The organism is Ketobacter sp. GenoA1 (assembly GCF_003671475.1).
In the GTDB taxonomy this organism is placed as follows: domain Bacteria; phylum Pseudomonadota; class Gammaproteobacteria; order Pseudomonadales; family Ketobacteraceae; genus Ketobacter.
Genome location: NZ_RCHM01000009.1, coordinates 1 through 57,506, shown reverse-complemented (window position 1 = coordinate 57,506; position 57,506 = coordinate 1). Strand labels below are relative to the sequence as shown.

The window sequence follows — 57,506 nt, the reverse complement described above, 5'->3', positions numbered from 1 at the left end:
GAGCGATTGTCGCGGGAGGATTCCCTCACCGGGCTGGCCAATCGACGCTATTTCGACGAGCGCCTGAAAATGGAATGGCATCGCTGCCTGCGCGAGAACAAACCGCTCTCGGTGATTCTGTTGGATATTGATTACTTCAAACAGTACAACGACCATTACGGCCATATGGCAGGGGATCATTGCCTGGTGGAGGTGGCCCGCGCCCTGAAGAAAGAGGCCAGCCGCCCTGCTGAGCTGGTTGGCCGCTATGGGGGGGAGGAATTTATTCTGCTGTACCCCAACATTGATGCCACCCAGATCAAAAACACCTTGGTGCGCATCCAGCAACGCCTGCTTGATTTACACATTCCCCACGAAGGTTCTCAGGTCAGGAAAGTGGTAACCGCCAGCCTCGGTGCCGCCACCGTGTATCCGGTGAAAACGCTGGATCCGGAAAAACTGGTGAGTGCCGCCGATCAGATGCTCTACAAATCGAAAGAAAACGGCCGCAATGGCTGGTCCAGCACCCAGCTGTCCCATTGCGAGCCGGAACAGCAGACCCTGATCAATCTGGGTTAACCCCCCCTTGGTCGCCCCGCCCCGGCATAGTAAGATGCCTGCCCGGCACAATAATAAAAACAGAGGTCTGGCATGAAGCGAATTCTGGCGATCACCGCCTGCGTGGTACTGGTAGCAACCGCTCTTTTCTGGTGGACCGGATACGTCAGTTCGGCCCGGCAAGCCCCGCCTGCGGCTGGCTCCGACCCGGCACCGGACACGCCCGGCTTCCCTGCAACCGGAACTTCGCCAACGGCACAGCATCATCCGTCCGCGCCCCAAAGCGGCCCCTACCGGGTACAGATCGAAGGCGCCAGTCTGCAAGTGGATGCCCAGGGCAATCTGGTACCGGCCCCTCAGGTACGTCAACTGTTCGATACCCTGGCCCGTCAGCAGGGGCAGATACCGGCTGATTTGTGGAAGGATTCCATTCTGGATGCCTATCGCGACCAATTGGGAAACACCGCAACCCAACAATTGGAAACCCTGCTCAAGCGCTATGTGGAATACAACCTGGCCTTGCAAATGCTGCCCATGGACGGTGTGGCGAGCCTGGCCGGGGCGCTGGATCATGTACAACAGATTCGGGATGAGTATCTGGGTGAAGCCAGCACCGCCCTGTTCCGCGACTGGCAACAGATGGAATCCTTTACCGAGCAATATGTGATGCAGGTAGTCAACAGCCGGGATGTGGTGCAACTGCGGCAAACTCTGCAAGAACAGGTTTATGCCTTACCGGCCAGCGTACAACCACGCGCCCAGAAAGTACTGGATCAAAGTCAGGATCTGTTCGCGGCCCTGCCTTCGGCGCAGACGGATTCCGCCACACTGCAAAGTATCGCCGAGCAAACGGCCGCCCTGGCCCTGATGCAACCGGATTTCACCTTCGGCGAGCCCAGCGCGGAATTCATGGAGCAATACCACCAATACAACTCAGCCAAACAGCGCCTGCAACAACAGGACACCATCACATCGGAAGACGACCCCAGGTTGCAGCAACTGCGGCAGGAATATTTCTCCGGCAGCGACGTATTGCGGGTAAAAACACTGGACCGGGCGCAGATGTATTAAGCAGCATCATTCGGGCAAGCTACTGGTATCCACCCAGTAGCGATTGATACGCGCCAGTGTATTGACAAAATCCGTGTACACGATGGGTTTGGTGACGAAACTGTTGGCACCGATTTCATAACAGGTGTTGATGTCTTTGGGAACAGTGCTGGTGGTAAGAATCACCACCGGAATTTTTCGCCAATCCGGATCAGACTTCAATTGCCTGAGCACTTCAACCCCATCGATGCGCGGCATTTTCAGATCCAGCAAAATCAAATCGGGAAATTCCCTGTCCCGGTCCCGTTCATGCAACATCGCGATAATGTCCTCACCGCCCGGCAATCGGAACACACGGTTTTCCGGATTGAACATCAGCAAGGCATCCACAATCAGATCCGCGTGATCATCATTGTCTTCAACTATCAGAATATCAATCGCTTTCATTCTGCTCCTCCCGGTTGGCTTGCGGCGCCGGAAAGCGTAGGAAAAATGTTGACCCCACCCCCGGAGTTGATTGTAACACCACCGTACCCTGATGTTTTTCCATGATTGCTTTTACGATGGCCAGGCCCACACCAGTGCCTTCACCTAACGAGGCATCCAGCCGCTCAAAGATTCGAAAAATCCGCTCATGGTGACGGCTCTCAATGCCCAATCCATTATCCCTCACTGCCACCTGGGTGCCGCTTTGATTCGGGGTGCATTCGATTTCAATACGCGGCGGACGTTCCGGATGCCGGTAATGCACGGCGTTTTCAATCAGATTCTGCAGGCACTGAACCAGCATCTGCTCGTTGGCGTACACCGGCCCATGAGCAGCCTCCAACACCAGCTCACACCGGCTCTCCTGTAACTGCGTGGATAAGCTGTCCCTTACCTTATCCACGCAATAGGTCAATTCACACCACTGACGCTCTACCGGGGCCTTCACGATCCGCGACAATGACAACAGATCATTCAATAAATCCCCCATATGATTTACATTCGCCAGCACCCGTTGCATGCGGTGGGTGTTCTTCGCATCCAACTGCGTCGCCATGTCCCGCAACACACTCTGGGTAAATCCACCGATGGTTACCAATGGTGATTTCAAATCGTGGGCTACCGTGTAGATGAACCGTTCCATTTCGTCGTTTTTTTCCACCAGCGTCTGATTGGTTTTCTGCAAATGCAATTGCAGATTCCGGGCCTCGGTCATATCACGAATAATCGCGGCAACCCCGTTAATACGCTGTTGAGAAATAACGATGGGTGAAAGGGCTACCGACGCATAGCAGGGTTCATCCCCTCGGGCTTCAGACCGGTTAAGCCGAATCGTCACCGGTTCAACCTTCCGCCCCTGGCAAACAGCTTCAAATGCTCGCTGCAACGGCTGGATTGAGGTATCCAGAGGCCCGCTGGTGTAAACAATATCGGTGAGTTTATGCTCTGCGGCGGCGTCAGGCTGCCACCCCAACAGGGTGAGCGCGGCCTGGTTGCAGGACATCACCCGCCCGTTGCAGTCCAATCCCAGAATAATATCACTGGAGCCGCGCACAATGGCTTCGAATTGCGCACGCACTCCCAGTTCCGCCATGCTCTTTTTGCTGAACAGCCAATACAATACCAGCAGCGCAAGCACCACCAGTAATAACACGGTATCGATCAAAAGCAGGTTGACCTGGCGTTTCCACACCAGTGACGCCAACGCCGAGATGCGCATGGCCGACACCAGGGTAAGATGACGCACACCAGCCCCCTCCGGCAGGAGTATATCCTGCTTCAGCGCGAAGTAACGTTCATCCGGGTGTTGTGGACTGCCCACCCTGAAAAACTGACGATAGGCGATCTCCTGCGGTGATTCCTCGTAGGACGATTCCCAGGATTCGTTCAGCCCGTACTCAAATTCAAAATTACGGGTGGGGTCGGGGTGCAGCAGGAACTGGCCGTTCTCATTGAGCAGGAACACGGCCAGATCCCGGCTTACGGATTTGACCAGGGCATCGAACATGGCCTGAAGCTTGAAGTTGACCACGATCATGCCAAACTGCCGGCCGTCAGTATCGTATACGGCCTCCACCACACGATAAGTGGGCCAGGCAGGTTGCTCTATAACACCCCATTCCCGATTCAGGTTGATGCTGGAGAAATACACTTCGCCGGGCTTCAGGTTCAGGCTTGCCTGGAAATAATCACGGTCGCCCTTAACCTGTAACTGGGCATCCGGTATCACCTCAACACCTTGCCCGTCCTGGTTTACCCGCACCAGCTCACGACCATTGTCCGCCAGGCCAATGTAGCGGATCTGAGCAATATTGGGGTTATTGCGGGCGTAAGCAGAAAAGATGGTTTGCAGGCGGCTGACCCAGACCGGGTACGGTGTCGCCTCCCGCGGATCAATGCCGGCGTGTTGAGTTGCCCGCACAATGCCCTGTACCGGTGGCGTGGCGTGCAGGAATCGCACATGGCGTTCGGAGTCCAGCACGCTGCCCCGAACCACGTCTGCCTGCAACTCCGCAATACTCACCAGGTGTTCGGCGGTATCACGGTAAACCGACGTCTCCGCCCGTTGATAGGAAAACCAAACCAGTAACAGGAAAGCGAGAAAGACGGTGATCAGACTGGCAGCAAATCCTTTGTTGTCCAGATAAAACGTTGTCACAGGTCACATGGCCTTATGGAGACATCCTGACCTGAGTATAGAAGCCCTGCGCCGCGCTTCCAATGTCCGGCTTTTTACGATTCGACTCAGTGATTATTGTCTAATAGGGCACCAGCTCCAGAACATTGGCTACAAAGCGTTCCATATCGAAATCACCGGGCTGGGCACTGAAACCAAATCGAACAATGACCACATCACGGGACGGCACCGCCACCACATAGCGATCGAACGAACCGGCGAAGGCAAACGTATCCGGTGTTAAGCTTGGGAACAGGTTCTGCCCCAGATTCAGCCAGATGCCGGCCCCGTAATCGTAATTGGTAACACTGGGGGTCAGAGAATACGCCACCCACTGCGGAGACAAGACCGGCTCGCCGTTGAGCTCACCTTCGTGCATGTACAGCGAAGCCAGTGCCGCCCAGCCCCGTGTGGTAAGGTACACACCTTCCCCCAATAAAGGGGTCTCACCATCGGGTGAAAATTCCAGTACGAAATTTTCATCCAGATTCCAACCGGGATCAAACCACTGCTCCTGCCGCACCAGCGCACTGGCAATGTTCATATAATCGCCGCTGGAATAATTGAACGTGGTATTCGGCTCCCGGGCATAGGGCTTGATGGCGGCATAGGCTGCCGGATCGGCAGTATTGTAAAACATTTGCCCCTGATCGTTGTTGTCACCAAGGGACGCCTCGTTCCACAACAGACCACTGCTCATCCTGAGGCTGCTGTCCCAGGTAATGGCCGCCCGTTGATCCAGCTCCCAGCCGGGCAACAACAGGGCATCCTGCACCGCCAGCTGACTTTGCATTGCCAATCGACCCACCAGCAGGTTGGCAAAGCTCTTGGACATGGAGAAGCCCTTGAGGGGGGAATCGGGACCCAGGCCATCCCGATAGGCTTCAGCAATCACCTGATTGCCGTACAACACCAACATGGCGGTGGTGTGCTCCGGGGCTCCCACCGCTATTACCGAATCCAGATAGCGCTGTAACGCAGAATCCGGATTGGTCTGATCCACAAAGCCGGTTGCAGGAACGGCCGGGGCGGAATAGGTCGCGGAGGGTAAGGGTGTGGCACCGTATTCATTGCGGCAATCCACGGAGGTCGTATCTGTGAGGTGACGGGCCGTTTTGGTACTCAACCAGGGAAACCAGAAACTGTTCACCCGCACCTGGCCCGGCTCCAGTGTCACTTTCCAGCTGGGTTGAATGAGGGGGGCAACGTTGGTGACATAACCCACTGCGGCCCCTTGTTCATAGCCTTCCAGCCATAGCGAAGCACACACGTTTTTTGCCACATAACGCCCCAATAGAGGCAAATCCTTGGCGTTATCACATCCAGCTAATAAGCACGCCAGGAATACAAACATCCCTGTTTTTCTGATCATGACATCCCCAGTTGTCACTTCCCCATATTTCATCGCCAACTTTAATAACATTGCGGTGCGGACACAACCCGTAAGGAGTCGTGACGGCGCAATTGGCCATAATGGACATATGGGGCCGCTGGATTACAGAATGCATACAGTATTTGAGTTCATTTTTGATTCCATTATGGTTATTTTTATTCATATGCGAACAATAACGAAAACATAATCGCTGATGCGACCAAGGAGAGATCACCATGGCCCAAGTGCCACTGAGGGATGGAGAACAACTCAATGTTATTCGGCTGGGGCGGGGCAAGCCGGTGGTGCTGTTACACGGCTTTGGCTCCCGAGGCTCCCACTGGATTCCCAACGTACTGCCCTATACCCACCAGTTTGAATTTTTTCTACCGGATTTACGTGGTTTTGGCCGCTCCCATCACGCCAATCTCGACAACCTGGACGTCTTTGAGACCTACGCCAACGACGTCCAGGATCTGCTGGATCATTTCCAACTGGATGACGTCGTGCTGGGGGGTGTATCCACGGGGGCCTACACCTGCCTCACCTACAACCAGGTACATGGCTTCGACCGCATCGGCAAATACCTCAACATCGAACACGGTGCCAACAGCGCCCATTGCCCGGGCAAAGCCAATGGCATTTTCGGCGCACAACAGGCTGAATTATTCCAGCGTTTTGAAGAACTGCTGCAGCTCGCCAGGGAAGCCGGCAACGACGTGGGTTACTGGCAACTGCCCACTGAGATTCGGGAACGGTTCCGCGATACCGTGTCCCTGATCTATTGCATTGCCATGTATCGTGGCCTCACTCAGCGGGTGATTGAGTTGGCCGCCCGCTATGCCGAACCCCTGTTGACGCGCCACATGATGCCCGTTGAGAAATGGCAAACCTATCTCAACGTGATGCAGGCCTTTATGCACGGCCGCGACACCCGCCAGACCTTATCCGCGATCCAGGTACCCACCACGTTGATGATGGGGCGGCAATCCCGCTACTTCAGCCTGGAATCACAGCAGGAGCTGGCAGACCACATTCCCCACGCCAGAGTCGTCATTTTTGACAAGGCCGGACACGCCCCCATGGTGGATCAACCGATTAAATTTCAACGGGAATTTGGGCGCTTCCTTAAAAGCGGGGATTAAAAAAGCCGTTTTTAGAAGCAAACCTTTTTAAAGAGTGGCGGAAACAGAGAAATTTTCCGCCTGCTCCCGTTTCCCCTTTCCTCCCTTCAATCCTTTTCTACACTGAATAAGCAAGCCCGATTTTTCAGGATTCCACGACCCACGTAAAAAGGACTGAACATGCGCGTCAATATGCCGGTGACCCAAAAAGAGGTCAAGCTGGCCCCAGGCCAAACCATCGTATCCAAAACCAACCCCAAAGGCGTTATCACCTACATCAACCGGGATTTCATCGAAATCAGTGGCTACTCGGAAGCGGAGTTGATCGGGCAGGCTCACAACCTGATACGGCATCCGGACATGCCACAAGCCGCATTCAAAGATCTGTGGGCTACGGTACAGGCCGGCAAACCCTGGCGTGGTATGGTGAAGAACCGCTGCAAGAACGGCGACCACTACTGGGTGGAAGCCAACGTCACCCCGGTCTGGGCCAATGGCGAAGTGGTGGAATACATGTCGGTGCGCCACGCCCCAACGGCACAGCAGGTGCGCGACGCCGAGGCGCTTTATGCGCGCCTGAACGCAGGCGAGAACGTGGAGCCAGCACCCCAGGAAAAACTGTTTAATTACTTTCGCCAATTGCCCCTGAATGCCAAGCTGGGCTGGATCGTCGGCAGCTTCGCAGCGGTCATGGTAGCTGATTATCTGGTTAGCGGTCAGGCTTTGCCCTGGCCCTATCTGCTGACCCTGGGCCTCGGCGTGTTCGCCCTGTTCCAGTTCCTGCAGCGCTGTGTCATCAATCCCATGCAGGTCGCCTCGCAATCCCTGCTCAAAATCAGCAGCGGCAACTTTGATGTCAATCTGCCCATTGATCAAAACGATGAGACGGGGCGAGTGCTGCAGGGCATGCAGTGCATGAAAATAAAACTCAACTTTGAACTGGAGAATACCCAGCGCATCGCCAGCGAAGCACTGAGGGTTAAGAACGCATTGGATGTGTGTAACACCAATGTGATGTTGGCCGATCAGGATTACAACATCATCTACATGAACGCATCCCTCGACAGGATGATGAAAGTCGCCGAGCCTGACCTGAAAACAGCGCTACCCAATTTCGATGCTGATAAACTGATGGGCTGCAACATGGACATGTTCCACAAAGACCCATCACATCAACGCAAGATTCTGGATCAGGCCAAATCCACCCACAGCCAGGAAGTAAAAGTAGCGGGCCGCACCATCGTCATCACCGCAACCCCGGTGTTCGATGATAAAAAGCATCGCCTGGGAACGGTCATCGAGTGGTTGGATCGAACCGAGGCCCTGCGCGCCGAAGAAGAGCAGCAACGTATTGAACAGAAACGACTGGACGCCGAACGCAAGATCGCTGATGAAAACGCCCGCATCCGGCAGGCACTGGATTCGGTGTCCGCCAATGTGATGGTGGCCGATACCGACCTCAATATTGTCTACACCAACCAGGCCGTACTGGACATGATGCGCAATGCGGAATCGGACATTCAGAAAGAACTGCCCCGCTTCAGCGTCAATAAATTAATGGGGGCAAACATCGACATTTACCACAAGGATCCCAGCCATCAACGCCGCCTGCTGGGGTCGCTGAAGGAGCCGGTCAGCTCCGGATTCGTATTGGGTGGGCGTCATCTGCATGTACACGCCAGCCCGGTGAGTAACGATGCGGGTGAACCCATCGGCACCGTGGTGGAATGGCAGGATCGTACCGAAGAAGTGGCCATCGAGAAAGAACTGGATCATATGATCCGATCCGCTGCCATTGGCAATCTTTCACAACGGGCCACCACCCAAGGGCGCAGCGGCTTCTTCCTGGGCCTGAGCCAGGGCATTAACCAGTTGCTGGATATCTGTGAAGACGTGGTCAGCGAAATGGTTAACGTCATGGAAAAAATGGCCGAAGGCGATTTACGCCAAACCGTCAACAAGGAATACGAGGGTGAGTTCGGGCGCCTGAAAGACAACGTCAACAACACCATTCACCGACTGGTAACCATCGTCGGTGAAATCAATGAAGCATCGGCATCCGTATTACAGGGTGCCAATGAAATTGCTCATGGTAATGCCGATCTCAGCCAACGTACCGAAGAACAGGCTTCATCCCTGGAAGAGACCGCCTCCAGTATGGAAGAGATGACCAGCGTGGTAAAACAAAGCGCCGACAATGCCCGCCGGGTTGAAGAACTCTCCAACGTTACCCGCACCAACGCCACGCGCAGCGGTGAGGTGGCGCAAAAGGCGGTTGACGCCATCAACGCCGTCAATGAAAGCAGCAAGAAGATTGCCGACATCATCAGCGTGATCGATGAAATCGCGTTCCAAACCAATCTCCTGGCGCTGAATGCCGCGGTGGAGGCCGCCCGCGCGGGTGAACAGGGCCGGGGCTTCGCCGTGGTGGCCGGAGAAGTGCGCAATCTGGCGCAACGTTCCGCCAACGCCGCCCGCGAGATCAAGGAACTGATCAGCCTGAGCGTCAGCCAGGTGGAAAACGGCACTACCCAGGTCCAGGAATCCGGACGCATGCTCAATGAGATCATTACTTCCATAAACGATGTCAGTAAACTGATTTCAGAACTGGCGCAATCTTCACAGGAACAGACATCAGGAATCGAACAAGTGAATGTGGCGGTCAGCCAGATGGATGAAATGACTCAGCAAAACGCCGCGCTGGTGGAGCAGGCCTCCGCCGCCAGCGAGGCCATGGCTGACCAGGCTCGCCGACTGGGAGAACAAATCGCCTTCTTTAAAATCAGTTAACAGCCGGGCACTATGTGACTCAGCAATTGATGACTGGTATTAACTGGGGGCGATGAATGACCCGTCGCCCCAGGTGAATAAGGAGGGTATGGTTACTCATTAGAAGAGCCAGCATTGCGACAATCCATTGCAATGAGGTAATCGGGTTGGTGTTGAAATTTGCAGATTGATAAAAAATAACGGCAATGCAATAAGCCGACACAGTAGCCCATGACATGATAAAACCCGCCCAGAAACGATTGGTCTCTTTGATAACAGCACCCAGTGTGGCAACGCAGGGGGAATAAAGCAATACAAAGAGCAAATAGGAAAACGCACCGGCTGCACCATTGAATAAGGTGCTCATCTTTGTGAGTGTGGTTAACGTAACACCTTGTTCTTTTGCTGCAATATCTTTATTCGTAAATTCGTTGACCTGAATTCCCAGGGGATCGGCTATTTGAGCCGACAGATTCCATAAATTCTTGGGCACACTCCCCATAGCTTCGCGCAAAGTGTTCGTGATATGTGCTGGATCCGGCGGTTGCCTGTGACTTTGTGTTTGATCCAATCGGGTATAAAGGGAATCCAGCGTCCCTACGACCACCTCTTTTGCGAATAAACCGGTAAAAAGTCCAACGGTAGCGGGCCAGTTGTTCTCATCCACTCCCATGGGCTTCAGAATCGGTGTAATTTGTTTGCCAATGGTACTTAATATCGAGTGGTTGTTCTGGTTGCTGTAAAACCGACCATCGGTACCCATACTGCTCAATAGGTTCATTAAGAACGCTACAATAACAATGGCTTTTCCGGCTCTTAGCATAAACCCTTTTAATCGCTGCCAGGTATGCAGATAGATGCCGCGAGCGGTAGGCAAATGATAGTTCGGCAGTTCGAGAATAAATGGCGTTGAATGGGTTTTTATCAGAAATTTTTTTAGAATCAAACCTGTTAACAGGGCAAGACCAATGCCGGACAAATACAATGCAAACACTATATTCTGACCGTTTTCAGGAAAGAAGACAGCGGCAAATAGAACGTAGACGGTTAAACGGGCACCACATGACATAAAGGGTGCCATCATAATGGAAAGTAGACGGTCGTTTTGATGATCCAGCGTTCGCGATGCCATCACTGCGGGTACATTACACCCAAAGCCGACAATTAAAGGCACGAAAGCTTTGCCGGGAAGCCCCATACTCACCATCAGGCGATCAATGATAAAAGCGGCGCGGGCCATATAGCCAGAGTCTTCCAGAAAAGACAGAAACAGGAACAAACATGCAATGGTGGGTATAAACGACGCAACCAACTGAATGCCACCACCCACCCCATTTGAGATCAATACGATCAACCAGTCAGGGCTGTTCACCGCGCTTAGAAGTAACGCTGTACTCTCTACAAATAGGGCTTTTGCAATGCCATCGAATAATTCAATAAAGGCACCCCCTATATTGATAGTGAACAGAAACAAGCTGTACATGACACCAAGAAAAATTGGAAAGGCCGACCACCGGTTCAGCAATAATTGATCCAGCTGCCATGCTGGCCTGGAATCATCATTTAAGTGTTGGTGACAGCAGGCTTGAACAATATTATCAATCTGTTGATATCGGTCGCTGGCCGTGACCTGAGTAAAATCATTACCGGCCGTTCCTGCTGGGCTTGCCCAATACAAACTGACTACTTCTTTCAGTGCACTAATACCCTGACCCTTACTGGCATTAGCGGGCACTACCGGACAGCCAAGCGCATCGCTTAAGGCGGTGCAATCAATGTTGATATTCTGGCTTGTAGCAACATCCACCATATTCAAGACAACGATAACTGAATGGCCGTTGGCGAGTAGTTGAGTGGTTAAAAATAGGCTCCTCGCCAAACAACTGGCATCAATCACATTGATCAACAGGTCATGGTTACGTTGCTCTAGGTATTTGCGTGTGATTTGGGTATCTAACCCTGTGTCTCCCTCGGGCTCGTTAAGATCGTACAATCCAGGGAGGTCAATGAATTCAAACACACGATCGTCAATGCGGGCCTGGCCGGACTTCTGTTCAACTGTAACACCGGGCCAGTTTCCTACTTTCTGGTGAGCGCCGGTAAGGGCGTTAAATACGGTGGTTTTACCACTGTTCGGGTTACCGACCAAACTGATTTTGGGCATCTTTCTCATCGTTTAATGACCCTTAAGCCTGATGCCTCCTGCTTGCGTAAGCCTAAGCTGAAACCCCGCAGTCGAATTTGCATTGGGTCACCTAAGGGTGCTATTCGCTCCACACAGAACCAGGTACCCACCGTAAGCCCCATGGATTCAAGATGCTGTTGGTAATCATGTGGTACATCACGGTACTCAACAAGCTGGGCTGATTCTCCAGGTTTTAATGAACAGAAAGAAATAGTCATGGTAGGAGCCTATCGGGCAAATGATAATGAGAACTATTATAATATGACTTGTGTGATGGTTGTGTTGATCTAAATCAAGAGCGGTACACAGCAATGGGTTAGCCTGCGCCTTCATGAACGTATTGGTTGTAGGTGCAGGATTAGCTGGGCTATCAGCGGCGTGGCATTTGGCGGCGGCGGGAGTGACTGTCACCGTAGTGGAGGCGCGCGAAGGTGTCGCCTTGGAAACGAGTTTTGCAAATGGGGGCATGCTCACACCAAGCATGGCGGATCCTTGGAACCATCCTGGTGTGCTTGGTAAACTGCTACGCTGGTTAGGGCGTCAGGATGCACCCATAGTTGTGCGATGGTCGGTGCTGCCAGCCCTATGGCGCTGGGGGTTGCTGTTTCTTAAAAACTCTTCGAGCAAAAAGCACAGCTATCATACCATGCTGAATATGCGGCTTGCGCACTATAGCTTGATCACACTGTCAAAACTCGCGGAGCATTTGCCCTCAACTTTCGAACTTGCCAAGAAAGGTACGATTAAGTTGTTCAGTGATCGCACTGAATTAAACTACTTTCATCGTATTGCACAGGCCTATGAGCAAGAAGGGCTTCGGTTCCAGTTACTGTCCGCAAATCAGCTTGAATCGTTGGAACCTTGTTTAGCAGGTTCAGCTGGTCAATTCGCCGGTTCATTGTTTTACCCCAATGACCAGTCGGGAGATGCTCATTTATTCTGTCGCTCGCTCGCCCATGGGTGTGAAGCTAAAGGCGTTCAATTTCACTTTAACGCGCCTATCACTAAACTGAATGTAAAAAAAGGTCGGCTGGTAGGTGTTTCCGGCACCCTGGGTGATATCAGATGTGATGCCTGCGTATTGGCGGCGGGTGCCACCTCGCCAATGCTGACACAGGATCTTGGCTTTCATTTACCACTACAGCCTGTCAAGGGGTATTCTATTACGCTTGAAGGACAGCAGGCGCTTTATCCTGAAAGACCTTTAATTGATGACCATTATCATGTTGCGATAACGCCGCTAGGTAGTCGATTACGAATTGCGGGAACCGCAGAATTAGCCGGTTTTGATAAAACGCTGGTCGCTCAGCGGATCAACCTGTTACGTGATTATGTATCTCGTTTGTTGCCAGACGTTACGGTGCCAACAAATTTTGATGATTGTCAGGCTTGGGCCGGGCTTCGGCCCATGACACCCGACGGTATACCGTTGCTGGGCAAGACACCCATTCAGGGTTTATATCTAAACAGTGGTCATGGTCATTTGGGGTGGACCGGGGCTGCGGGTTCGGGCCAGCTAATCGCCGATTTGGTATTGAAACGTTCACCCATGATAATGACTGAACCCTATGCTTTGAGTCGATTTCATTAACCCCAGGGTCTACTGACTCGGATGGGAAGTACAATATGATCAAGAATTCGCTGTACAACGGTATCGAGCAAATCGTCTATTGTTTTCGGGTTTGAATAAAATGAAGGCATGGCAGGCAATATAGTGGCGCCATACTGGGAAAGGGTAAGCATGTTACTCAGATGAATAGTGGAAAGCGGCGTTTCTCTTGGAACAAGAATAAGTTTTCCGTTTTCCTTAAGTACAACATCGGCGGCTCGTTCAATTAGGTTGTTGCTGGCACCACAAGCAATAGCGCTTAGCGTGCCCATGCTGCAAGGGCAAACCACCATTTGTTTGGGGGCTGACGAGCCGGAAGCGACAGCGGAGAACCAGTCGTTCTCCGTTGGAAAGCGTACAGTGTCGAGTGAGCAATCCAGGCGTTTCTCCAGGAACGACGGAATGCTCGAATCGGTCTTGGGAAACGTTGCATCAAATTCAGTTTCCATAACCACTTTACTTGCGGTAGAGAACAAACAATAAACCGTCATTTTTTCACGGGCTAAAAGCTGTAATAAACGCAGGCCATATTGAGAACCGCTGGCACCTGTAATTGCAAGAGTAATCATTGTTCTGTCTTGTTCCTGCCTTTTATCGCTTATGTCGGATTCGATCCATCTTTTCATAATTTTTTATTATGTGGTTGATGTAGATCAACAAGCTATAGGGTGCTGAGATTACCATCGTACTTCGAGAGGAAGTATTGATGGGATTTTCAGACTTACGGGATTTTCTAAACCAGTTGGAAGATGAGCGTCAGTTGGTGCGTATTAGCCAACCTATTAGTACAAGATTAGAAATGACAGAAGTATCGTCACGGGTATTGGCACAAGACGGGCCAGCCCTTTGGTTTTCTGCTCCCACGGGGTTTGATATTCCCGTTGTAACGAATTTATTTGGTACGCAAGATCGTATAGCCAGCGCTATGGGGTTGGCGAGTCCAGCCGATGTCCGTCTGCTCGGCCGTTTGTTGGCGGAACTAAAAACCCCGAAGCCACCCGAAAAGTTGCAAACCATTTTTAGTCAACTGGGGTTACTGAAAAGCGCGTTGCATATGCAGCTTAAAGAGAGCCGCCACGGTGCTTGTCAGCAAGTGATTGTTGACAAAAAATCGGTTGATCTGGCGCAGCTTCCGGTACAATGGTGCTGGCCTGAGGATGCTGGGCCACTAATAACCTGGCCTTTGGTAGTGACCAAAGGGCCGTTAAAGCCGCGCTTGAATGTTGGTGTTTACCGTTTACAGGTTATTGGCCGAAATCGTGTTATTGTCCGCTGGCTGTCACACCGTGGTGGTGCGCTGGATTATCAAGCCTGGCAAAAAAAATACCCCAAGAAACCCTTCCCTATTAGCGTGGTTATTGGTGCTGATCCGGCCATGTTGTTGGCTGCGGTCACGCCTATTCCCGATACACTTTCTGAATACTCTTATGCAGGGTTACTGCGGGGCGCCAGAACTAATTTGGTGAACTGCATTGGTAATACCTTAAAAGTACCAGCCAATGCCGAGTTTGTATTTGAAGGTTATCTAATGCCCGGTGATGAAGCCATGGAAGGGCCTTTTGGTGACCACACAGGGTACTATAATGAGCAAGCCAAATTTCCCGTGATGACGATCGAACGTATCACTCATCGTGCCAATCCTGTGTATTTAAGTACCTATACCGGACGGCCTCCCGATGAGCCTTCGGTGCTGGCGGAAGTGATGAACGAGCTTGTTGTGCCAATGCTGGCTGAGCAATTCCCCGAAATCGTGGATTTTTATTTACCACCCGAAGGGTGCTCTTATCGCATAGCGGTAATCAGCATTCGCAAGCAGTATCCAGGGCACGCACAACGAATAATGATGGGAGTCTGGGGTTTTTTGCGCCAATTCATGTATATAAAGTACATCATCGTTGTTGACGAGGATATTTGCACGCGGGATTGGTCTGATGTCATTTGGGCCATAACCACACGTACTGATCCACGCAGGGATTGCACCATTATGGATAACACGCCCATTGATTATTTGGATTTCGCTTCACCGGTATCGGGGCTTGGCTCCAAACTAGGTTGGGATGCCACCAATAAATGGCCAGGAGAAACGCAGCGAGAATGGGGTATTCCTATTCGCCAGAGTGATGCTGTAGTTAGAAAAGTTGATCAGTTGTGGGAAACATTGGGGGTGTAATCGTGGAACTGGTGTGTCCAGCAGGCAATTTTCCTGCATTGAAAGCTGCCGTTGATAACGGCGCTGACGCAGTTTATCTTGGTTTAAACAACAAGACCAACGCTCGTTTCTTTCCGGGATTGAATTTCAAAGCGACTCGCCTGGAGACGGTTGTTGACTATGCAAAATCGCGGGGAGTGAAGGTTTTTCTGGCCATTAATACCTACCCTGAAGAAGCCATGTTTCGACATTGGTGTGAAGCGGTGGATTGTGGTGCCGAGCTGGGTGTGGATGCTTTAATAATCGCGGACCTCGGAGTACTCGATTATGCCACGGAACATTACCCGCAGATCAATCGGCATTTATCTGTTCAAGGCTCTGCCACCAATAAGCCTGCGCTTGATTTTTATCACTCTAATTTTGGCATAAAGCGAGCGGTTCTGCCTCGTGTGCTTTCCCTAAAGCAAGTACAACGGCTTGCGGATAAGTCCAGTGTTCCATTAGAAGTGTTTGGGTTTGGGTCGTTATGCATCATGGCGGAGGGTCGCTGTTATCTGTCTTCTTATTTGACGGGGGATTCGCCCAACAATAGTGGCGTCTGCTCGCCCGCCCACGCGGTGCAATGGAAAAACAAGGGAGATCAATTGGAAACCCGTTTAAATGGAATATTGATTGATGTCTATGAGCCCGATGAGCCGGCTGCGTATCCAACATTGTGTAAAGGGCGCTTCCATATTAACGGCAATCTGATTCACGCATTAGAGGAGCCCACCAGTCTTAATGCCTTAAATCTAATTCCTGAGTTATCCGCTGCAGGTATAGCGGCGATCAAAATTGAAGGCCGCCAACGCTCACCCGCTTATGTTGCAGCGGTAACCCAGGTATGGCGAGAAGCATTGGATGACTTTGAAAAAACAACCGAACTTTGGCAGCCTCAGCAACGTTGGATGCAGTTACTATCAGATTTGTCTGAAGGGTCACAGACAACATTGGGAGCGTACCACCGATCATGGCAATAACACCGCAAATATCCGTAGCACCCGTTCCCTACTTTTGGTCACGAAACGATTACCTGGACTATTACGCACGGATTGCTGAACTACCGGTTGACGTTGTTTACGTGGGGGAGACAGTCTGCTCCAAACGAAAAGCACTGTCGATCTCCGATTGGCTTGATATCGCCGCTGTGTTACGGGATCTAGGAAAGCAAGTAGTAATGTCCACGCTGACGCTTATTGAATCAGAATCAGAAATCAGTTATCTACGGAGCCTTTTAAAGGCATCAGACTATTGGATTGAAGCTAACGATATGGCTGCCGTGGAAATAGCTCATTCACTGCGGCGCCCCTTTGTGGCAGGCACCGCCTTAAACGCTTATAACTTAAATACCTTAAAGTGTTTAAGGCGGTCCGGGATGCAGCGTTGGCAACCACCTGTGGAAATTTCCCGAGATGCCCTTAAAGCCCTATTGCTAGGACTTTCTAAAGAGAGTGAGCTGAATGGGCTGGAAACAGAATTGCTTGTTTTTGGCCGAATTACCCTTGCTCATTCTGCTCGCTGTTTTACCGCACGCTCAGAAAACCGACCCAAAGATCAATGCGAATTTCGCTGCGGCGCTTATGCCGAGGGGATGCCCTTATACAGTCAAGACAACCAACCCTTGTTTCGGATTAATGGTATCCAGGTCCAGTCCGAAGCCAGCTGCAATTTGCTGGGTTATTACAATAAAATGTTGTCTTTAGGGATAACTCATTACAGGGTAGCTGAAGGTGATATGGCAATAGAGCGCCCCATTTCGATTCTGTCCACTTATCGGCAAGGAGTACCCGTGCCCGTGGAAATCGAGGCATCAACCACCTGCAATGGTTATTGGTGGGGGAAACCAGGGTTTAATCTGGTTCTGCCAAATGAATAAACCGGTTTAGCTTTTTGCTGGCGAATCGAGCCACACCCGAGAGCTCGGTTGCATATAACAGATTTTTAATCTGCAGGGCGAGCTCTGTATCCCCCTCAATGCATAAGCGGCGTTGAAAAAACAAAGTGTCCGGATCCAGTTCGTTATTTGCAAGTTGAATAAACGCTTTTAGTGTCCCTCTAATACTCGCATCGGAGTTCATCGGAGTTTTAACCAGTACCGGATAATGCTTGCCCATGGTCACGAACCAATTCAAAGGTATGTCTGTTATTTCGATTTCCAGCCAACGTCCTATTAGACAGTCTAGTTCACCCGTTGCTAATGCTTCTGCGAATGCATCTCTCATAATCCGTTCCATTATGGGTTGAATCAGCGAAAAAGGTGCATGGTGTAGCTGTCGCTTAAAAAACGGATGTACAGCACGAAAGGTTTGCAGTGGAAAAGTTGGCGAGAAGGGGCCTTTAGCTGGCATTTAGACAACTCCTTTGTGTTGGTGAAAGAGCCCATCTGAATACTATAAATACCAGTCGTGGTGTGCTACATAATGATATGGATCAATAATCCCCGAAAGTCATTCTGATTTTTCATTCTTAAATAGATGGACAATCACACACTGAATGTGTTGCTGCATCTCTGCTGTAAACATAATAAGGGGAATTGTAGTGGTTTGGATGCTACGTGATTTTTTGCTTGGGCTTGAAGCTTTGGATTGGACACTGAGACCATGGCAGGCGCAAACACAGCCAGCGAGCCATGGCTGACCATGGCTGGCTGGAAGAACAAATCGCCTTCTTCAATATCAGTTAAGTGGCGTTTCCACGTTAAAGCTGACACGGATGGGCGTGATACCATTGCGGAGCACGCCCTGTACCTCTCCTTCAATCCAGACATTGCCGCGGGATTGAATGGTAAGGGTACCCTCGGAGATTTCATCGTAACCGGTCAACGTCGTATTGGCCCAGTAGGAACCGGCAAGGATCACCATGGCATCTTCATTACCATAGGGCTCGATGTTGTATGTTCCTTCCGCCATTCGCCCTTCGGTACGGATCGTTACCAGCAACGGCTGACCCAAAACCTTGGTGCTCAACACCAGGGAATCACCCAGATCCGTTTCTGAATACTGCACACACACCAGATTCGACGCCACCACATCCGGCAACAGGGGCGAGCTTACTTCAAACTCGCCCATATTGAACTGCGCCAGATTATCCATTTTTTCGAACTCACGGATCTGATTGTCGTAGCGCCATTCCATGGTGTCGTTGTTGATGACCTGCAATGGTGCCAGATCATGGTTATATCCGGTGTAGACATTACCGGTACGGGTAATGGCATCCACCTCAAAGGCGCGACTGCAGTCCACCATGGTGGCACTGGCACCGGTACCCTGAATCATAAGAGTAGAATAGAAAGTTTCCCCATCAAATTCTTCGATCATGCGCCACAGACCCTGGGTGTTGGCACTGCCTGACGTTTTACGTACCACATCATCCTGTGGCTGTTCCTCACCACCGCAGCCGGGCAGCATGATCACAGCCGACGCCAGCAGAGCAGGCATCGCGCATCGGACTATCCTATTTTTTTTCATCGTTTCAAACCTTCGTTGTTATTGTTATGCCGCCATCAGAAATCATTCATCAGAATGTTTTCGATATTGCGCTCTGCCAAAGCCGAAATAGTCAGGGAAGGATTCACCGCACCCGTGCTGCCATTGATCATGGCACCGTCCATCACATACAGACGGTCATAACCATTGAGACGACCGTAAGCGTCCGCGGCCTGTCCCAGAATGGCACCGCCCAATGGATGTGCAGTAAAGGAATCATTTACATCCGGCACCACACCCAACAAGCCGGGCAGAGTCAGGCTGGCATCCGCAATCCGGTTGTTCATCTCACGGGTAGCCGCCACCACATCGGCGTTACCCTCCCGTGGCCACAACAAGGTGGTGGAATCCGTCGCCGGATCGTATTGGAAACGGCACCGGTTAGTCATATCAAAGCCCATGCCCAGGGAACCAATGGCGGTCAGGTTCACAGGCACATGCAGGGCATACCAGTTTTCCATGGTAATGGGAGGGCCAAACCGATCGTCGCGGATGATGCCCGCAGAAGGTGAAGCCTGGTACAGCCCCTGCAATTCACTCACCGTGCGCACCACCGCAGTATCACCGTTGGTTCCCCAGCCTTCGCCAATGAATTCATTGAGGTTAGGCAGGTCACCCAATTCACGGGCCTTCAGCAACAGTTCAGTGGTGCCGATGGAGCCGGCAGCCATAAACAGGTAGTCACAGGATAACGTGAACTGATCAATGATCTCCCCCATGGGATCAATCTGCTCGATCTCCACCAGGTAGCGACCGTTACTGTCCTGACCCAGGCTTTTCACCTGCATACCGGGATAGATACTGGTGTACCCACTCTGTTCTGCGTATTTCAGATAGTTCTGCGTTAAATCAAACTTGGCACCGTTGCTGTTGCCATGATTACTTTCACCAATTGAGGCAGAAGGCCGGCTGCGGTAGTGAAACTCCTTACGCACCACATCCCAGTTCCAGATGCCGTCAATGCGCTCCGGCTCATAACCCGCCAGGCGCACCTGTTTATCCCAGACCCGGGAATGGCCAAATGACGGCTTATAATAAAGATCATCCGGCAGCGGGCTCAACCGCAACATCTCGCGCACGCGAGGGTAATACACGTTGCGCATTTCTTCATAATTCACCACATTGCCGAAGATGGCTTCGAAATACTGACGTTCCGGTTCAATCATCACACCGGTAAATACTTTCGAGCCACCACCGACGCAGGCGCCACGCCACACGTCTATGTTTTCGTATTCTGTTACGTCCAGCAGACCACCGAATTTATCAAAACTGGTGGTCAGGCCAGTCAGCATTTTCGCGCTGGTACGATGCCAATAGGCACGGCCATCCGGGAAAAAATCATTGGGATGAATTTTACGCCAGGGGTCGATAGGCCAACGACAACCCCGTTCCAGTACGGTGGTTTGAATGCCGGCCTGAGCCAGACGATAGGAAGAGATGGCACCGCCAAAGCCTGACCCTATAACGATGGCCGGGGTATAGGCCGGGGGCCGGCTGACCGGATTGAACAGTTCAGGAACCTGTAAACGGTATTTTTCTTCGGGGGTAGCGGCAGCGGCTATTTGCGAAGCCGAAGCCAATGCACCGGCGGCACCAACAGCGGCACCGGCTTTGAAAAAATCGCGACGTTTCATTATTGTTATGATCCGTATTGTTGTTGTCAGTTAAGAGCTGTGTTTCAAACGGCAGGCTCAGTTTCACCCGCAACAGCCTCATAGTACTGAACAGCTAACGAAATCAATTGTTAATACAGGGGAAATATTAAACCGGGCTGGCCCAATACAACCGAAGCAGGCAGGCTTTCTTTAAAAAATGAGAACAATCAAAACAAAAGGCGGCATAAGCCGCCTCCTTTATTGCAGAACATAACGAGCTCTGTTTATGTCACGCTTTAAGCGCTGACCACGAATAAAGCCACGACACAACCCAGCGCCAAAAACCAGAACAGGGAGCGCAATGTGGGCTTGTCCGCAATGTAGGTAACGCCATAAGCAATGCGCAGGGCGATGAAATTAATGGACAGCAAATCAATCCAGTATTGTGGCCCCCCGGCCAGATGCGCCACGATCACCGCGGCGACAAACCCCGGTAATGCCTCGAAGGTGTTCATCTGCGCCCAATTGGCGCGGGCGCCGCGCCCTTCCAGTTCTCCCAGCCAACTGCGGGGCTTGCTGTTATCAAAGCCCCGTTTGCTGGCCTTGGCGATCATTGTGAATGGATACGGCAACAGAATGGCCACCAACACACACCAGTATGCAATTGTCATGTTTCCCCCTAATCCTGATTTTTTATGGATCGCACAGGCCTGCCATCAACGGCCCACTGGGCATGTCGCGTTATGACTGCGTCGCCATTGTTGCCTTTGCAACAAAAAGCCCAGCAAGGCACGGCCCGTGCCTTGCTGGAAATATCTCACAAAATCAGAAAGATATCACCATAAGCGCAAATGATTGCTATTGGCGCGGCTTTTGCTGAATTGTTCATGCCTGTCACTCTCAGTGCAATGGCCAGAATAGAGACTAGTAGCGTCAAAGCGGGATACCACCATGTATATCTGTCTGTGTAAGGATGTCACCGACCGTCAGCTGCGGGAAAGCATACGCCGGGGGGCTTGTAGTTTTGGCCAGGTGCGACGCCACTGCAACCTGGGTGGCAAATGCGGCAAGTGCATGGGAGAAGCCAGACTGATCGTGCAGAAAGAGCTGATGAATCAGGGTCAAACCTCAACTTCTGCCTGTGGAAACCGCTGAAATTTGGTATGGTAGTGCCCCTTCGGAGGTGAACTGTCATGCCCGCTGTCGACCCCATTCTTTTATCCATTGCCCAGATCAGTACCTTTGTTCAGAATCAGGAACGCACCAATGCCACCGGCTTCTTTTTCAAACGCGATGAGCGTCTTTACCTGATTACCAGCCGACACGTGGTCATTGATGAAAACAACAATCACTTTCCGGACCGGATTCAGATCAAACTCTTCACCAACACCGATAACCTGGCCCAGTCGGCCAACTTTTCCATTCCGCTGTACCAGTCCGGCAAGGCGCAATGGATTCAGGCCAAAGACAGTTCCGGTACCATTGACGTGGTGGCAATCGAACTGAAACAGAATGCCCTGCCCGGCAGCGTTTTATATCAGGCGTTTTCCCCCCACACACTGTGCCAGCCGGATACCAAAGTGGAAGTGGGAACACCGCTTATGGTGGTGGGATTTCCGTTGGGATTTTCCGATACCCTGCATAACCTGCCGGTGGTGCGGCAGGCCATGCTGGCGTCATCCTTTGGTTTGCGTTTTCAGGGCATGGGTTACTTTTTGACGGATGCACGTACCCATCGCGGTATCAGTGGCGCACCGGTGGTGATGCGGGTGGAATCAGGCCCGGCGGAGCAACCGGAATTCCACTGGTTGCTGCTGGGCGTGCACTCCTCGCGTCTGGACGTGGGCACCCGGGATCTACAGCTGGACGAAGCATTGGGGTTGAACTGCGCCTGGTATGCCGACATCCTGATGACCCTGACCGAACCGCGCGCCGCTTGATACTCTTACAACTGCACCGGTAACGGCCTGGCGATCACGATTTCCTGAGCGCTTAAGTCACATTGCCAGGCCATCACTTCCACGCCCGCGGCATGGGCCTGACGTAAGGCTGCGCCGTATTTCGGATCGATATGGTCCGCCGGCCTGGCAACCGTTACGCCGCTGTGCTGCACACAGAAAAACAGTACCGCACGATGACCCTGCTGCACCATGGCTTCCAGCTCACGCAAATGTTTGCGGCCACGTTCGGTGACCGCATCCGGGAAATACCCGATGTCGCCCTCACCCAGGGTCAGGTTCTTGATCTCGACAAAACACCGCGCCGCGGCCGACTCCAGCAGCAAGTCAATTCGGCTGTTTTCCGCGCCGTATTTCACTTCGCTGCGAATAACGTCGTAACCATCCAGTTCAGGCACCTGGCCCGCCGCTATGGCTTCTCTCACTAACCCATTGGCGCGGCCGGTATTGATTCCGGCAATGGCACCATTGCCCACCGACACCAGCTCCCAGGTGTGTCGGTATTTGCGTTTTGGATTGCCGCTGTCAGAAATCCACACGGTGCTGCCGGCTTCATTGCAGTTCTTCATGGAACCGGTGTTGGGGCAATGCACGGTCAGTTCAGTACCGTCTTGCAGGACTATATCCGCCAGAAAACGTTTGTAGCGCTTCACCAGCGTGCCCTGAGTCAAAGGGGGATCAAACTTCATAAGGTATCCGGATCATTCAAATTAAGCGATAAAGGTGGCGATTCGATCGATGGCTTCCTGCAGGCGCTCCTGGCTGGCACTGTAGGCAATGCGAATGTAACGACTGGCCTGGTGGGCACCAAAATCGAGGCCCGGGGTCACCGCAACCCCGCAACCGTGGAGTAACCGCTGGCAGAATTCAAAACTGTTATCGGTGATGGCGGAAACGTCACAATACAGGTAAAAGGCACCCTGTGGCCGGCAGGGAACCGAGATCCCCAATTCCGGCAAGTGCTCCAGCAGAAAGTCCCGCCGCTGCCCCATAATGCGGCGACGGTCTTCGTAGAGCGCCTGCGTATCCTCGCTGAAGGCCGCCAGCGCCGCATACTGGGCCACCGTCGGTGCCGCCAGATAATAGTTCTGCGCCAGTTTCTCCAGATCCGCCACATGCTGCTGCGGCGCCACCAACCAACCCAATCGCCAGCCGGTCATATTGAAATATTTGGAAAAGCTGTTGATCACAAACAGGCTGTCCTGTTCATCCGGCAGAGACAACGCCGTCACCGGGTCCTGATCGTAAACCAGACAATGGTAAATTTCATCCACCAGCAGGGCGCCCTGCCGCGCATCCACCGCTTGTTTGATGGCGTCCAGCTCGGCCAGCGGAATCACGGTGCCGGTGGGATTGGACGGCGACGCCACCCAGGCAGCACGGGTATCGGCTTGCCAGTGCTGTCGCACCAAACCGGCCGATAACTGATAGGCTGTGTCCGCGCCCACCGCAATGCGTTGTGGACGAGCACCCACCTGGTGCAGAAAATTATCATTGCAGGGGTAACCGGGATCGGTGAGCAGCACACCATCGCCGGCATTGAACAGTAACGCCGTGAGCAAGCCGATGGCGCCGGAGGCACCGGGGGTAATCAGTATTTGGCCCGCCGGTACATCAATCCCGAATTTACTTTGGTAAAACCCGGAAATGGCCTCGCGCAACGCCGGCAACCCCAACGCAGTGGTGTAGCGGGTTTGCCCCGCCTCCATGGCGCGCACCCCGGCAGCCACAACCGCCTGGGGTGTCGGAAAGTCCGGCTCACCCACCTCCAGATGGATAATATCGCGGCCCTGCTGCTCCAGTTGCTGCGCCTGCTCCATCAGCACCATTACGTGGAATGAGGTAATGCTGTCCAGTCTGTCTGCCAGTTTTCGCAAAGCTGCCATCCCCTTGTCATTGTTTTTTCATAAAAGTGGTAAAAGATCACACCCACATAGTATTCCATAGCCCTGAAAATGGGGTTATGATCGGGCGCTTGTCGTCGGAGGACGGCGATTCTGCCCCATATAACACGCAGTTATATTCGGCGGCCGCCAGCCTGAACAATGAACTAACAGGCCCGATGATTACAACCCTGAGTGGATTGGCCCCGGCACCACAGGATGGAAAGCCTAATGTGGAATACCATAAGGTCAAGCAATATCAAGGATTTGCCAATCTTGGAATTTGCTGATATAGATTAAAGATTGAGCAGTTGCGAGGAATACGCTAATGGCAACAAGAAAAAAGAAAAACGTCGTCGAGCTTTCACGTTCCCATTTCGAACCCTACGAGCCGGCGAAAGACGAAGAGTACATGAGCAAAGGCCAGCTTGAGCATTTCAAGCAGATTCTGCTGAACTGGCGCCAGGAACTGATGGAAGAAGTGGACCGCACCGTTCACCACATGAAAGATGAATCCATCAACCTTCCCGACGCGGCTGACCGTGCCACCCAGGAAGAAGAATTCAGCCTTGAACTGCGTACCCGTGATCGCGAGCGCAAACTGATCCGCAAGATTAATCAGGCACTGGATTCCATCGAGAAAGAAGAATACGGCTGGTGCGATGCCTGCGGTATCGAAATCGGCATCCGGCGCCTGGAAGCACGACCCACCGCAACGCTCTGCATCGACTGCAAAACGCTGCAGGAAATCAAAGAGAAACAGTGGGGCACCTGATCCAGCATCTCTGCTCAACCAATTCAGGCACGGTTCGATCACCGTGCCTTTTTTGTTGTAGCACCCGGCACATTCCGTTCCAACCATGAATCAGCCCGCCCCCGACAGCACTTACATCGGCCGCTTTGCCCCCTCTCCCACCGGCCCCCTGCACATCGGCTCCCTGTTGACGGCAGTGGCCAGTTACGCCGATGCCAAAGCCCACGGCGGCCAATGGCTGGTTCGCATGGAAGACCTCGATCCGCCCCGGGAGATGGCAGGCGCCGCCGATCGCATTCTGGAAACGCTCCAGCACTTTGGTCTGCATTGGGATGGCGACGTGCTGTACCAAAGCCGGCGACAGGCACGCTACCAAAGCACCGTGCAACAGCTTCTGGATCAGGGTTTGGCGTACTACTGCACCTGCTCCCGCGCGCAGATTCAGGCGCGCAGCGGTTCCAACACCTATCCCGGCACCTGCCGGGGCTGCAGCATCCCACCGCTAAAGCCCCATGCTATCCGGCTGCAGGTCAAGGATGCCGATATCCATTTCGAAGACGCATTGCAAGGGCCCCTGCACTGCAATCTGCAACAACAGGGCGGCGACTTTGTTATCCAACGCAAAGACCACCTGTATGCCTATCACCTGGCGGTGGTACTGGACGATGCCGATCAGGGCATTACGCATATCGTACGCGGCAGCGATCTGCTGGAATCCACCTTTGCTCACTGGCACCTGCAAACGGTGCTGTCCCTGCCGCACCCGCACTACGCGCACCTGCCGGTCATCGTCAATGCAGATGGACAGAAACTTTCCAAGCAGACCCATGCCGAGCCCATTCCCCTGGCCGCGCCGGCTCCCTATTTGATGTACTGCCTGCAGACCCTGAGTCAGCAACCGCCGGCAACACTGAACGGCGCCAGTGCCCATTCCATTCTGCAATGGGCCTGCGAACATTGGCAGCTAGAACGGGTACCGCCCGCGCGCTATCTGCCGCAACAGCAGATCCGGTAACCGTTGCAGGCTCCGACCCGAGAGACACCACAACTCTGACTTTGCACAACCCTGCGTCCTCACGTACCATCAACAAACGTCTTATACTGGTTATTGTCATGTACATTGATCGGCTGGTTCTCATCTTTATCGCTGGTGCCTACGTGCTCTCGCCCTCCCTTATGCAATGGTGGGCAGAAAGCGGAACGGCCTGGTGGCGCCCGTTTATCGTATGGGGCCTGCTGATTGCCGTTACATTCTGGATTGCTCGGAGTCGGGATCTGGATGGATTTTAGTGTTGCCCAGCTGTTCGGTATCGGTGTTGGATACCTGCTGCTGTTTTTCCTGGTTGCCTACCTCACTGAGCACGGTTATATCCCTGCCCGCATTGTTCGCCACCCGGCCACCTACGTGTTGTCGCTGGGGGTGTTTGCCAGCGCCTGGGCCATCTACGGTGCGGTCGGCTTCGCCCACGATTTCGGCTACAACTTTCTGGCCTATTACCTGGGTATTTCCGGCGCCTTCATGCTGGCACCCATCATTCTGGCGCCCATTCTGCGGCTTACCCAAACCTACCAACTGGGCTCCCTGGCGGATTTACTGTCCTTTCGCTACCGCAGCCCGGTAGTGGGCGCCGTGGTCACCATCACCATGCTGGTGGGCATCATGCCGCTGCTGGCGTTACAGATTCAGGCGGTTTCCGATGCGGTCCACATTCTGAATGAAGATACCTCCCAGGAGATGCTGGCCTTTGTCTTTGTTTTGCTGATCATCATGTTTGCCATTCTGTTCGGCGCACGCCACATCAGCACCCGGGAAAAACACGAAGGCCTGGTGGTGGCCATTGCCTTTGAATCCCTGGTCAAGCTGGTGGGTTTCCTGTTGCTGGGGGCCATCATTCTGATCGATGTGTTCGGTGGCCCCGCCGGCCTCAACGACTGGCTGTCGGATCATCCGGAGCAGTTGGTGTCACTCTACCAACCTCTGGAGGAAGGCCCCTGGCGCGCCCTGGTGGCAGCCTTCTTCGTGGCCTCAGTGGCCATGCCCCACATGTTCCATATGGCGTTCACCGAAAACCTCAACCCCCGTGCCATCATGACCGCCAGTTGGGGCTTGCCCCTGTATCTGTTCCTGATTGCGCTACCGGTGCTGATTATCGTCTGGGCGGCGGCCAAACTGAACATCTTCAGCAATCCGGAATACTTCACCCTGCTGGTACCGCAGGCGCTTGAATCCCGCTGGCTGGCCATTCTCGGCTTTGCCGCGGGGCTGTCTGCCGCCAGCGGCGTCATCATCGTCTGCACCCTGTCGCTGTCGGCCATGTTTCTCAATCACATTGTGTTGCCCATGGCCCCTTTCTATCGCCGCAGCAACCTGTACTCCTGGTTGCTGTGGATGCGCCGCCTGCTGATCACCGCCATCATCCTGGTGAGCTACGGCTTTTATGTGGTCATGCAGAACAAGCACACCCTGTCGGAATTGGGCTTTCTGGCGTTTGTGGCCACCATGCAGTTTGTACCCGGCTTATTTGGGGTGCTGCTGTGGCCCAAAGCCAACAAAGACGGCTTTCTTGCCGGTCTGGCCGCGGGCCTCAGCGTGTGGTTGTTCGGCCTGTTGCTGCCGGTACTGCTGGGGATCCAGTTCCAGATCTCGGCACCACTGCTGTTCGATGACCTGTTTCCCACCCCCAACAACAGTTACATGGTGGCCACCTTCGCTATTTTCATCAATTCCACCATTTTCGGCATCGTCTCCATGCTGACGGAATCGTCCCCCGCCGAAATGCAGGCCGCAGAAACCTGCAATGTCGACAACCTGCGGCGGCCGCAGCGTTGGGAGCTGTCCATCTCGTCGGCCCGCGAATTCATCGGCCGCCTGTCAAAACCCCTGGGGGCCAGCACCGCCCGCCGGGAGGTGGAACTGGCGCTCAACGATCTGGCCATGAGCCTGGATGAAACCCGCCCCTATGCCCTGCGCCGTCTGCGCGACCAGCTGGAAAGCAATCTGTCCGGTTTGCTGGGCCCGTCGGTGGCCCATGAAATCATGAACGGCTCGGTACCCTATGTGATTCAGACCAACAACACTGACAGCCAGGACATTCATTTTATCGAAAGCCGGCTGGAAGAATATCACGACAAGCTCACCGGCCTGGCCGGTGAGCTGGACAGCCTGCGCCGCTTCCACCGGCAAACTCTGCAGGATCTGCCGGTGGGGGTCTGCTCCCTGGGTGGCGACGGTGAGGTGCTGGGCTGGAACAGCGCCCTGGAAGCCATTACCCGGGTGTCACCGGATCAGATCCTGGGCTCCCAGATCAGCCATTTGCCGGAACCCTGGAACTCCGTCTTCAGCCAGTTCATCGTCAACGAATCCCGCAATCAGCAGGTGGAAGTGGAGCTCGAAGGTGTCCACCGCTGGATCAGCCTGCATAAAGCAGCCATCGGCCTGGGCAAGCTCAATCAAGCCAACAGCGGACAGGTGGTGGTGGTGGAAGACACCACCGAGGTCAAGATGCTGGAACACCATGTGGCCCACAATGAGCGCCTGGCGTCGGTGGGGCGGCTGGCGGCCGGTGTCGCCCACGAAATCGGCAACCCCATCACCGGCATCGCCTGCCTGGCGCAGAACCTGCGTTACGACAGCAAGCAACCGGAAATACTGGACAGTGCCGATCAGATTCTGGATCAAACCAAACGCATCAGTCGTATCGTACAGTCATTGGTAAGCTTCAGTCACAGCGGCACCACCGAAGTGGCCATGGAGCCGGTGTACGTCTTTGAGTGTGCCCAGGAGGCCATTGACCTGCTGAGCCTGAACAAAGAGGTCACTCAGGTCAGTTTCACCAACCTTGCCGACCCCAACCACTGCGTCAAAGGTGATCAGCAGCGTCTGACGCAGGTGTTCATCAACCTGCTCAGCAATGCCCGGGATGCCATGTCCGGTGGCGGTGAAGTCAAGGTCATCAGCCACGAAAAAGACCACACCATCGTCATTGACGTCGAGGATAACGGCAGCGGCATTGCGCCGGAAGTGCTCAAGCGAATTTACGAGCCCTTTGTCACCACCAAAGATCCGGGAAAAGGCACCGGCCTGGGTATGTCGCTGGTGTACAGCATTGTTGAAGAGCACTACGGTCAGATCGCAATACATAGCCCACTGGATTCCGAAAAAGGCGGAACCCGTGTTACCATAACTCTCCCCCGCTATACCCTGTTATCCGGGGAGAATTCCGAAGTCGACCACGAGGAACAGCATGAGCCACATCCTGATCGTTGAAGACGAAGCAGTCATACGTAACGCCTTGCGTCGTCTTTTGGAGCGAAACGGTTACCAGGTTAGCGAAGCCGGAGCTGTACAGGATGCTATCGATGCTTTTAAATTGGGTGATTTCGATCTTATCGTCACCGACCTGCGCCTGCCCGGCGCCCCCGGCACCGACATCATTCCCCAGGCGGAAGGCGTGCCGGTACTGGTAATGACCAGTTACGCCAGCCTTAAGTCTGCCGTCGAATCCATGAAGATGGGCGCTGTTGATTACATCGCCAAGCCCTTCGATCATGACGAAATGCTGATGTCAGTGGAACGCATTCTGAAAGAAAAGGCACTGGAGCGGGAAAACCACGCCCTGAAATCCCAGATCAGCCGCGATTACCCCTTGAACGGCATGATCGGGGAATGCGAATCCATGCAGGTGTTATTCAAGAATATCCAAAAGGTGGCGCCCACGGATTCCACCGTGCTGGTACTGGGTGAATCCGGCACCGGTAAAGAACTGGTGGCCCGGGCTGTACACGACCAAAGCCTGCGTCACGGCGGCCCGCTGATTTCAGTGAACTGCGCCGCCATACCGGAAACCCTGATTGAATCCGAGCTGTTCGGCCATGAGAAAGGTGCCTTCACCGGTGCCAATGCCAATCGCAAGGGGCTGGTGGAAGCGGCCGACGGCGGCACCCTGTTCCTCGATGAAATCGGCGAACTGCCGTTGGAAGCCCAGGCCCGCCTGCTGCGTCTGCTGCAGGAGAAAGAAGTCCGCCGTGTAGGCTCAGTACAATCCAAAACCGTGGATGTGCGCCTGGTGGCGGCGACCCACCGCAACCTGAAGTACCTGGCCAGAGAGGGCCGCTTTCGGGAGGATCTGTATTACCGGCTGCACGTGGTGGAGCTGAAGCTACCGCCGTTGCGGGAACGGGGTGCTGATGTTGAGAAGCTCGCCCGCGAACTGCTGGCCCGCACCACCCGGCGCATGGCCAAGCAAGAGATGTCGTTTACCAATGATGCCATTGCCGCCATCAACAAATACAGTTGGCCGGGCAATGTGCGGGAACTGGAAAACGCCATTGAACGGGCCGTGATCCTGTGTGACGGCCAGGTGATTGCGCCGGATTTGTTGGCGCTGGACATGCATTCAGAGCCTGCCTATCAGCTGGATGATGACGTTCCCCTGCCCAAACCCATCAACCGCAACAATCACGATGACGTGGAAGACCCGGCTGAAGACCTGTCCCTGGAGGACTACTTCCAGCGTTTCGTGTTGGAACATCAGGAACAGATGACCGAAACCGAATTAGCCCAGAAACTGGGTATCAGCCGTAAATGCCTGTGGGAACGCCGTCAAAGACTTGGCATCCCCCGTAAAAAGCCCGCCTCCCGCTAAAGACAGAAATCCGACACACTTCCACCGGTAACACCTGTCTAAATTTTGACCTTATGTTACGGATTGTTACTGCCTGCACCCTGCACAGTGACCAAACCATTCCTGCGCCCCTTACCCACTGAAGGTTTTTCCCATTCAAAACGTTGAAATGTTAACAAATTTAACCAAGCGTAACGGGCGTGTTACTTGTGTTCCCCTACACACAAGTGTTACCGACCTACACACCAGCGGGAACACTTACACAGTCACCCGGTAACAGAATATTGACCTTTTGCCCTGTTTACATCCCGTAACATTCATAACTACATGTTATATATGAATATTTTTATTTTGGACCAAGTTGGCACGCGCCCTGCTATATATCTAGCGTACCAACAAGGGTAAGCCGAAATAACTAATAACAATAATAAAACGGCACCCTTGAACAGTCGAAAGCTATAAAAATAATAATAAAGCTCGGTGGTCACTTTTTAAGTGGCATACAGAAAGATGACAACCTTCGGGTTGTGAGCCATAACAAGAACAATAATAAATGGCTTAGATTGAAAAATCCCTCTTACTGCCACAACCACCAAAAAAACGAAAATAAAAATAAGAAATGCGATAATAACAATAAAAACAGATCGCTAAACAACAACAATAAGAGTCGGCACAAAGACTGGGCCTTCGGGCCCAGTCAGAAAAAAGAATAGAGCTTCTATAAAAACTACTACAAGCATGAAGCGTAAGGGAAAGTCGAAAGGCTTTCCCTTTTTGCTTTTAGGATCACCCAAAAAACCCTACCAACCTGCCAAATAGGCGTCTAACCTATTGAATGGAGTGTATTACTCCGGTCAGTCGGTGTTAGAATCAGACCCCAACCAACCCAACCGTTCAATTAATACGGATACGCGACCCGCAGCATGCCTAAACGGCTTATTAAAAAAATCAAAGGCCTCCTCTCAGGCAACACGGAAACCCCCATTGCCAGAGTCATTCCCCGGGGCGAGCACGACTTTCCGGAAGAAGACATTCGCCGCAGCGTCCTCACGGTACTGGATGGGTTGACCGATGCCGGCTACGAAGCCTATCTGGTGGGCGGTTCCATCCGTGACGGCCTGATTGGCCTGCACCCCAAGGATTTCGACATTGCCACCAGCGCCACCCCTGAACAGATCAAGGCAGTATTTCCCCGTAACTGCCGCCTGATCGGCCGGCGCTTTCGCCTGGCCCATGTGCGCTTTGGCCGGGAAATACTTGAAGTAGCCACCTTCCGGGGCTGTCACAGCAAGTCGGAAACCAATGAAAACCACTCATCCCAATCGGAAGAAGGCATGCTGCTGCGGGATAATGTGTTCGGCACCCTGGATGAAGACGCCGTGCGCCGCGACTTCACCGCCAACGCCCTCTACTACCGCCATACCGATGGCGCGGTACTGGACTACGTGGATGGTTACGAAGACATTCTGCACCGTACCCTGCGCCTGATCGGCGATCCGGAGCAACGCTACCGGGAAGACCCGGTGCGCATGCTGCGAGCCGTGCGCTTTGCCGCCAAACTGGATTTTGATATCGAACCCAAAACCGCAGCCCCCATTCGCGAGCTGTCTGATCTGCTGGGGCTGATTCCCGCGGCACGCTTGTTTGAAGAAGTGCTGAAACTGTTTCTGGGTGGCTACGCCCAGGCAGTCTGGCCCTTGTTGGTGGAGTATGAGCTGGCCCGCTGGCTGTTCCCGCAATCGGTACCTGAGGTCAACAACGAACCCGGCATGCAGGCAATGATTGATTTGGCCCTGCGCAACACAGACCATCGACTGGCGCAAGGCAAACCGGTGACACCGGCGTTTCTGCTGGCGGTGTTACTGTGGGGCCCGCTGCAGATGGCCTGGAAAAAAGAGCAGGAAAAGGGTACCCATGCCACCCCGGCACTGCAAAAAGCCATTCAAAAGGTCATCAGCGAACAAACCCAGAGTACCTCCATCCCCAAACGCTTCGGCATACCCATGCGCGAAATCTGGGAACTACAGGGTCGGCTGGCACAACGCTCACTGAAACGCTGCGAGAGCCTGGTTCAGCACCCCCGCTTCCGCGCCGCCTACGACATGCTGCTGCTGCGGGAAGAGGCCGGTGAAATTGAACCCGGCCTGGGCCAGTGGTGGACCCAATACCAGGAAGCCGATGCCGAAGAGCGGGCCAACCTGTGCCAGTCGCTGGGTGGCAGCAACAAACCCCGCCGCCGTCGCCGTTACAAGAACCGCCGCCGCAGTACACCGCCCAACCCATGACGCAGCAGGTTTACATCGGCCTGGGCAGCAATCTGCAACACCCCCTGCAACAACTGCAACGCGCCGTTGACCGCATCCGCCAGATCCCCCAAACAACCCTCGTGGCCGTATCCCCCTTTTATGGCAGCACTGCCGTTGGCCCCGGTGAGCAACCGGATTACGTCAATGCCGCGGCCTTGCTGGAAACCCGGCTGCAGCCCCATGCCCTGCTGGATCAGCTGCAGGCCATCGAACGGGAACAGGGGCGCGCACGGGGCCCACAGCAGTGGGTAGCCCGAACTCTGGATCTCGATGTGCTGCTGTTTGACAATAAGCAGATCGAAACCGAACGTTTACAGATTCCACACCCCAGAATGACTGAACGCAATTTTGTCTTGCAACCTCTACTGGACTTGAATCCGGACCTGGCCCTGCCGGATGGCCGCAGGGTTCAGGATTTGATGGCGATGCTCGACCACCAGGGTCTGTGGCCCCTATGAAATTCATCGTGGTGGAAGGCCCCATCGGCGTGGGTAAAACAACTCTCACCCATAAACTGTCCGCCACGTTCGGTTATGACCTGCTGCTGGAGGGGGCCAATGAAAACCCGTTTCTGGAACGTTTCTACCATGATCAGAAGCAATGGGCGTTACAAACCCAGTTATATTTTCTGTTGCAGCGCGCCGAACAACTGAATGCTCTGCGCCAGAACGATCTGTTCGAACCGGTGCGGGTGGCGGATTTTCTGATTCATAAAGATCGCCTGTTTGCCGGCCTGACGTTGGATGATGATGAATTCAGCCTCTACGACAAGGTTTACCAGCATGTCATTTCCAGCATTCCGTGCCCGGATCTGGTGATCTATCTGCAGGCACCGGTAGACCAGTTACAAGCCCGCATAAAAAGACGGGGCATCGCCTGCGAACAAAACATCACTGATCAGTACCTGGCCCGGCTCAGTGAAGCCTATGTGGATTTTTTTCTGCGCTACGACGAATCGCCGTTACTGATCGTCAATACCGAGCACCTCAACTTGGCAGAAAGCACCCGTGACTATGAAAATCTGGTGGAGTATATTCTGTCCATTCGCAGTGGCAGACACTACTTCAATCCAGTTGCCGGCTAATCAGGAACGCGGTATTTCCTGAAAGAACAGCAACTCAGAAGGAGCAGCACCAATCATGGCTATTACCCTTTCCACCCTCAACAAACTCAAGCAGGAAGGCAGCAAATTTACCTGCCTGACGGCCTACGACAGCACCTTCGCCCACCTGGCCAGCAACGCCGGGGTGGAAGTGTTGCTGGTAGGGGATTCCCTGGGTAACGTACTGCAAGGCCACGACAGCACGGTGCCGGTTACTCTGCAGGATATGATTTATCATACCGAGTGTGTCAAACGTGGTAACCAGGGCGCTCTGATCATGTCGGATCTGCCATTCATGACCTACGCCACCGAAGAACAGACCCTGGAAAGCTGTGCCGCCCTCATGCGCGCCGGCGCCCATGTGGTCAAAATGGAAGGTGGTGAGTGGCTGGCGGGCAGCGTTAAAAAATTAACCGAGCGCGGAGTGCCAGTGTGCATTCATTTGGGCCTGACCCCGCAATCGGTGAACAAGTTTGGCGGCTACAAAGTGCAGGGCCGCGATCCGGCGGAACGGGAGGCGTTGATCCGGGATTCACTGGCGGCGGAACAGGCCGGCGCAGCGATCCTCTTGTTTGAATGCATTCCCTCCGACCTGATGGAGGAGATCATGTCCAAAGTATCCATTCCCGTCATCGGCATTGGTGCCGGGCCGGCTTCCGATGCCCAGGTGCTGGTGATGCACGACATGCTGGGCGCCACCACCCGCAAACCTGCCAAATTTGTGAAGAATTTTATGGCCGCGGGTGACGGCACCATACAGGGCGCCTTCAGCGCCTACGTGGCGGCCGTGAAAGATGGCTCATTCCCCGCAGCGGAGCATGGTTTCGACTGATGAAAACAGTACACACCATCAAAGAACTGCGCGATCACGTGCACCAACAGCGCATGGCGGGTAAACGGATCGGATTTGTACCCACCATGGGCAATTTGCACGCCGGGCACATCACCCTGGTCACCGCAGGCCTGAAGCAATGCGATGTCATGGTATCCAGCGTTTTTGTAAACCCCACTCAGTTTGGCCCGGGCGAGGATTTCGATAAATACCCCCGCACCCTGGAGGCGGATGCCGCCCAACTGCAGGCCGCCGGGTGCAACCTGTTGTTCGCGCCATCGGTGGATGAGATGTACCCCGGTGACCAGGACCAATGGGCCAAAGTGGTGGTCACCGAGATCACGGAACGTCACTGCGGTGCCGCCCGGCCCGGCCATTTCGATGGGGTCTCCACCGTCGTCACCAAGTTGTTCAACATCGTCAAACCCGATGTGGCCCTGTTCGGCAAGAAAGACTTTCAGCAACTGGCCGTAATCAAGCGCATGACCACCGCCCTGTGTTTTGATATCGATGTGATTGGCATTGACACCGTGCGCGAGGCCAACGGCCTGGCCATGAGCTCCCGAAACGGCTACCTGAGCGTCGATGAGAAAGAACGTGGAGCGGCCCTGTATCAATGCCTGTGCTCTGCCAAAGAGCGCATTCAGAATGGCGAGCGGGATTACGACTCCCTCTCACAGCAGGCCCACGCAACCCTCAGCGCCGCCGGCTTCGAGCCTGAGTATTTCAACGTTTGTCGGGCCGATACGCTGGCACCGGCCACAGCGGGCGACAAGGATCTGGTGATCCTGGCGGCCGCCAGGATGGGCAAAGCGCGCCTGATCGATAACATCGACTTCAGGCTGCAGGATTAAGTCGGCGGTGATGGGGTAACCCCGCCGACAGCAACGCCGCCAGCAACACAAACCCGGACGACACCAACAGGCACACCGCCAATCCATGGGACTGAAACAGCCAGCCGGACAACAGCGTCCCCATCAGGCGCCCCATGGCATTGGCCATGTAGTAAAATCCCACATCCAGCGATACGCCGTCCGCGTCGGCGTAATGGACAATCAGATAACTGTGCAGCGAGGAGTTAATCGCAAACACCACACCGAACACCAGCAAACCGATCAACAGGCTCCATTGCACCGCCACCTCCAGCCACAGCAGGGCAGCGATCAACGCAGGCACGATAGACAGCACCAGGGCCCAACCCAGGGCATCACGGCCATCCGGTGTGCGGCCGGTCGGCGCGGTCAGGCGCGGTGCCTGAGTCTGCACCACGCCATAGCCGATAATCCACAGGGCAAGAAAACCACCCACCTGCCAGTGATCCCACCCCAGGCTCACCGCCAGATACACCGGCAAGGCCACCACGAACCAAACATCACGCGCCCCGAACAGAAACAGGCGGGCCGCTGACAGAGTATTCACCGGGCTGCTTTTGGAAAAAATCTGGCTGAATTTAGGGGCGTTTTTCGCTTTACCGAAATCACGCCGCAGCCTGGCCATACTCAACAGCCAAATCAACGCCAGCGCCACCGCCATGAACAACACCGCTCCCCGGAACCCCAGCACCATCAGCAACAGGCCCCCCATAAAAAACCCCGCGCCCTTTAACGCATTCTTGGAGCCGGTCAAAATAGCCACCCATCGATACAGCGTGCCCTGCGCATCAGCGGGCACCAACAGCTTAATGGCACTTTTGGCGCTCATCTTGTTGAGGTCTTTGGCGATGCCGGACAATGCCTGCGCCACCATAACCCAGGCCACGGTCAACCAGGCCGGTGGCACCAGCAACATGGCCAGCGCCACGACCTGCAGCAACAATCCAAGATTCATGGTGCGGTTCAAGCCCAGGCGCGCGCCAAGCCAACCGCCGGTCAGATTGGTGACCACGCCGAAGAATTCATAAAACAGAAACAGCAAGGCGATTTGCAGAGGGCTGTACCCCAACTGGTGGAAATGCAACACCACCAACATACGCAGGGCACCATCGGTCAGGGTGAAGGCCCAATAGTTGGCCGTCACCAGCAAGTACTGGCGCAGCTGCGGAGACAACTGGCGCAAACGCTCCATGGATCAGCCCTGATTGACGCCAGCGACTTTCAGTGCCAGCTCGGCACACCGGTTGGCATAGCCCCACTCATTGTCATACCAGGCATAGAGTTTTACCTGTGTGCCGTTGATCACCATGGTGGATAGGGCATCAATGATACTGGAGCGCGGATCGGTCCGGTAATCAATGGACACCAACGGGCGCTCTTCAAACCCCAGAATATCTTTCAACTCCTGCTCGGCCGCCTGTTGCAAAAACCCGTTTACCTCGGTAACCGAAGTGGCTCGCGCCACCTCAAACACACAATCCGTGAGCGAGGCATTGGCCAGCGGCACCCGCACTGCATGTCCGTTCAGCCTGCCTTTGAGTTCCGGGAAAATATGCGTGATGGCGGTAGCCGATCCGGTACTGGTGGGAATCAGGCTCATGCCGCAGGCCCGTGCCCGGCGCAGATCTTTATGGGGTGCATCCAGAATGGTCTGCGTATTGGTGATGTCGTGAATAGTGGTCATGGAGCCATGCACGATCCCAAGTTGCTCATGAATGACCTTCACCACCGGCGCCAGACAATTGGTGGTGCAGGAGGCGGCGGTCACAATCCGGTGGCGGGCAGGATCGTACAGGTGATCATTAACACCCATGACCACATTCAAAACGCTATCTTCCTTCACCGGTGCGCTTACCACCACCCGCTTCACCCCCTGCTCAAGATACCCCTGCAAGGCGGCGGTGGTTTTCATTTTGCCGGACGCCTCGATCACCACATCGCAACCCGACCAGTCCGTTTCAGCGATGAGCCTATTGCGCGAACAGGGAATCACCTGGTCACCGATGAGCATGTTATCCCCATCATGACCGGCCTCCTGCTGCCAGCGCCCGTGGACAGAATCAAAGTTCAACAGGTGGGCCAGGGTTGCGGCATCACCGGCCGGATCGTTTATGCATCGAAGCTCTACATCGCTTTTTTCCAGCAGCGCCCGCAGCGTCAGCCGCCCCATTCGACCAAACCCGTTGATGCCCAACTTAATGCTCATTGTGCTCCTCACTTCCCATACGTTGATGTGTAAAGCCCTAACAACAGGCCTGCGCCCGCAACGGACGCTGCCCCATGCGCTGAAGCTGCTCAAGATCGGCCTGGATAAAGGCCCCATTGGATGCGGTGGTCAGTACCAGCACCTGTTGTGCCCAGGCCGGCAGCTGGGGATTGATGCGGTAGAACACCCACTGCCCCTGGCGCCTATCCTGCAACAGGCCGCATTTACGCAGCTGCGCCAGGTGCCGGGACACTTTGGGCTGGCTGTCACCCAACGCGGCCATCAGCTCACAGACACATAACTCCCCTTCCTGCTGGATCAGCATGACGCAGCGCAGGCGGGTTTCGTCAGATAAACACTTATACAGCGATAATGGCTTCATGATCGCACCACCTTACACGGGATCTGTTTCATATATATTACTACCCATATATATGTTTTAGCGTATATATTGTGTAACAGAGCGCCTCACGCCATGGGTTCCAGTGGGATTGCCGGGGTAGCGCGCGAGGGCCAGAGAGAGGGGGCTAGTCGGAGAGGTAATACTCTACCGTAGACACCACCCGCACCTTTTTGATGTGGGGGTTATTGTTATCACGGGCGGTAATGCTGAACTGACCCTGGGAGGCACGCTTGATCTTGCCCAGGGTACTGGCAGAATCCTCCGCAAACTTTCCCGCCACCTCGCGGGCTTTCTTGGTGGCTTCTTCAATCATCTCGGGCTTGACCTCATTCAAACGGGTGAACAGGTATTCTGTCTGCGCCTGATAATCGCCCCGGGTGATCACGATACCCTGTTTACCCAGCTCCGACAGCTTGCTCATCACATTGCGCACGGCCGCAATCTGCCTGGAATACACCGTCACTGTCTGCTGCGCCGTGTAGCGGAACTGGCCCACAGGTGTGTTGCCATACTGCTGGGCCGACTTATCCGTTATGGCCGGGGCGGACAGTGTGATATCACCGGCATCAATGCCATTGGCCTGCAGGAACGCCTTGATTTTGCCGCTACTGGTATCCAATGCGCCATACAATGCCTCCAGCTCATTACTGGCTTCTGTGAACTGGATGGGCCAGATGACAATATCGGCATCGTACTCCCGTTCCGACAACCCTTTCACCGTAACCGTTCGCTCATACTCCTTAAACTTGATGGCAGAACCACCCAACACGTACCCCAGCCCCAACAGCCCCAGGCAAACAAATAATCCCAGCAGAAAGGCACCAGACGTGTTCTTATCACTCATTACAAACTCCCTTTTATGCAGCAGATAACATATGCAGTAGACAACTTATGCAGTAGACAACTTATGCGGTAGACAACTTATGCGGTAGACAACGGTTGCCGGACCGGTACTCGACTCAGGCCTTGGCCAGAATCCGATCCAGGTGATTGGCAAAGGCCTGCCGATCACTTTGGCTCAGGGGCGGAGGACCACCGGTATCCACACCACTGGAGCGCATGGTATCCATAAAATCCCTTATATTGAGCCGGCCGCGGATATTTTCCGTGGTATGCAGTTCGCCGCGGGGGCTCAATGCCAACGCCCCTTTTTCGATGGCTTCAGCGGCCAGCGGTATGTCACTGGTGATCACCAGATCCCCTGCCTGTACCCGCCGCACGATCTCGTTGTCGGCAATGTCGAATCCGGATTCAACCTGCAGAAAATGGATATGGGGGGATTTGGGGATACGCAAAAACTGATTGGCCACCAGGGTGGTGGTCACGCCCTTGCGCTCGGCAGCGCGGAACAGGATTTCCTTGATCACCACCGGACAGGCATCGGCATCCACCCATATATTCATCATTGATTCAACTCAGGCCACAGACAATAGTGGGCATTCTAACTCAAATGCCCGCGCCCATCATGTTGGTGTGAATTTCCTCAGCCGGCGGAATCCCCTCAAAAATCGATGGTTTTATCCACTGCGAAACGTTCCGGGTCAGCTCCACCGGGCCCACCAGTTTCAGGCGTTTATCGGCGATAGCCTGCTTATAGCTGATGTCCCCCATCCAGGCCTGGATCATGGTGCGCAGATCCGTGGTGAAATACACGTCCACATCCTTGCCCGGATCGTGAATACAGGTATCTACCTGGTCGTTCTTCACCACAATCCACCAGTCCTTCAGGTTTTCCAGATCTGTAAACTGAAAGCGGATTACGGTTTCCGTTCCAATCAGCTTATTCACATCCACACTGCGTTCCAGATACAGCATCAGCAGCTCAACGTCCAGATCCCCTTCCGGCATCCCCTCCCGGGCCCAGCGCATCCCCCACACACCCACCGCTTCCAACACCGGCAGCAGCTCCTGGCCGGAAGGTGTCAGAAAGTATTCATAGCCTTTCTGACCGGGGATTTTTTTCTTCATCACGATGCCACAGGCACACAGCTCATTGAGCCGCTTGGTCAGCATCGTGGGTGAAATGGAGCTGAGGCCACGCTGCAGGGTATTGAAGCGGCTGGCTCCCATGAGCAGTTCCCGCACAATCAATAGCGTCCACTTATCCCCCAGAATCTCAGTGGCTTTCGAGACCGGGCAAAATTGTCCGTATTGCATCAAATGGTCCTCTTGCTGGTTGATGCGCTAAGCACCATCAGGAGATGGTGAATAGGTCACAGGTTTTTCAGGCCTTAATACCGCTATCAATCAAACCTTTTTCTTGTTTTGCGCTAACTACAGATTAGAAAGCGCGTTACTACAGTTTGCGTAGTTAGTTACTACAGTTCTGAAAGTATTTTTACTGGCTGGCCTTTCCTATGATGGCGTTGTTGACGAGCACAAAGCTCAACCCCAGACACCACAGGGAGACGACTATGGAAACCCAATCACACACAGCCTGGTATGACGCCGCCGAAGAACTGCTTAATAATTTGGGCAGCCAGTTCAGCAAGCGCGCTTTTGATTTTGACAGCAATTGCCGGTTTGTACAAAACAATTACGACGACCTGAAAGAAGCCCGCTTCTTTTCATTAGCAATACCTGTTGAACTGGGGGGCGGCGGCCTTACCTACACCGAGTTATGCCAGATTACTCAGCAACTTGCCCAGCATTGCGGGTCCACGGCCCTGGCCTTTGCCATGCATTCCCACCCCGTAGCCCTGAATGTATTCAAGGCCAATCGCAATGACGAGCGTGCTATCGCCACCCTGAAGAAAATCGCCTCCGGTGAACTGATTATCGCCGGTACCGGCGCCAATGACTGGCTCCAGTCCAGCGGCACAGCACAAGCGGTTGCCGGCGGCTACGTGATCAATGCCCACAAGCGTTTCGTCAGCGGCGGGCCCGGAGCCCAGGTGCTGGTATCCAGCGTCAACCATCAAACCAGTGAAGGCGCAGAAGTGATTCACTTCTCCCTGCCCATGAGCAGCGAAGGCATCCGCATCCGAGACAACTGGAAAACCCTGGGTATGCGCGGCACCGGCTCCAACGACGTGATTCTGGAGAACGTCTTCCTGCCGGAAACCGCCATCGTGGCCCGGCGGCCCGCCGGTGTCTGGCACCCCATCTGGGATGCCATTCTGCCCAACGCCATGCCACTGATTACCTCCTGCTATTTCGGCATGGCCGAGAAGGCTTTCCATCTGGCGACAGAAGCCTGTCAGGGAAAACCCGCCCTGGCCACCCTGCTGGGCAGCCTGCACAACGAACTGACCGTGGCACGACTGGCCGTGGATGACATGGTTCGCAGTCACGACAATTACAGTTTCACCCCGGACCGCAACCTGACCAACGCCATACTCACCCGCAAAACCATTGCCAATCAGGCAATCCGCAACGTGGTGGACCAGGCTGCGGTGTTGGTGGGCGGCAGCGGATTTTTTCAGGGCAGCGACCTTGAACGCATCATCCGTGATGTGCGGGCCATGCATTTTCATCCGCTGCCGGAACATAAGCAGCAGGCGTTTTCCGGGCGTTTACTGCAGGGGCTGGATCCTGTCTGCGAACTGACTCAATAACCTTTTTGAATCCAGCGCAATTAACAGAGGATCAGCACAGCCTGACCCGCTGCCTGTCAGCACCAAATAAGCGCATAACAGAAAGGGCCACCGGTTGCCTCACCGGCGGCCCTTTCTGTTATAGCCCTTCTTGCTTTACCAGCCTCGATGCCAGCCGCGACTGCGCTCCGGCTCCAGGGTTTTGCGATAGACGGGATTACCGTCGATGTCCTTCAGTGTCACCGTCATCTCCGCAGAATAGGCATCAATGTCCACCTGGCCATAGAACTGCAGCCCTGCGAAGGGAGACAGATTGGGTGCCTCCGGTGCCATCTGGAAATCCACCTGTGGCCCAAAGGTATTATCCAGTTGATTGGGGCCAAAACTGCCCGCATTCAAGGGGCCGCTGACAAACTCCCAGAACGGCAGAAAATCCTGGAACCGTGCTTGGTTGGGATCGTAGTAGTGGGCGGCACAGTAATGCACATCCGCGGTAAACCACACCACGTTACTGATGCGCTTGCGCTTGATATAACGCAATAATTCCACCATCTCCAGCTCACGCCCCCGGGCCGGGCCGTCGCCGTTGGCCATGTTCTCAAATTTCTCTGCACCATCGCGCACCACCAGGCCAATGGGCATGTCGGATGCGATGACTTTCCAGGTCGCTTTGGAATGATCCAGCTGGTGCTTGATCCAGGCCAACTGTTCTTCACCCAAAAACGCGGTTTCCGCACTTTGCTCAGCCTGATCATTGGCGGAGTTGGCCGCCCGGTAGCTGCGCATATCAATGACAATCACATCCAACAGATCACCATAGGAAATCTTGCGATACACCCGCTCCGCTTCCGAGCTGTCGTGGGGGCGCATCGGTGAATATTCCAGAAACGCCTTGGCACCGCGGGCGATCAACGTGGGCACATTCTTTTCACTGTAGCGATCGTCGTTGGCAAGGTCTTTGGAATCAGACCAGTTGTTTACCACTTCATGATCATCCCACTGCCAGATCTGTGGTACCTCAGCATTGAAGCGGCGCACGTTGTCATCCAGCAGGTTGTATTTATAACGGCCGCGGAACTCGTCCAGGGTCTCCGCCACTTTAGACACCTCTTCCGTAACCACATTGCGCCACATCAATCCGTTTTCCGCTTCCTGATACTCTGAAATAGGGCCATCGGCGTATATGTTGTCACCGCAGTGAATGAAAAAATCCGGTTGCTCCAGGCGCATGGCCTCATAAATTTTCATGCCACCGAACTCAGTATTGATCCCCCAGCCCTGTCCCGCCGTATCACCGGACCACAGGAAACGAATATCACGGCGCCGCCGGGGGGCGGTAACAAACCGGCCCGCAACCGGCTCACTGATCACGCGCTCATTGGTCAGATCCTGAAACTGTACCCGTACGAAAATCTCCCGATCGCTGGGCAGCTGACGAAGATCCAGGCGCGCAGTGAAATCCGAGGTCTGCAGGGCATAGGGCCCGCGTACTTTTACCGGGTGCCGGAAATCCGGCGCCAGATCATACTCCACCAGCATACGGGCCGGGCGATCGCTGCGACTCCAGATCATGGCGCCATGACGCTGTACGTCACCAATCTGAATCCCCTGCTCCAACTTGGGCCTGACCGCATCACGGGTGATGATGGCGGGTGCTGCCAGTATCCGTGGCGCCACCACGCCGGCGGCCACCACCAAACCGGATTGACGAATAAACTGACGGCGACTGTTTTTCTTGTGAGTGGGCTTGTTTGATTCTTCTGACATGAGCAGCAATCCTCCTGTGGGCGTGTGATAGATAACGCGCACAAGGGTAGATGCGGCTTGTGACAAGAGTAGGACTATTTTATGTCGTGAAAGTGATGAGTACCTGACCGGTGGATGACGTTAGGTACGAAGCAAGCCAATGGCGTAGGTGTCGCCATCCCCCAACTGCTCCAGGAAATCTTCGGCCTTTGCAATCTCCATCACCTGGATGGTGCCGGAGGACACCGCCACATGGGCTGCCTCCATCATATTGCTGATCAGCACGGCGCCATCACCAGTGGCAACCACGGCCCCCAGATGCATGTTGTACCCGCCATCTGAGGTAAGATCGGCACCGGTCTTATTCAAACAGATAATCCCCTGCCCTTCGGCAGGTAAGCTATCACCAAAATCATAGTCGGTGATTCCCGCAGCACTATTATGAAAATCCTGCGTATCACTGATATTGAACGTTTTGTTACCAAATTCCGCGTAAACGTGCGGCGCCCTGGACTGACCGGCTGCCCACGGCAGTATTTTCTGAGCGTGGTAACACTGGATAATGTACTCCGCAGACTCAATGCAACTTTTCGGTACCGCCTTACTGCCACGCCCACCGGAAGTGACAAATCCAAGCGTACTCGTCCAAGCCATAAAATTTCCCCAAGAATAAAAAATATCGTTCGATCAAATGGTCAAGCGTCGTATCTTAACGTGCCCCTGGCCCGGAAAGAATAGCCAAAAGAAGGATTGAGTTGGTGTCCCATCTATGGCGTCATGCCACAATAGCCGGGCAATGACTCGATTCTCCGCAACCACCTGACAATATTCTGGTATCCGGAAAGATCGAACCCACCTTCATGAGCAACATGGGTATAAGCATACAAACTTATATCCGCGATAGTGGGAGAATCACCAACGAAATAATCGCGACCTGCCAAGTGACTGTCCATTACAGACAAGGCCCTGTTGCCGCCCTCCTGCTTTGACAAGTATTCCTCCTTACGTGATTCAGGGAGGCCCAGATACTTGTTAATGAATCGGGCAACGGCAATATAAGGCTCATGACTATACTGCTCGAAGAACTGCCATTGCAACACCTTCGCACGATCCAATCCCGACCCTGGCAACAATGCGCTACCCTCTGCCAAAAAGTTCAGGATCGCATTGGATTCGACAAGAAACTCCGACTCCCCAACTTGCAATACAGGAATCTTCTCATTGCCATTCATTCGGGTAAACTCAGGTGTACGGGTATCACCGGCAACAATATCGACATGAACCCATTCGTGCTCAAGACCCAACAATTGCATCAACAACTTAACCTTGTAGCAATTACCTGACTGAAGATCTCCATATACCCGATACATATCACCTCTCATAATTTTCAGCCTTTTGAATGACAAAAAAAGCAATAGAGCGTAACCATAGAGCACCCAAGCAGAGATATCCGAGCAGAAATATCCAACCCGGGGCATCTAAGAATATAGGAACCGCTCAAACTGCGATGGCATCAGACACTATATCGTAGGAATGGAATACCCGCTCCATCAAACCGTGTTGACGGGCACTGATACGCCAGGGCTCAATGTGTGGAGCGACCAAGTGATTCTCTAACGCTTCCCGGCTTGGCCACAGCTCAGAAAAGCGTATCAGGCCCTTATCAAATGGGTCTTCTGCGACCTCATAAAGAATACAACCATCCTGCTCCTGGGTTTTCCTGACGAACTCTTCCAGATACGGCAACACGCTTGCTACATTTTCTGCTGGAAACCGTAATATTCCAAATACCGCAACTTTTGCACTCATATCCACTCCCATCCGGATTCGACAATCTTAGAATACGAATCAACTTGATCATACAACCAAATCACTCAAACGGTACAACCACACTTTAACGCAAACCAGTGATATAAACACTCCCACAACTATGGAAACCAATACAGCTCCTGCCCGATGGCGTCATAGAGCTTTAAGATATCTTCTTCTTTCGGCTTGTACCAAACTTTAGCGGCGATTAACTTATTAACTGAGTTATTGGTTTTTGGGCCATAAAATACCTGCAAAAGAGACAAAACCGCTGAATACTCCGCCTCAATCTGGACCAACCTATTGGATAGTTTCTCAGAAACCTCGCTTATTACTGGCGGGGATTGTCCCTGCTCCAGCGCTATAGTTCTGGCGTTACGGTCAATCTTAATTAACTCAATATTCTTCTGTATTTCATCAAGGCTCGCTACTGCTTTTGCCAATCGCTCTACCAATTTAATTCTTTGCTGCACCGTAAATTTCTTATGATCATACTGAACTTCCCTTTCCCACGCTTTTTCGCCCAATTGGAACGACAAGAATGCACCCACTGTGCTACCCAAAAAAGCCAGTACCGCACTCAGGATGACTATCCTCATTTCCTGTTTCATACTCTATCCTTGAACCTATCGCCATAACATCTATGTTAAAAAACGAAGTGGTGAAAGAAGCCGACGGACAATAATGATAATCTCGTCAACTCCCGGTAACGATAATTACTTCTTAATTCCAATCTAATACGCAGTCAATAAAGGTGAACGGACAAACACAATTAGCTCTGTGGTCATCCATTTGCGTTACCTAATAAATTAGCTCTCAATTCGTCTGTTACCGGTGTTGGTTGCATTGTATTGGTAGAAACAATCACCTGAGTAATTTCCGCCGATAACACATCAAAGCCGGATACTGTTCCGAAAAAGCGTAAGACAATAGCATGGGTGCGTATTTCTTTGACCTGTACTTCGATCTCTATCACGTCATCCCAGGTCATCGGTTTCAGGAACTCAATTGAAAAAGCCCTGGCTGGAGGTGCGATACCCTGCTCGAATAGCTTCCTTTCGGCACCATCACCGAGGCGAGCTCGAAAAAAATCAAGCCCCGCTTCCACAATGTAATGTGCAGCTCGCGGTGTGTATAGAATCCCGCCAGGATCACAATCCCCGAACAGGACTCTGCGTTTCACTACAAATCTATCCGTCATGAGTTGGCCCTTTTCTGATTCCAGCTATCACTCCATTTTGTTAGTACCGAATATCAGCCCATACTTAGGTTCCGCGAAAATAGCCCGAGACGAAACCTTGGGAAACGCTCTAACCACAATACACATCATTACTAACCCCAGCTTTCTGAACACCCTAGCTTTCTGAACACCCTAGCTTAAGCTTCAGTTCCAGTCACTTGGTTTATCAGAGGTGTGATCAGGCGATAGCTTGCTCAATCCTTGATTCACCTTCATACAGCTCATATATTTTATTTCTGACCTTCGGATTATTCACGCAGTGTGCGATTACTCTGGCTGTATCCTCTCTGGATATGACTTGTGCATCCGGATTAACTGGACGGCTAATATCAATAGATCCCGTACCCTGCAAATCTGTTAATCGACCAGGCCTTAGAATCGTATAACATAACCCTGAGTTCTTCAGGTATTCATCAGCAAAATACTTTGCTACCAGATAAGGCTTAATTGGGCGCGGACCTCTATCTGGATCATCAGCACCACGAGAACTGACCATGATAAAGTGCCCGACATCATTATGCTTAGCGGCGTCTATCGCCTTACAAGCACCCCATAGATCAACCAGAAGTGTTTTATCCAAACCAGTACCAGCACCTGATCCTGCCGAGAAAATAACGGTATCTACACCCTCCATTACCGAGGATATATCACTTTCCAAATCGGCTTCAATCTGATTGATTTGAGGGGGCAAGCCGGATTGATCCGTGTTCCGAACCATTGCCACCAGGGAGTCGAAAGAATCATAATATTTTTCGCACAATAAGCGGCCTATTCTGCCACTCGCCCCAATCAACAAAACTTTATTCATCGTTTTATTCTCACAACGGTATGTCACTCAACTAACCGGGGAGCAGCCATGGTTACATGGCTTGCTTTCTTTGAAAGGTCGGCAACATTAAAAACCTATAATGAACGCTTAGCTCATCTATTACCTACACACCTTCACGTATTTGAAATACGTTGCCCTCTGGATCGATTCCATTACATGCGATGAATCCCGGCCCGTCCCAGGTTTCATTAAAAATTTCACCATTATATTCACCAGCGGAGTTTCGCGCTGAATCCAACGATTGCACCGTGAAGAAAAACTTCAGCGCCGTATTCTCACGCCGTATAGGTGGAACTTCAATTGATATTCCATTAGCGATCGCTGCTGGGATTTTATGTACCAAAAGTTGAATATCTGGTGATTGCAGCACGATCAGATCTTCCCGCTCATGAAGAATCTCCATACCAACCACATTCTGATAGAAACGTGCTACTCGTGTTGCGTCAACCGCATACACGAAGAGCCCCGCTCGAGCAGGCCCGGACATGTTAACTCCTTAATTAAACTGGGCAACTCCATGCTCTTCTCCGGAGTTGCGCTCAAACACTTTGCCTTCTAGTGATCTTATCACTGTTTGCTTATCCCACCAGTTGCCTATATTCTCAGGAATAGCTATTTCTTCTGTACAATATAACCCCTAACACTTTCAACACCGACCGAGCATAATGAAGCTCACCGCATAGAATGTACGAAACCTATTTGCACCGCCTATACCTTAAAGGTAAAAACTAGAATACTTTTTCGCCGGGTATTTTTGAGGCCTGCTCAATCCACTGGGTAAATAGAGCCTCATCAATTTGATCGTTTTCTTTAATATGAAAGTAGCGCGTATCTTTTTGTTTGGAGCGTTCAGGCGGCATCGGGATCAGCGATGCACCCTTAAAAAACGTCACTTTTATATACTTTGAAAAGCAATGGAAGGCAATAAACCACCCATTACCTTCAACACCATAAAATGGAGTATTCCAACGAACGGCCACCTTTGCATCAGGCACCGATCTCAGTATTAACTCGTCGAGCTTCCTACCTACATCCTGCTTCCATCCTGGCATTGCGCTGATGTATGCATCGACAAATTCGCGGCCATCTCCTTTTGATATTTGTGGATTTCCGCCAGAAAGTAGTTGAGGATTCTTTGACGAATCTTTGTCTTTTATGGACATATCGATTAGCCTCGATGGTTGCATAGCGAGACTGTAGAAAAAATCATCAAACTTCGCTGTTATCCACAGACTCCAAAAGTGATCCATTAACCAGACCACCAAACATGCTAAACCTTTATCATGACACAAAGGCGTACCAGCACTGCAATCTAATCCGAAACATCGAGTTTGTCATTATTATGATGCTTCTGATGACTTATAGGCAGAAATTTGTAACGCTCAGTCAAAGTGATTATCGACAAGCTCTTCTGCCACACGCCACATAGAAGCAGATCCCGCAGAAATGGGGCGCCCATAGCGCTCTTTCACTTGCTGCTGAGTGACATCGGCATCTACCCATGTACCACCACCTGTTTCAACATTATGAATGAGAGGCTGGAAGCGATCCAATGATTTTGCAAAGACCGCGTCATCGCTTTCACCAGATTCAAATTCCAACCAAAGATCCATAAACTCTTTTGCTTGCTCTGATGGAAGAAGCCCAAAAATACGGCGCGCCGCATTCAGCTCAAGCTCTCGCTGATGTTCGGAATTGTTTGATTCGTGAATTGGGTGATCACCTGCATCAATTTCAACAATATCATGCAATAGCAACATGCGGATAACCCTATCTATGTGGACCCCAACGTTAGCTTCTCCCGACAATACCAAAGCATACAGTGCCAAATGCCAGGAGTGCTCCGCTGAATTTTCACGCCTGGACCGATCTATTAACGGTGATTTCCTTATCACATTCTTAAGCTTATCGATCTCAATGAGAAAGGATAGCTGCTTTTCCATATCGAACCTTCTAGTAAGGTTTGAAGTGAATTTTACGTATCAATTGGCCTTGACCCAATATGCCTCTTGGTATCAATGCAATAACCGCCCAACGAATCGTCAAATGCCTACTTCACTAATTGAATCTACCTAAATACGCAGTCTTGAGTTCGATATACAATTCGCGTTACACCATCATCCTACTTGATTGATTTTCGCGGTGCTGATGTTCAAACCCAATACGCAGCATAATCACATACTGGTAAATGCAACCACCTTAGTAATCTTGGGTTTATCGTCCACAATCTGAACCGTAACTTTTTCCTTTGATTGCCCCGTCATCTCTTGGCCGTTTATATTGATGGATTCTGTTATATCCGCTGAGATTACCGCCTGATCGTTATTGATGGATATTTTTGTATTGCCCCTATCATATTTATACTCCGAATAATGGACCCACGTCGCCACAAGCATATCCTTATATTCTGCTTTAGATGGCCTCATTGTTTGAGTTTGGCCTTGAGCTTCGATATTAATAACTATCTCAATGTTGTCGCTCATTTCCTCAAGCACAGCTTTCGCATCCTTAGCGTTTATCGCTGAGTCCATCCTATCAATCAGTTGATGGACCTGTTTTTCTGTCAACGTGTCAGAAAAAGCCAACGAAGAACAAAAGAAGACAACAATGAATAATGATAATTTTCTCATGACACACCTTTTTTCATCTATTTTAGATACTGTTATTTTACTTACTTGCACATTCAACTTAGCCCCAAGCAAATCGAACGCATTCGGGTAGTTGAGCCTCATTGAAACAGGACAGGAGGCGTTAGCATTCGAATACAGATTTATAACGTTATGCCACTCGCCTTTTATATTAGATCTGAGTTATCAGGCCGAATTTCAATAGTATTATTGACGTCTACCACCGGCAGCAAATACCGACGCGCATCAATTCCGCTCTGTTCCATACGCTTATGCAGCGTATCAGCAACACTTTTGTCATCTACACTATAGTACTCAAAATTTATTCCTGCTTCTTTAAGAGCGCTTCTGGTTCTTTGGGTGAAACCACATGAATCCCTACCATAAACCACTACATAAGGATGGTCATATATCGGTGGAAGCGATTCAACTTTATAAAAGCCATAAGCTTTGAATAAGCCAACACCAACAACCACCAGAATTACCAATTTTTTCATCTTAGAAAATCCTGTACTTTACGGGCCTAACAGCGAGCGCACCAACCCCGCCTAATTACCGCACCGTTAGATGGCATATCCGGCCGAACACTCAATCATCAGAGTTCTTGCTGTGGGCGTGACTCATCAGATACAGCCCACCGGCCAACGCCAAAACCGATACTGCAAGGTATATTGCGTCCAAAGGAGTTTGAAACTTGATATCAACGACAGCTCTGAAGAACTCAATAATTACAGCCAGTATTACAACCCGAGCTATCTTGTCTTTGAGCTGATCGAAAGAACCGACGTTAAACGGATGGCTAGGGATTCTGTTTTCAGACTGGTCAATCGGTGAAATGAATAAACGATAGATGCCAGAACCGAAAATCAACAGGACGATAGCAATCAGGTAGATGTCAACGGCTATGATAATTTTAGGAATAACTGTGTCGTGAATATCACCTGTGCCGAACCCTAAATAGTACGCAATGGTGTCGGCCACGATGCCGAGCAAATCTGCGGTGCCGATTAGAAACAAAACTGCCGCACCCAAAAGGCTTGGAACGACAGCCAGCATCACTAGCAGCCGAGAGCTCCAAAGGATAAACTCAAAGCGGTTTTCCAAGTTACTGGGCAACGGCTTCTCTGGCTCTTTCTCTTCATGCATATCAGATTCCAATTAATGTTTGCGCTGATTGATCATGAGTGCGAAATCTTGCAGTTATAGAAGTTTTCAATATAAGCAGATATGCGCAACCGCGCCACTTCAATCGTCCGATAATTCGTTGGGTAAATCAATTCCACTTTTAGCCTGCTAAATAAAGACACTATGGGTGTGTTATCTCATCCGTTACTTTTGCAGCTCATGCTAATCCGCCATCGCCGGTGGAGCGAACCATATCGAGAGAAGCTCCTAACTCAGGTGACTGTCGATCACACTAGGTTCAGCAGCCTCTTTGCCAGAAATTAGTTACCGATTGACGATACAGTAATGGTGCTCAACACACTAATTTTTCAGTTAGAAACCGCGCACGTACAAGCAGGTTGAATCAAATGGAATCTTACTTAAGAGAGACGCTACCCGTGCTGGCGCATATGGCCAGCACGGGTACGCGATGACATTATTGGTGCTGTTTATCCAGGTAAATGGCGCGCAGGAAGTGATATGCCGCCCGCATCGTGGTGGCGTCATCAGGGTGAATACCGTCTCCCCTGTGGGCAAAGTGTTCCCAGGCGTTAACCAAAATGGCGCCAGGCAGCTCCTCACTGATTCTGAACGCATACAGCTCACCGAAAGAATCGTATTGCTCATTGGTCATCACCCAAGTGAGCCCGGAAAGTTGGGCAAACAGCGGCAGATCAAGATTATCAGCGCTGGTAAACTTGGCGTACACCGGCGTCATACCCAGATTCAGAACCTCCTGTCCCACCGCAATCAGACGGTCCACGGAAGCGTTTTGCTCGGCAAGGGAGCAAGGGCTTGTTAGCGCCTGGTCCATGCCGAACGAATCGGAGTGCAAGCAATCGTTGCTGAGGCTGATGATGACATAATCTGCGTTATAGCCGGCCGGACCATTGGCATCGAAGATGGTTACCCGCCGTAACGCGCGTTGCAGTTGAGTGGAATAACTGTCCCACGTGGCAGTACCACATACAGGGTTGCAGGTAATTCGGCTGAACGTGGTGGCTCCCGCCTGGCCTTCATTGCTTACCTTTGCTCCGAAACGTGACAGCGCAATACCCAAATCAACATAGTCACCGGCTCCCACCGAAATACCGAACAGCGGGCCCTGCAAATCCTGCTGTAACGGTGTATTTCCGTTGGCATAGGAAGCACCGATCAGGATAAGCGGCTTTTCCGGCAACGGGGAATAATGGAAAGCATAGGTGCTGCAGGCGAATATAGACGTGATTAATAGAACACAATATCGAGTAAAACGATTACTAAGATTCACTTGGGATTCTCCCTGATTGTTTTATAAATGACTGCAACCAAAAGATGTCAGCTCAGTTATAGGTAACTCCAGTGAACACACCATGCTGCTCGCGCCCACTGATCATTTTTTAATCAATTCAGTAATAGCACATAATTGGCCACTTGGCATAATTCTTAGTACCGGAACTCACCGGGGCGGGAGAAGACAATGTAAAGAAAATGAATAAAAAAGCATGAAAGGAAACATGAAAATGAAACAAGAAAGAGATGGCTGCGTAGATAAATAAATCGAAGCCCTTAGGAGAAGCCGTCCTAACTCAGGGCATCAGAAACTCACTCTTCGAACTGCTCTGATCGCCTAAGCCTGTGCGTAGCTTCGCACCCTTGCTTGGAGTAATTGACATGGCAACTTAACACCGACAGCAGCGGCTGAGCAATGCAAATGTCTAAACCCCAAACGCACTATTCAAAATCTGATTACCCATGACGCCAATGTCTTCAATGTTACGCTCGTTATCATGTCAGTGCATCTAACTCACCAGATGACAACTGTAATGGGAACAGTCCACTTCTCGATAAGCGAATAAGTTACTTATGTTCTCGCGCATGAGCGAACGCTACCTTACGGAAAATCTCTGCTGTCTTGAGCTTTGCTGATATGTTCTCATGTACTCTGGGGAACAGCGCGAGCCATGCGGTTGCAATACGGGGAGCCCCCTTCATCATCATGATATCAGGTATGTCCTGCTCGATTGCACGAATCACATGATCTCCCAGCATTGAGGCACTCATGCTCCCTAACGCATTAGGCGCCTTAACACCGTAATCTCTTTTCATATTCTCATAGATTCCAGCGTCATCCATGAAGCCTGGACATATAACTGAGGCACTAATAGGCCAATTCATATCCTGAGATGATGCGCGCAAAGCACGAGTAAAACCAACAACGCCATGCTTTGTTGCCGTATAAACCTCTTGGTACGCTGACGGCATGACACCAGCAATGGATGCAATATTAACGATATGGCCCCCGTTATGCTTCAGCATCTCTGGTATACATAGCCTGGTGAGGGCCATTAATCCTACCAGGTTTACTTGTACCATTTCTGAGATTTTGGATATTTCAATCTTATCGAAAGGATAAGCGTAGTCGCAGCCCGCGTTATTCACGAGAATATCCAGCCGGCCGAAACGCTTTGACGTTGCGTCTAACAAATCACGCAAAGAATCCGTATCAGAAATATCGGTAACAACAGGTAAAACATCGACGCCCGCACGCTTTACATCATTTGCTACGCTTTCAAGATCATCCTTTGATCGTGCGGCCAGCACCAGTGAGACACCTCTTTCAGCAAGCGCTTTAGCAATAAAAACCCCGAGCCCTCGGGAAGCACCCGTTATCACCGCAACCATATTCTTTTCAATTTCCATATCAGTTACCACCCATCCGTAAGCTATTTAGAGTAAGCTGCCTTAGCTTTCATGTAAGTATATACCCCACTATCCAAGAAACTGTCTATACCCATAATTATGCAGATCAACCTAAATAATTGTCGTTAAAACACCATGAATAACCAGCGCAACTGGAGTACAAGCCTATTTCTTCTCATCTAAAATGACCCTCACATATTATTCATCACCGGAAAATAACAAGTACGCCAACCAACCTTTTAAATAGTGACGTCCGTAATAAGATAGAAGCAAACCTAATAATACCAATACAACACTGTATACACTGGCGAACTTCAAACTTTCAGGCAGTGAATCCTCAAAAACCAACGTAACCAGTCCAATTGTAAGTGAACATATTCCAATGTAGGCACTAAAACTTCTGATCATAAATTCTGAATATTCCTTACGCCATACACCAGGGGCGTTGTGTAGTGGAGCCTAATATCATCTGAACCTCAGCCGCTTGTTATAGGGCTCACGCTATTGCTTGCTCCACTCGATTGCCTGCTCCAACCTGTCATCCCCCCAAAACAACTCATTACCGACGATAAAAGACGGCGCACCAAATATTCCAAGCTCTACGGCCATATTACTATTATTTCTTAGCAGCGCTTTTGAACGCTCAGTTTTTGATTCACTAAGAATTGACTCAGACTCTTCAACTGAAAGCGGCAAGCAGCTTTTCACAACGTTCCGGTTCGATATATCCTTATCCAATTGAAAGTTTGCACGAAAAACGTTCCTCACAAACTCTGCAATCCAATCTTGTTCAGAAAACCGGCACGCTACCCTTGCAGCTAACAAGCCGTTTCTGGGGAATACTGTGGGCTTTCTAAATTCCAGCTCTCGATTTCGACAGATTCTTTCTAAATCCCTCCACATATAATTACCTTTGGCAGGATATAGATTAAAAGGTGAATCACTCCAACCTTGGCTTTTAAAAATTGGGCCTAATAAGAATGGCTTCCACACCAAACTCACCCCACTTTGCGTGGCCAATTCCTCTATTCGCATTGCTGATGGATATGAATAGGTGCTGCCAAATTCGAACCAAAATTCTAATTTCACCTGAAGGACTCTCTTTTTCAAATTCCGTTCTTCTATTCTAGTATAGTGCCCCTATAAGCGGCCAAGCTGCAATTCAAAGAGAACCCGGTGTTCTCCTGGCCCATCATAATTCAAAGCAACAACGGGATTTCCTTTGTCGTCACATCCTGACGCCTCAAAACCAATTTTTTGATGGAACGCAATTGAGGCTTTATTGACGTCGGATGTTACGCATTTAACAGCAGTTACGTCCTTCACTTTGCAGTACTGGAAGAACATGGAATAAAGCGTTCTGGCTATATTTGAATGCCTATATTCTGGGTCTACACCGACAAAATGCACGTATCCTGTATCCTTAACAGAATCGGATACGAAACCAACCAAAAACCCAACAATCTTTTCTTCATCAATACAGATGAAACTCGATTCATGAAAGTAAGTAAAAAATAAACGAGGCAACATATCAGCCATATTCCGGCCACCCCACCACGAATTTAGCCTCTCAATCACATATTCATAATCTGATTCTTGGATAGTTCGATAGCGCACTTGATCTTCCTTAACTGCACTTAATTCAGTGTTATGTTGATGAGTTCACAGTTCATCATACTTCGCTCTCAATAATTGAATAAGTTTATCTACATACTTTTCGTTTGAATTGAAAACAAGATCAAACACCATATTTTTTGTTCTTCGCTCTGAACTCCAGAGCCTAATCACACCTATTATACCCCGCCACGCATAAGGCCAGGAACAGGCACAGCTTTGTAGAAAAGGCGAAGCGGAAATCGGCCGGCTTGACACAATCAGCTTGGGAGCCTTGGCAAATGCCGTTGCCGGTGCCAGCGTGGCCTCAGGTAAATCATCCGTGGGGCCTGCTTAGAACCCGGCTGGTGCTGCCGACTCTTCGATCAACGGCCGAAACAGGCGCCGGTACTCGCCAGGCGTCAACCCCGTCAACCGCTTGAACAGGCGGCGGAAGAAGGACAGATCCTCGTAGCCCACCGCCAAACTCACATCTTCTACAGATAGCTTGCCTTCTTCCAAGTGACGCTTGCCCTCTTCGATTCGATGGTTCTGCAAATACTCGATCATTGAAGATCCGGTGGCCGCCTTGAAGCGCCGCTTGAGTGTTCTCTCTGGCAAAGATGAGGCCTCCACCAACAGAGAGATAGCCGCCGGATCACGGTAATGCACTTTGAGCCACTCCTCGCACTTGCGCACCGCCGAGTCAGCATGATGAGTTTGCCGCACCAGGCCCGCAAACGGCAACTGGCCTTCTTGATGCCATTTCAGCAGGTACACTTTGGCAATGCGAAGCGCTTCGCCAACCCCTACATGACGGGCAATGATATGCAGCGCCAGATCATGCCACGAGGTCGTTCCGCCCGCCGTCACCAGCCGACCATCAGGATGGGCATAAACCAGGTTGCTCTCCGGCCGGAAGCGCACCTTCGGATAGTGCATCCGAAACAGTTCCTGATAACCCCAATGAGAGGTTGCCTCGCAATTATCCAGCAAGCCGCTCTCAGCCAACAAGACTGACCCGGAGCAGGCTGAGTAGATCGTTGTGCCCGAGCGGAACCTAAGCTTGATCCAGTCCATAAGTCCATCATAGCGGTCACTGATCACTTCCTGGGGCCCGAGCCAGATCTCCGGAAGAATCTGGATGTCAGAGGCAGGCGCATCAGCGATGGGATACGCAGGTTCAACCGGTATCCCATGGCCGCACCGGAATGGCTTCGAATCCACCGAAACAATCTGCACATCGAAGGGCTTCGACGGGCTTTCGTGCCCCACCAGCGTTTGCCAAATATTACCCGTGGCACTGAGCACATCCACCATCCCGTACAGCGCAGATCCTGCCGTTTCTGGCAATGCCAGAATCAGAACCTTCTTCTGCGGACGCGACATTGTCTACCCCCCTAAAATTAATGGCACGAATGCCCCCTTTTTGTCAGATATCCATCTGACTGCCTCCGCTACATTGCCTTACTTTACACCCAGACGCTACAGAAAAGCGCCTCCCGGTTCCCGGGTCCCCTTGGACAGATGAATAAGCGAGGTAACATAGATGAACGCACACGTGGATATACAAAACCGCAACGGTCTTGACCTGAACCAGATGGGCCAGACAGTGGCAGCCCTCAGAAACGACCCCATGTTGATTTGCACCCAAAATTGACCCACCTGACCCCATAATTTGCATCGAATTTTGACCCACGTTCAACTCATCCTGCACCCATTGATGCAGGAGCACTCAGGAGTGATCGACGTGGCGTTATTAAG

At 52.1% G+C, this 57,506-nt stretch carries 58 protein-coding genes (1 of these 58 running past the window's edge); 21 read left to right on the top strand and 37 right to left on the bottom strand.

What is annotated here, in order from left to right; translation table 11 throughout:
- Positions 1-558: the final stretch of a diguanylate cyclase gene (locus D9N13_RS01665; protein ID WP_290585087.1), read on the top strand. It extends 714 nt beyond the left edge of the window; the window shows 558 of its 1,272 coding nt (coding positions 715-1,272); its start codon lies beyond the left edge, outside the window; it ends in the stop codon at positions 556-558.
- A 72-nt stretch (positions 559-630) separates the two neighbouring features.
- Entirely contained in the window at positions 631-1,608 is a 978-nt protein-coding gene (locus tag D9N13_RS01660; protein ID WP_290585085.1) for a hypothetical protein, read from the top strand.
- A 6-nt stretch (positions 1,609-1,614) separates the two neighbouring features.
- Here D9N13_RS01660 and D9N13_RS01655 read toward each other — a convergent pair whose 3' ends face one another.
- From D9N13_RS01655 to D9N13_RS01645, 3 genes are all read right to left on the bottom strand, one after another.
- Positions 1,615-2,034: a response regulator gene (locus D9N13_RS01655; protein WP_290585083.1), complete on the bottom strand. Its 420-nt coding sequence runs from the start codon at positions 2,032-2,034 to the stop codon at positions 1,615-1,617.
- Positions 2,021-4,231 (bottom strand): ATP-binding protein, encoded by a 2,211-nt coding sequence (locus tag D9N13_RS01650; RefSeq protein WP_290585080.1) that lies wholly within the window; start codon positions 4,229-4,231, stop codon positions 2,021-2,023. Before D9N13_RS01650 ends, D9N13_RS01655 begins: the two co-directional genes overlap by 14 nt.
- Positions 4,232-4,331: 100 nt before the next feature.
- The gene (locus D9N13_RS01645; protein ID WP_290585078.1) at positions 4,332-5,621 is read right to left on the bottom strand and encodes a serine hydrolase domain-containing protein; all 1,290 of its coding nucleotides are present in this window, start codon (positions 5,619-5,621) and stop codon (positions 4,332-4,334) included.
- Between the two features lie 236 nt (positions 5,622-5,857).
- Here D9N13_RS01645 and D9N13_RS01640 point away from each other — a divergent pair, with 236 nt between their 5' ends.
- Positions 5,858-6,766, top strand: a complete 909-nt coding sequence (locus tag D9N13_RS01640) for an alpha/beta fold hydrolase (protein WP_290585076.1) — start codon at positions 5,858-5,860, stop codon at positions 6,764-6,766.
- Positions 6,767-6,925: 159 nt separating this feature from the next.
- Positions 6,926-9,535 carry a methyl-accepting chemotaxis protein gene (locus D9N13_RS01635; RefSeq protein WP_290585074.1) on the top strand — a complete coding sequence of 870 codons (2,610 nt, stop codon included), beginning with the start codon at positions 6,926-6,928 and terminating at the stop codon, positions 9,533-9,535.
- 19 nt (positions 9,536-9,554) lie between these two features.
- Here the strand turns inward: D9N13_RS01635 and feoB are convergent, their stop codons facing one another.
- Together feoB and D9N13_RS24285 are read right to left on the bottom strand one after the other, a co-directional pair.
- Entirely contained in the window at positions 9,555-11,687 is a 2,133-nt protein-coding gene (gene feoB, locus D9N13_RS01630; protein ID WP_290585072.1) for a ferrous iron transport protein B, read from the bottom strand.
- Positions 11,684-11,917, bottom strand: a complete 234-nt coding sequence (locus D9N13_RS24285) for a ferrous iron transport protein A (RefSeq protein WP_411268115.1) — start codon at positions 11,915-11,917, stop codon at positions 11,684-11,686. Before D9N13_RS24285 ends, feoB begins: the two co-directional genes overlap by 4 nt.
- A 113-nt stretch (positions 11,918-12,030) precedes the next feature.
- Between D9N13_RS24285 and D9N13_RS01625 the strand changes: the two genes are divergently transcribed.
- Complete coding sequence (locus D9N13_RS01625; protein WP_290585070.1) at positions 12,031-13,290, top strand: D-amino acid dehydrogenase; 1,260 nt, start codon at positions 12,031-12,033, stop codon at positions 13,288-13,290.
- On the opposite strand, the gene D9N13_RS01620 is transcribed toward D9N13_RS01625, so the two are convergent.
- On the bottom strand, positions 13,287-13,934 hold the full coding sequence (locus D9N13_RS01620) for a UbiX family flavin prenyltransferase (RefSeq protein WP_290585068.1): 648 nt from the start codon (positions 13,932-13,934) through the stop codon (positions 13,287-13,289). The genes D9N13_RS01625 and D9N13_RS01620 overlap by 4 nt on opposite strands.
- Before the next feature lie 80 nt (positions 13,935-14,014).
- Between D9N13_RS01620 and D9N13_RS01615 the strand changes: the two genes are divergently transcribed.
- From D9N13_RS01615 to D9N13_RS01605, 3 genes are read left to right on the top strand one after another with little or no spacing between them, the layout of a single operon-like run.
- Entirely contained in the window at positions 14,015-15,478 is a 1,464-nt protein-coding gene (locus tag D9N13_RS01615; RefSeq protein ID WP_290585066.1) for a UbiD family decarboxylase, read from the top strand.
- Between the two features lie 2 nt (positions 15,479-15,480).
- Complete coding sequence (locus D9N13_RS01610) at positions 15,481-16,476, top strand: peptidase U32 family protein (RefSeq protein WP_290585063.1); 996 nt, start codon at positions 15,481-15,483, stop codon at positions 16,474-16,476.
- Complete coding sequence (locus D9N13_RS01605) at positions 16,467-17,372, top strand: U32 family peptidase (protein ID WP_290585061.1); 906 nt, start codon at positions 16,467-16,469, stop codon at positions 17,370-17,372. Before D9N13_RS01610 ends, D9N13_RS01605 begins: the two co-directional genes overlap by 10 nt.
- On the opposite strand, the gene D9N13_RS01600 is transcribed toward D9N13_RS01605, so the two are convergent.
- The 4 genes from D9N13_RS01600 to D9N13_RS01585 form a co-directional block, all read right to left on the bottom strand.
- Complete coding sequence (locus D9N13_RS01600; RefSeq protein ID WP_290585059.1) at positions 17,347-17,844, bottom strand: SCP2 domain-containing protein; 498 nt, start codon at positions 17,842-17,844, stop codon at positions 17,347-17,349. The two genes, D9N13_RS01605 and D9N13_RS01600, sit on opposite strands and share 26 nt — an antisense overlap.
- A 327-nt stretch (positions 17,845-18,171) precedes the next feature.
- Entirely contained in the window at positions 18,172-18,933 is a 762-nt protein-coding gene (locus tag D9N13_RS01595; RefSeq protein WP_290585057.1) for a hypothetical protein, read from the bottom strand.
- Positions 18,934-18,998: 65 nt separating this feature from the next.
- Positions 18,999-20,615: a GMC oxidoreductase gene (locus D9N13_RS01590; RefSeq protein WP_290585055.1), complete on the bottom strand. Its 1,617-nt coding sequence runs from the start codon at positions 20,613-20,615 to the stop codon at positions 18,999-19,001.
- Between the two features lie 257 nt (positions 20,616-20,872).
- On the bottom strand, positions 20,873-21,247 hold the full coding sequence (locus D9N13_RS01585; protein WP_290585053.1) for an MAPEG family protein: 375 nt from the start codon (positions 21,245-21,247) through the stop codon (positions 20,873-20,875).
- Positions 21,248-21,527: 280 nt separating this feature from the next.
- Between D9N13_RS01585 and D9N13_RS01580 the strand changes: the two genes are divergently transcribed.
- Positions 21,528-21,731, top strand: coding sequence for a bacterioferritin-associated ferredoxin (locus D9N13_RS01580; protein ID WP_290585051.1), 204 nt, complete (start codon positions 21,528-21,530; stop codon positions 21,729-21,731).
- A 38-nt stretch (positions 21,732-21,769) separates the two neighbouring features.
- Complete coding sequence (locus D9N13_RS01575) at positions 21,770-22,516, top strand: trypsin-like peptidase domain-containing protein (RefSeq protein ID WP_290585049.1); 747 nt, start codon at positions 21,770-21,772, stop codon at positions 22,514-22,516.
- A gap of 5 nt (positions 22,517-22,521) precedes the next feature.
- Here D9N13_RS01575 and sfsA read toward each other — a convergent pair whose 3' ends face one another.
- Positions 22,522-23,223: a DNA/RNA nuclease SfsA gene (gene sfsA / locus D9N13_RS01570; RefSeq protein WP_290585046.1), complete on the bottom strand. Its 702-nt coding sequence runs from the start codon at positions 23,221-23,223 to the stop codon at positions 22,522-22,524.
- A gap of 21 nt (positions 23,224-23,244) precedes the next feature.
- Positions 23,245-24,420, bottom strand: a complete 1,176-nt coding sequence (locus D9N13_RS01565; RefSeq protein WP_290585043.1) for an aminotransferase class I/II-fold pyridoxal phosphate-dependent enzyme — start codon at positions 24,418-24,420, stop codon at positions 23,245-23,247.
- 325 nt (positions 24,421-24,745) lie between these two features.
- On the opposite strand from D9N13_RS01565, the gene dksA reads away from it, so the two are divergent.
- The 10 genes from dksA (at position 24,746) to panC (ending at position 35,889) form a co-directional block, all read left to right on the top strand.
- The gene (gene dksA, locus D9N13_RS01560; protein ID WP_290585041.1) at positions 24,746-25,192 is read left to right on the top strand and encodes an RNA polymerase-binding protein DksA; all 447 of its coding nucleotides are present in this window, start codon (positions 24,746-24,748) and stop codon (positions 25,190-25,192) included.
- Positions 25,193-25,277: 85 nt separating this feature from the next.
- The gene (gene gluQRS / locus D9N13_RS01555; RefSeq protein ID WP_290585039.1) at positions 25,278-26,186 is read left to right on the top strand and encodes a tRNA glutamyl-Q(34) synthetase GluQRS; all 909 of its coding nucleotides are present in this window, start codon (positions 25,278-25,280) and stop codon (positions 26,184-26,186) included.
- Between the two features lie 98 nt (positions 26,187-26,284).
- A complete protein-coding gene (locus D9N13_RS01550; RefSeq protein ID WP_199767935.1) occupies positions 26,285-26,461 on the top strand; it encodes a hypothetical protein in 177 nt (58 codons plus the stop codon).
- A complete protein-coding gene (locus D9N13_RS01545; RefSeq protein WP_290585036.1) occupies positions 26,451-29,438 on the top strand; it encodes a sensor histidine kinase in 2,988 nt (995 codons plus the stop codon). The genes D9N13_RS01550 and D9N13_RS01545 overlap by 11 nt, the downstream gene beginning before the upstream one ends.
- Positions 29,416-30,816, top strand: coding sequence for a sigma-54-dependent transcriptional regulator (locus tag D9N13_RS01540; protein WP_290585033.1), 1,401 nt, complete (start codon positions 29,416-29,418; stop codon positions 30,814-30,816). Before D9N13_RS01545 ends, D9N13_RS01540 begins: the two co-directional genes overlap by 23 nt.
- Positions 30,817-31,718: 902 nt before the next feature.
- Positions 31,719-33,080: a polynucleotide adenylyltransferase PcnB gene (gene pcnB / locus D9N13_RS01535; RefSeq protein ID WP_290585031.1), complete on the top strand. Its 1,362-nt coding sequence runs from the start codon at positions 31,719-31,721 to the stop codon at positions 33,078-33,080.
- Positions 33,077-33,559 (top strand): 2-amino-4-hydroxy-6-hydroxymethyldihydropteridine diphosphokinase, encoded by a 483-nt coding sequence (gene folK, locus D9N13_RS01530; protein ID WP_290585029.1) that lies wholly within the window; start codon positions 33,077-33,079, stop codon positions 33,557-33,559. Before pcnB ends, folK begins: the two co-directional genes overlap by 4 nt.
- On the top strand, positions 33,556-34,185 hold the full coding sequence (locus D9N13_RS01525; protein WP_290585027.1) for a deoxynucleoside kinase: 630 nt from the start codon (positions 33,556-33,558) through the stop codon (positions 34,183-34,185). Before folK ends, D9N13_RS01525 begins: the two co-directional genes overlap by 4 nt.
- A 52-nt stretch (positions 34,186-34,237) precedes the next feature.
- Positions 34,238-35,035 (top strand): 3-methyl-2-oxobutanoate hydroxymethyltransferase, encoded by a 798-nt coding sequence (gene panB / locus D9N13_RS01520; RefSeq protein WP_317622451.1) that lies wholly within the window; start codon positions 34,238-34,240, stop codon positions 35,033-35,035.
- A complete protein-coding gene (panC, locus tag D9N13_RS01515; RefSeq protein WP_290585023.1) occupies positions 35,035-35,889 on the top strand; it encodes a pantoate--beta-alanine ligase in 855 nt (284 codons plus the stop codon). The genes panB and panC overlap by 1 nt, the downstream gene beginning before the upstream one ends.
- On the opposite strand, the gene arsJ is transcribed toward panC, so the two are convergent.
- From arsJ to D9N13_RS01485, 6 genes are all read right to left on the bottom strand, one after another.
- Entirely contained in the window at positions 35,873-37,099 is a 1,227-nt protein-coding gene (gene arsJ / locus D9N13_RS01510) for an organoarsenical effux MFS transporter ArsJ (RefSeq protein ID WP_290585021.1), read from the bottom strand. The two genes, panC and arsJ, sit on opposite strands and share 17 nt — an antisense overlap.
- Positions 37,100-37,102: 3 nt before the next feature.
- Positions 37,103-38,113, bottom strand: coding sequence for an ArsJ-associated glyceraldehyde-3-phosphate dehydrogenase (locus D9N13_RS01505; protein WP_290585019.1), 1,011 nt, complete (start codon positions 38,111-38,113; stop codon positions 37,103-37,105).
- A 37-nt stretch (positions 38,114-38,150) separates the two neighbouring features.
- On the bottom strand, positions 38,151-38,498 hold the full coding sequence (locus tag D9N13_RS01500) for a metalloregulator ArsR/SmtB family transcription factor (protein ID WP_411268123.1): 348 nt from the start codon (positions 38,496-38,498) through the stop codon (positions 38,151-38,153).
- A gap of 142 nt (positions 38,499-38,640) precedes the next feature.
- Positions 38,641-39,360, bottom strand: a complete 720-nt coding sequence (locus D9N13_RS01495) for an SIMPL domain-containing protein (protein WP_290585013.1) — start codon at positions 39,358-39,360, stop codon at positions 38,641-38,643.
- A gap of 115 nt (positions 39,361-39,475) precedes the next feature.
- A complete protein-coding gene (locus tag D9N13_RS01490) occupies positions 39,476-39,922 on the bottom strand; it encodes a YaiI/YqxD family protein (protein WP_317622443.1) in 447 nt (148 codons plus the stop codon).
- Positions 39,923-39,962: 40 nt separating this feature from the next.
- A complete protein-coding gene (locus tag D9N13_RS01485) occupies positions 39,963-40,673 on the bottom strand; it encodes a winged helix-turn-helix transcriptional regulator (RefSeq protein WP_290585011.1) in 711 nt (236 codons plus the stop codon).
- 257 nt (positions 40,674-40,930) lie between these two features.
- Between D9N13_RS01485 and D9N13_RS01480 the strand changes: the two genes are divergently transcribed.
- Entirely contained in the window at positions 40,931-42,073 is a 1,143-nt protein-coding gene (locus D9N13_RS01480) for an acyl-CoA dehydrogenase family protein (RefSeq protein ID WP_290585007.1), read from the top strand.
- 135 nt (positions 42,074-42,208) lie between these two features.
- On the opposite strand, the gene D9N13_RS01475 is transcribed toward D9N13_RS01480, so the two are convergent.
- The 19 genes from D9N13_RS01475 to D9N13_RS01390 all read right to left on the bottom strand — a co-directional run bounded on the left by D9N13_RS01475 (position 42,209) and on the right by D9N13_RS01390 (position 57,131).
- Positions 42,209-43,819: an alkaline phosphatase D family protein gene (locus D9N13_RS01475; protein ID WP_290585005.1), complete on the bottom strand. Its 1,611-nt coding sequence runs from the start codon at positions 43,817-43,819 to the stop codon at positions 42,209-42,211.
- 120 nt (positions 43,820-43,939) lie between these two features.
- Positions 43,940-44,452, bottom strand: coding sequence for a hypothetical protein (locus D9N13_RS01470; RefSeq protein WP_290585002.1), 513 nt, complete (start codon positions 44,450-44,452; stop codon positions 43,940-43,942).
- A 113-nt stretch (positions 44,453-44,565) separates the two neighbouring features.
- Complete coding sequence (locus D9N13_RS01465) at positions 44,566-45,168, bottom strand: glutathione S-transferase family protein (protein ID WP_317622450.1); 603 nt, start codon at positions 45,166-45,168, stop codon at positions 44,566-44,568.
- A 127-nt stretch (positions 45,169-45,295) separates the two neighbouring features.
- Complete coding sequence (locus tag D9N13_RS01460) at positions 45,296-45,607, bottom strand: putative quinol monooxygenase (RefSeq protein WP_290584998.1); 312 nt, start codon at positions 45,605-45,607, stop codon at positions 45,296-45,298.
- 119 nt (positions 45,608-45,726) lie between these two features.
- Positions 45,727-46,218 carry a hypothetical protein gene (locus D9N13_RS01455; protein WP_290584996.1) on the bottom strand — a complete coding sequence of 164 codons (492 nt, stop codon included), beginning with the start codon at positions 46,216-46,218 and terminating at the stop codon, positions 45,727-45,729.
- A gap of 173 nt (positions 46,219-46,391) precedes the next feature.
- Entirely contained in the window at positions 46,392-46,808 is a 417-nt protein-coding gene (locus tag D9N13_RS01450; RefSeq protein WP_290584994.1) for an acyl-CoA thioesterase, read from the bottom strand.
- A gap of 217 nt (positions 46,809-47,025) precedes the next feature.
- Positions 47,026-47,655, bottom strand: coding sequence for an SDR family oxidoreductase (locus D9N13_RS01445; RefSeq protein ID WP_290584992.1), 630 nt, complete (start codon positions 47,653-47,655; stop codon positions 47,026-47,028).
- 124 nt (positions 47,656-47,779) lie between these two features.
- Complete coding sequence (locus tag D9N13_RS01440) at positions 47,780-48,163, bottom strand: VOC family protein (RefSeq protein ID WP_290584990.1); 384 nt, start codon at positions 48,161-48,163, stop codon at positions 47,780-47,782.
- A 241-nt stretch (positions 48,164-48,404) separates the two neighbouring features.
- Complete coding sequence (locus tag D9N13_RS01435; protein ID WP_290584987.1) at positions 48,405-48,839, bottom strand: DUF1801 domain-containing protein; 435 nt, start codon at positions 48,837-48,839, stop codon at positions 48,405-48,407.
- 219 nt (positions 48,840-49,058) lie between these two features.
- Positions 49,059-49,619: an HD domain-containing protein gene (locus D9N13_RS01430; protein WP_290584985.1), complete on the bottom strand. Its 561-nt coding sequence runs from the start codon at positions 49,617-49,619 to the stop codon at positions 49,059-49,061.
- 231 nt (positions 49,620-49,850) lie between these two features.
- Positions 49,851-50,306, bottom strand: a complete 456-nt coding sequence (locus D9N13_RS01425; protein ID WP_290584983.1) for a nuclear transport factor 2 family protein — start codon at positions 50,304-50,306, stop codon at positions 49,851-49,853.
- 164 nt (positions 50,307-50,470) lie between these two features.
- Positions 50,471-50,800 (bottom strand): glutaredoxin family protein, encoded by a 330-nt coding sequence (locus tag D9N13_RS01420; protein ID WP_290584980.1) that lies wholly within the window; start codon positions 50,798-50,800, stop codon positions 50,471-50,473.
- A 91-nt stretch (positions 50,801-50,891) separates the two neighbouring features.
- Positions 50,892-51,449, bottom strand: a complete 558-nt coding sequence (locus D9N13_RS01415; protein ID WP_290584978.1) for a YqhA family protein — start codon at positions 51,447-51,449, stop codon at positions 50,892-50,894.
- A 32-nt stretch (positions 51,450-51,481) separates the two neighbouring features.
- Entirely contained in the window at positions 51,482-51,610 is a 129-nt protein-coding gene (locus tag D9N13_RS24280; protein WP_411268114.1) for an IS3 family transposase, read from the bottom strand.
- A gap of 293 nt (positions 51,611-51,903) precedes the next feature.
- The gene (locus D9N13_RS01410; RefSeq protein ID WP_290584976.1) at positions 51,904-52,737 is read right to left on the bottom strand and encodes an SGNH/GDSL hydrolase family protein; all 834 of its coding nucleotides are present in this window, start codon (positions 52,735-52,737) and stop codon (positions 51,904-51,906) included.
- Between the two features lie 569 nt (positions 52,738-53,306).
- Positions 53,307-54,149, bottom strand: coding sequence for an SDR family NAD(P)-dependent oxidoreductase (locus D9N13_RS01405; RefSeq protein WP_290584974.1), 843 nt, complete (start codon positions 54,147-54,149; stop codon positions 53,307-53,309).
- A 501-nt stretch (positions 54,150-54,650) separates the two neighbouring features.
- The gene (locus D9N13_RS01400) at positions 54,651-55,238 is read right to left on the bottom strand and encodes a 2-hydroxychromene-2-carboxylate isomerase (protein ID WP_290584972.1); all 588 of its coding nucleotides are present in this window, start codon (positions 55,236-55,238) and stop codon (positions 54,651-54,653) included.
- A 51-nt stretch (positions 55,239-55,289) separates the two neighbouring features.
- A complete protein-coding gene (locus D9N13_RS01395; RefSeq protein ID WP_290584970.1) occupies positions 55,290-55,766 on the bottom strand; it encodes a GNAT family N-acetyltransferase in 477 nt (158 codons plus the stop codon).
- Between the two features lie 330 nt (positions 55,767-56,096).
- Positions 56,097-57,131 (bottom strand): GlxA family transcriptional regulator, encoded by a 1,035-nt coding sequence (locus D9N13_RS01390; protein WP_290584969.1) that lies wholly within the window; start codon positions 57,129-57,131, stop codon positions 56,097-56,099.
- Positions 57,132-57,506 lie beyond the last annotated feature (375 nt).

Coding starts and splice junctions, on each gene's coding strand:
- D9N13_RS01640 (WP_290585076.1), top strand. CDS start 5,858: ATGGCCCAAGTGCCACTGAGGGATGGAGAACAACTCAATGTTATTCGG.
- D9N13_RS24285 (WP_411268115.1), bottom strand. CDS start 11,917: ATGACTATTTCTTTCTGTTCATTAAAACCTGGAGAATCAGCCCAGCTT.
- D9N13_RS01480 (WP_290585007.1), top strand. CDS start 40,931: ATGGAAACCCAATCACACACAGCCTGGTATGACGCCGCCGAAGAACTG.
- D9N13_RS01550 (WP_199767935.1), top strand. CDS start 26,285: ATGTACATTGATCGGCTGGTTCTCATCTTTATCGCTGGTGCCTACGTG.
- D9N13_RS01490 (WP_317622443.1), bottom strand. CDS start 39,922: ATGATGAATATATGGGTGGATGCCGATGCCTGTCCGGTGGTGATCAAG.
- D9N13_RS01615 (WP_290585066.1), top strand. CDS start 14,015: ATGGGATTTTCAGACTTACGGGATTTTCTAAACCAGTTGGAAGATGAG.
- D9N13_RS01600 (WP_290585059.1), bottom strand. CDS start 17,844: ATGCCAGCTAAAGGCCCCTTCTCGCCAACTTTTCCACTGCAAACCTTT.
- D9N13_RS01405 (WP_290584974.1), bottom strand. CDS start 54,149: ATGGAAATTGAAAAGAATATGGTTGCGGTGATAACGGGTGCTTCCCGA.
- D9N13_RS01390 (WP_290584969.1), bottom strand. CDS start 57,131: ATGTCGCGTCCGCAGAAGAAGGTTCTGATTCTGGCATTGCCAGAAACG.
- D9N13_RS01575 (WP_290585049.1), top strand. CDS start 21,770: ATGCCCGCTGTCGACCCCATTCTTTTATCCATTGCCCAGATCAGTACC.
- D9N13_RS01465 (WP_317622450.1), bottom strand. CDS start 45,168: ATGTATCGGGTATATGGAGATCTTCAGTCAGGTAATTGCTACAAGGTT.
- feoB (WP_290585072.1), bottom strand. CDS start 11,687: ATGAGAAAGATGCCCAAAATCAGTTTGGTCGGTAACCCGAACAGTGGT.
- D9N13_RS01425 (WP_290584983.1), bottom strand. CDS start 50,306: ATGAGAAAATTATCATTATTCATTGTTGTCTTCTTTTGTTCTTCGTTG.
- sfsA (WP_290585046.1), bottom strand. CDS start 23,223: ATGAAGTTTGATCCCCCTTTGACTCAGGGCACGCTGGTGAAGCGCTAC.
- D9N13_RS01580 (WP_290585051.1), top strand. CDS start 21,528: ATGTATATCTGTCTGTGTAAGGATGTCACCGACCGTCAGCTGCGGGAA.
- gluQRS (WP_290585039.1), top strand. CDS start 25,278: ATGAATCAGCCCGCCCCCGACAGCACTTACATCGGCCGCTTTGCCCCC.
- pcnB (WP_290585031.1), top strand. CDS start 31,719: ATGCCTAAACGGCTTATTAAAAAAATCAAAGGCCTCCTCTCAGGCAAC.
- D9N13_RS01435 (WP_290584987.1), bottom strand. CDS start 48,839: ATGTCCATAAAAGACAAAGATTCGTCAAAGAATCCTCAACTACTTTCT.
- D9N13_RS01415 (WP_290584978.1), bottom strand. CDS start 51,449: ATGCATGAAGAGAAAGAGCCAGAGAAGCCGTTGCCCAGTAACTTGGAA.
- D9N13_RS01505 (WP_290585019.1), bottom strand. CDS start 38,113: ATGAGCATTAAGTTGGGCATCAACGGGTTTGGTCGAATGGGGCGGCTG.
- D9N13_RS01445 (WP_290584992.1), bottom strand. CDS start 47,655: ATGAATAAAGTTTTGTTGATTGGGGCGAGTGGCAGAATAGGCCGCTTA.
- arsJ (WP_290585021.1), bottom strand. CDS start 37,099: ATGGAGCGTTTGCGCCAGTTGTCTCCGCAGCTGCGCCAGTACTTGCTG.
- D9N13_RS01540 (WP_290585033.1), top strand. CDS start 29,416: ATGAGCCACATCCTGATCGTTGAAGACGAAGCAGTCATACGTAACGCC.
- D9N13_RS01645 (WP_290585078.1), bottom strand. CDS start 5,621: ATGATCAGAAAAACAGGGATGTTTGTATTCCTGGCGTGCTTATTAGCT.
- D9N13_RS01525 (WP_290585027.1), top strand. CDS start 33,556: ATGAAATTCATCGTGGTGGAAGGCCCCATCGGCGTGGGTAAAACAACT.
- D9N13_RS01660 (WP_290585085.1), top strand. CDS start 631: ATGAAGCGAATTCTGGCGATCACCGCCTGCGTGGTACTGGTAGCAACC.
- D9N13_RS01565 (WP_290585043.1), bottom strand. CDS start 24,420: ATGGCAGCTTTGCGAAAACTGGCAGACAGACTGGACAGCATTACCTCA.
- D9N13_RS01545 (WP_290585036.1), top strand. CDS start 26,451: ATGGATTTTAGTGTTGCCCAGCTGTTCGGTATCGGTGTTGGATACCTG.
- D9N13_RS01655 (WP_290585083.1), bottom strand. CDS start 2,034: ATGAAAGCGATTGATATTCTGATAGTTGAAGACAATGATGATCACGCG.
- D9N13_RS01420 (WP_290584980.1), bottom strand. CDS start 50,800: ATGAAAAAATTGGTAATTCTGGTGGTTGTTGGTGTTGGCTTATTCAAA.
- D9N13_RS01455 (WP_290584996.1), bottom strand. CDS start 46,218: ATGAAACAGGAAATGAGGATAGTCATCCTGAGTGCGGTACTGGCTTTT.
- folK (WP_290585029.1), top strand. CDS start 33,077: ATGACGCAGCAGGTTTACATCGGCCTGGGCAGCAATCTGCAACACCCC.
- D9N13_RS01470 (WP_290585002.1), bottom strand. CDS start 44,452: ATGGCTTGGACGAGTACGCTTGGATTTGTCACTTCCGGTGGGCGTGGC.
- D9N13_RS01440 (WP_290584990.1), bottom strand. CDS start 48,163: ATGTCCGGGCCTGCTCGAGCGGGGCTCTTCGTGTATGCGGTTGACGCA.
- D9N13_RS01460 (WP_290584998.1), bottom strand. CDS start 45,607: ATGAGTGCAAAAGTTGCGGTATTTGGAATATTACGGTTTCCAGCAGAA.
- D9N13_RS01585 (WP_290585053.1), bottom strand. CDS start 21,247: ATGACAATTGCATACTGGTGTGTGTTGGTGGCCATTCTGTTGCCGTAT.
- D9N13_RS01495 (WP_290585013.1), bottom strand. CDS start 39,360: ATGAGTGATAAGAACACGTCTGGTGCCTTTCTGCTGGGATTATTTGTT.
- D9N13_RS01605 (WP_290585061.1), top strand. CDS start 16,467: ATGGCAATAACACCGCAAATATCCGTAGCACCCGTTCCCTACTTTTGG.
- D9N13_RS01625 (WP_290585070.1), top strand. CDS start 12,031: ATGAACGTATTGGTTGTAGGTGCAGGATTAGCTGGGCTATCAGCGGCG.
- panC (WP_290585023.1), top strand. CDS start 35,035: ATGAAAACAGTACACACCATCAAAGAACTGCGCGATCACGTGCACCAA.
- D9N13_RS01595 (WP_290585057.1), bottom strand. CDS start 18,933: ATGCCTGCTCTGCTGGCGTCGGCTGTGATCATGCTGCCCGGCTGCGGT.
- D9N13_RS01450 (WP_290584994.1), bottom strand. CDS start 46,808: ATGACGGATAGATTTGTAGTGAAACGCAGAGTCCTGTTCGGGGATTGT.
- D9N13_RS01590 (WP_290585055.1), bottom strand. CDS start 20,615: ATGAAACGTCGCGATTTTTTCAAAGCCGGTGCCGCTGTTGGTGCCGCC.
- D9N13_RS01485 (WP_290585011.1), bottom strand. CDS start 40,673: ATGCAATACGGACAATTTTGCCCGGTCTCGAAAGCCACTGAGATTCTG.
- D9N13_RS01475 (WP_290585005.1), bottom strand. CDS start 43,819: ATGTCAGAAGAATCAAACAAGCCCACTCACAAGAAAAACAGTCGCCGT.
- D9N13_RS01430 (WP_290584985.1), bottom strand. CDS start 49,619: ATGGAAAAGCAGCTATCCTTTCTCATTGAGATCGATAAGCTTAAGAAT.
- D9N13_RS01635 (WP_290585074.1), top strand. CDS start 6,926: ATGCGCGTCAATATGCCGGTGACCCAAAAAGAGGTCAAGCTGGCCCCA.
- D9N13_RS01620 (WP_290585068.1), bottom strand. CDS start 13,934: ATGAAAAGATGGATCGAATCCGACATAAGCGATAAAAGGCAGGAACAA.
- dksA (WP_290585041.1), top strand. CDS start 24,746: ATGGCAACAAGAAAAAAGAAAAACGTCGTCGAGCTTTCACGTTCCCAT.